Source organism: Streptomyces sp. NPDC029216 (assembly GCF_040648015.1).
Classification (GTDB): Bacteria; Actinomycetota; Actinomycetes; order Streptomycetales; family Streptomycetaceae; genus Streptomyces.
Map to the genome: position 1 here is coordinate 1 of NZ_JBEZWL010000040.1, position 54,801 is coordinate 54,801.

Annotated in this window: 54 protein-coding genes, 1 tRNA gene and 1 pseudogene; 27 read left to right on the top strand and 29 right to left on the bottom strand. The window is 72.7% G+C overall.

What is annotated here, in order from left to right; translation table 11 throughout:
- Positions 1-85: pseudogene (locus tag AB0F18_RS16900) on the top strand (lytic transglycosylase domain-containing protein); the annotation flags it as partial.
- Positions 86-203: 118 nt separating this feature from the next.
- Here the strand turns inward: AB0F18_RS16900 and AB0F18_RS16905 are convergent.
- Complete coding sequence (locus AB0F18_RS16905; RefSeq protein ID WP_362060730.1) at positions 204-1,373, bottom strand: steroid 3-ketoacyl-CoA thiolase; 1,170 nt, start codon at positions 1,371-1,373, stop codon at positions 204-206.
- 266 nt (positions 1,374-1,639) lie between these two features.
- Between AB0F18_RS16905 and AB0F18_RS16910 the strand changes: the two genes are divergently transcribed.
- The gene (locus AB0F18_RS16910; protein ID WP_362060733.1) at positions 1,640-2,890 is read left to right on the top strand and encodes a cytochrome P450; all 1,251 of its coding nucleotides are present in this window, start codon (positions 1,640-1,642) and stop codon (positions 2,888-2,890) included.
- Positions 2,891-3,110: 220 nt separating this feature from the next.
- On the opposite strand, the gene AB0F18_RS16915 is transcribed toward AB0F18_RS16910, so the two are convergent.
- The gene (locus tag AB0F18_RS16915; protein WP_362060736.1) at positions 3,111-3,275 is read right to left on the bottom strand and encodes a hypothetical protein; all 165 of its coding nucleotides are present in this window, start codon (positions 3,273-3,275) and stop codon (positions 3,111-3,113) included.
- Positions 3,276-3,464: 189 nt separating this feature from the next.
- Here AB0F18_RS16915 and AB0F18_RS16920 point away from each other — a divergent pair, with 189 nt between their 5' ends.
- Positions 3,465-4,847 carry an FAD-binding oxidoreductase gene (locus tag AB0F18_RS16920; RefSeq protein ID WP_362060739.1) on the top strand — a complete coding sequence of 461 codons (1,383 nt, stop codon included), beginning with the start codon at positions 3,465-3,467 and terminating at the stop codon, positions 4,845-4,847.
- Positions 4,848-4,861: 14 nt separating this feature from the next.
- Here AB0F18_RS16920 and AB0F18_RS16925 read toward each other — a convergent pair whose 3' ends face one another.
- Complete coding sequence (locus tag AB0F18_RS16925; protein WP_362060742.1) at positions 4,862-6,880, bottom strand: phosphatase PAP2 family protein; 2,019 nt, start codon at positions 6,878-6,880, stop codon at positions 4,862-4,864.
- A 71-nt stretch (positions 6,881-6,951) separates the two neighbouring features.
- Between AB0F18_RS16925 and AB0F18_RS16930 the strand changes: the two genes are divergently transcribed.
- Entirely contained in the window at positions 6,952-7,269 is a 318-nt protein-coding gene (locus tag AB0F18_RS16930) for an antibiotic biosynthesis monooxygenase (RefSeq protein ID WP_362060745.1), read from the top strand.
- Positions 7,270-7,346: 77 nt separating this feature from the next.
- On the opposite strand, the gene AB0F18_RS16935 is transcribed toward AB0F18_RS16930, so the two are convergent.
- A complete protein-coding gene (locus AB0F18_RS16935) occupies positions 7,347-7,742 on the bottom strand; it encodes a nuclear transport factor 2 family protein (protein WP_362060748.1) in 396 nt (131 codons plus the stop codon).
- 136 nt (positions 7,743-7,878) lie between these two features.
- Between AB0F18_RS16935 and AB0F18_RS16940 the strand changes: the two genes are divergently transcribed.
- Positions 7,879-8,400 carry a GNAT family N-acetyltransferase gene (locus tag AB0F18_RS16940; RefSeq protein WP_362060866.1) on the top strand — a complete coding sequence of 174 codons (522 nt, stop codon included), beginning with the start codon at positions 7,879-7,881 and terminating at the stop codon, positions 8,398-8,400.
- A gap of 40 nt (positions 8,401-8,440) precedes the next feature.
- Here AB0F18_RS16940 and AB0F18_RS16945 read toward each other — a convergent pair whose 3' ends face one another.
- Complete coding sequence (locus AB0F18_RS16945; protein ID WP_362060751.1) at positions 8,441-10,489, bottom strand: MFS transporter; 2,049 nt, start codon at positions 10,487-10,489, stop codon at positions 8,441-8,443.
- A gap of 129 nt (positions 10,490-10,618) precedes the next feature.
- Here AB0F18_RS16945 and AB0F18_RS16950 point away from each other — a divergent pair, with 129 nt between their 5' ends.
- Both AB0F18_RS16950 and AB0F18_RS16955 read left to right on the top strand, forming a co-directional pair.
- A complete protein-coding gene (locus AB0F18_RS16950; protein WP_362060754.1) occupies positions 10,619-11,782 on the top strand; it encodes a peptidoglycan-binding domain-containing protein in 1,164 nt (387 codons plus the stop codon).
- Positions 11,783-11,914: 132 nt separating this feature from the next.
- A complete protein-coding gene (locus tag AB0F18_RS16955; RefSeq protein WP_362060757.1) occupies positions 11,915-12,598 on the top strand; it encodes an HAD-IA family hydrolase in 684 nt (227 codons plus the stop codon).
- A 31-nt stretch (positions 12,599-12,629) separates the two neighbouring features.
- Here AB0F18_RS16955 and AB0F18_RS16960 read toward each other — a convergent pair whose 3' ends face one another.
- Positions 12,630-13,211, bottom strand: a complete 582-nt coding sequence (locus tag AB0F18_RS16960) for a TMEM165/GDT1 family protein (protein ID WP_362060760.1) — start codon at positions 13,209-13,211, stop codon at positions 12,630-12,632.
- Between the two features lie 533 nt (positions 13,212-13,744).
- Between AB0F18_RS16960 and AB0F18_RS16965 the strand changes: the two genes are divergently transcribed.
- From AB0F18_RS16965 to AB0F18_RS16980, 4 genes are all read left to right on the top strand, one after another.
- On the top strand, positions 13,745-14,428 hold the full coding sequence (locus AB0F18_RS16965; RefSeq protein WP_362060763.1) for an HNH endonuclease family protein: 684 nt from the start codon (positions 13,745-13,747) through the stop codon (positions 14,426-14,428).
- A 110-nt stretch (positions 14,429-14,538) separates the two neighbouring features.
- Positions 14,539-16,200 (top strand): alkaline phosphatase D family protein, encoded by a 1,662-nt coding sequence (locus AB0F18_RS16970; RefSeq protein WP_362060766.1) that lies wholly within the window; start codon positions 14,539-14,541, stop codon positions 16,198-16,200.
- A 105-nt stretch (positions 16,201-16,305) separates the two neighbouring features.
- The gene (locus tag AB0F18_RS16975; RefSeq protein WP_362060769.1) at positions 16,306-16,917 is read left to right on the top strand and encodes a VTT domain-containing protein; all 612 of its coding nucleotides are present in this window, start codon (positions 16,306-16,308) and stop codon (positions 16,915-16,917) included.
- Between the two features lie 227 nt (positions 16,918-17,144).
- A complete protein-coding gene (locus tag AB0F18_RS16980; RefSeq protein WP_362060772.1) occupies positions 17,145-17,651 on the top strand; it encodes a hypothetical protein in 507 nt (168 codons plus the stop codon).
- A 15-nt stretch (positions 17,652-17,666) separates the two neighbouring features.
- On the opposite strand, the gene AB0F18_RS16985 is transcribed toward AB0F18_RS16980, so the two are convergent.
- The 5 genes from AB0F18_RS16985 to AB0F18_RS17005 all read right to left on the bottom strand — a co-directional run bounded on the left by AB0F18_RS16985 (position 17,667) and on the right by AB0F18_RS17005 (position 20,080).
- On the bottom strand, positions 17,667-17,894 hold the full coding sequence (locus AB0F18_RS16985) for a DUF2277 domain-containing protein (RefSeq protein WP_362060774.1): 228 nt from the start codon (positions 17,892-17,894) through the stop codon (positions 17,667-17,669).
- Between the two features lie 7 nt (positions 17,895-17,901).
- Entirely contained in the window at positions 17,902-18,540 is a 639-nt protein-coding gene (locus tag AB0F18_RS16990; RefSeq protein WP_362060777.1) for a hypothetical protein, read from the bottom strand.
- A gap of 360 nt (positions 18,541-18,900) precedes the next feature.
- Entirely contained in the window at positions 18,901-19,101 is a 201-nt protein-coding gene (locus AB0F18_RS16995) for a hypothetical protein (protein WP_362060780.1), read from the bottom strand.
- 132 nt (positions 19,102-19,233) lie between these two features.
- The gene (locus tag AB0F18_RS17000) at positions 19,234-19,890 is read right to left on the bottom strand and encodes a GNAT family N-acetyltransferase (RefSeq protein ID WP_362060783.1); all 657 of its coding nucleotides are present in this window, start codon (positions 19,888-19,890) and stop codon (positions 19,234-19,236) included.
- A gap of 118 nt (positions 19,891-20,008) precedes the next feature.
- Positions 20,009-20,080, bottom strand: a tRNA-Val gene (locus AB0F18_RS17005).
- Between the two features lie 21 nt (positions 20,081-20,101).
- Here AB0F18_RS17005 and AB0F18_RS17010 point away from each other — a divergent pair.
- Positions 20,102-21,430 carry a hypothetical protein gene (locus AB0F18_RS17010; protein ID WP_362060869.1) on the top strand — a complete coding sequence of 443 codons (1,329 nt, stop codon included), beginning with the start codon at positions 20,102-20,104 and terminating at the stop codon, positions 21,428-21,430.
- A 120-nt stretch (positions 21,431-21,550) separates the two neighbouring features.
- Positions 21,551-22,267, top strand: coding sequence for a DUF4383 domain-containing protein (locus AB0F18_RS17015; protein WP_362060786.1), 717 nt, complete (start codon positions 21,551-21,553; stop codon positions 22,265-22,267).
- Positions 22,268-22,304: 37 nt separating this feature from the next.
- Here the strand turns inward: AB0F18_RS17015 and AB0F18_RS17020 are convergent, their stop codons facing one another.
- Positions 22,305-22,928 carry an HD domain-containing protein gene (locus AB0F18_RS17020; RefSeq protein ID WP_362060788.1) on the bottom strand — a complete coding sequence of 208 codons (624 nt, stop codon included), beginning with the start codon at positions 22,926-22,928 and terminating at the stop codon, positions 22,305-22,307.
- A 90-nt stretch (positions 22,929-23,018) separates the two neighbouring features.
- Here AB0F18_RS17020 and AB0F18_RS17025 point away from each other — a divergent pair, with 90 nt between their 5' ends.
- Positions 23,019-23,222, top strand: coding sequence for a zinc ribbon domain-containing protein (locus AB0F18_RS17025; protein WP_362060791.1), 204 nt, complete (start codon positions 23,019-23,021; stop codon positions 23,220-23,222).
- A 16-nt stretch (positions 23,223-23,238) separates the two neighbouring features.
- Here AB0F18_RS17025 and AB0F18_RS17030 read toward each other — a convergent pair whose 3' ends face one another.
- Genes AB0F18_RS17030 through AB0F18_RS17045 form a run of 4 tightly spaced genes read right to left on the bottom strand, consistent with a single transcriptional unit; the run spans position 23,239 to position 28,473 of the window.
- Positions 23,239-23,898, bottom strand: coding sequence for an O-methyltransferase (locus AB0F18_RS17030; protein ID WP_362060794.1), 660 nt, complete (start codon positions 23,896-23,898; stop codon positions 23,239-23,241).
- Positions 23,895-24,728 (bottom strand): HAD family hydrolase, encoded by an 834-nt coding sequence (locus AB0F18_RS17035; RefSeq protein ID WP_362060796.1) that lies wholly within the window; start codon positions 24,726-24,728, stop codon positions 23,895-23,897. Before AB0F18_RS17035 ends, AB0F18_RS17030 begins: the two co-directional genes overlap by 4 nt.
- Positions 24,725-27,268: a phosphoribosyltransferase gene (locus AB0F18_RS17040; protein WP_362060872.1), complete on the bottom strand. Its 2,544-nt coding sequence runs from the start codon at positions 27,266-27,268 to the stop codon at positions 24,725-24,727. The genes AB0F18_RS17035 and AB0F18_RS17040 overlap by 4 nt, the downstream gene beginning before the upstream one ends.
- A gap of 23 nt (positions 27,269-27,291) precedes the next feature.
- Positions 27,292-28,473 carry an HpcH/HpaI aldolase/citrate lyase family protein gene (locus AB0F18_RS17045; RefSeq protein ID WP_362060799.1) on the bottom strand — a complete coding sequence of 394 codons (1,182 nt, stop codon included), beginning with the start codon at positions 28,471-28,473 and terminating at the stop codon, positions 27,292-27,294.
- A 204-nt stretch (positions 28,474-28,677) separates the two neighbouring features.
- Between AB0F18_RS17045 and AB0F18_RS17050 the strand changes: the two genes are divergently transcribed.
- Positions 28,678-29,457: a TerD family protein gene (locus tag AB0F18_RS17050; protein ID WP_362060802.1), complete on the top strand. Its 780-nt coding sequence runs from the start codon at positions 28,678-28,680 to the stop codon at positions 29,455-29,457.
- Positions 29,458-29,490: 33 nt separating this feature from the next.
- Here AB0F18_RS17050 and AB0F18_RS17055 read toward each other — a convergent pair whose 3' ends face one another.
- The 6 genes from AB0F18_RS17055 to AB0F18_RS17080 all read right to left on the bottom strand — a co-directional run bounded on the left by AB0F18_RS17055 (position 29,491) and on the right by AB0F18_RS17080 (position 34,034).
- Positions 29,491-30,240 (bottom strand): Tellurium resistance, encoded by a 750-nt coding sequence (locus AB0F18_RS17055; RefSeq protein WP_362060805.1) that lies wholly within the window; start codon positions 30,238-30,240, stop codon positions 29,491-29,493.
- Positions 30,241-30,374: 134 nt separating this feature from the next.
- Positions 30,375-31,511 (bottom strand): DUF475 domain-containing protein, encoded by a 1,137-nt coding sequence (locus AB0F18_RS17060; RefSeq protein WP_362060808.1) that lies wholly within the window; start codon positions 31,509-31,511, stop codon positions 30,375-30,377.
- Positions 31,512-31,536: 25 nt separating this feature from the next.
- Complete coding sequence (locus tag AB0F18_RS17065) at positions 31,537-32,112, bottom strand: TerD family protein (protein WP_344155774.1); 576 nt, start codon at positions 32,110-32,112, stop codon at positions 31,537-31,539.
- 127 nt (positions 32,113-32,239) lie between these two features.
- Positions 32,240-32,815, bottom strand: coding sequence for a TerD family protein (locus AB0F18_RS17070; protein WP_042816748.1), 576 nt, complete (start codon positions 32,813-32,815; stop codon positions 32,240-32,242).
- A gap of 125 nt (positions 32,816-32,940) precedes the next feature.
- Positions 32,941-33,399, bottom strand: coding sequence for a peroxiredoxin (locus AB0F18_RS17075; protein WP_362060875.1), 459 nt, complete (start codon positions 33,397-33,399; stop codon positions 32,941-32,943).
- Positions 33,400-33,608: 209 nt separating this feature from the next.
- A complete protein-coding gene (locus AB0F18_RS17080) occupies positions 33,609-34,034 on the bottom strand; it encodes a DUF3052 domain-containing protein (RefSeq protein WP_362060812.1) in 426 nt (141 codons plus the stop codon).
- Positions 34,035-34,480: 446 nt separating this feature from the next.
- On the opposite strand from AB0F18_RS17080, the gene aceE reads away from it, so the two are divergent.
- Positions 34,481-37,228, top strand: coding sequence for a pyruvate dehydrogenase (acetyl-transferring), homodimeric type (aceE, locus tag AB0F18_RS17085; protein ID WP_362060815.1), 2,748 nt, complete (start codon positions 34,481-34,483; stop codon positions 37,226-37,228).
- 84 nt (positions 37,229-37,312) lie between these two features.
- Positions 37,313-38,119, top strand: a complete 807-nt coding sequence (locus AB0F18_RS17090; RefSeq protein WP_362060818.1) for a potassium channel family protein — start codon at positions 37,313-37,315, stop codon at positions 38,117-38,119.
- Here the strand turns inward: AB0F18_RS17090 and AB0F18_RS17095 are convergent.
- Positions 38,100-38,492, bottom strand: a complete 393-nt coding sequence (locus AB0F18_RS17095) for a peptidase inhibitor family I36 protein (protein WP_362060821.1) — start codon at positions 38,490-38,492, stop codon at positions 38,100-38,102. The two genes, AB0F18_RS17090 and AB0F18_RS17095, sit on opposite strands and share 20 nt — an antisense overlap.
- 199 nt (positions 38,493-38,691) lie before the next feature.
- Positions 38,692-40,284, bottom strand: coding sequence for an MFS transporter (locus AB0F18_RS17100; RefSeq protein WP_362060824.1), 1,593 nt, complete (start codon positions 40,282-40,284; stop codon positions 38,692-38,694).
- Positions 40,285-40,414: 130 nt separating this feature from the next.
- On the opposite strand from AB0F18_RS17100, the gene AB0F18_RS17105 reads away from it, so the two are divergent.
- The 3 genes from AB0F18_RS17105 to AB0F18_RS17115 all read left to right on the top strand — a co-directional run bounded on the left by AB0F18_RS17105 (position 40,415) and on the right by AB0F18_RS17115 (position 43,456).
- Positions 40,415-41,083, top strand: coding sequence for a TetR family transcriptional regulator (locus tag AB0F18_RS17105; protein WP_362060827.1), 669 nt, complete (start codon positions 40,415-40,417; stop codon positions 41,081-41,083).
- A 275-nt stretch (positions 41,084-41,358) separates the two neighbouring features.
- Positions 41,359-42,498 carry an alpha/beta hydrolase gene (locus AB0F18_RS17110; protein ID WP_362060878.1) on the top strand — a complete coding sequence of 380 codons (1,140 nt, stop codon included), beginning with the start codon at positions 41,359-41,361 and terminating at the stop codon, positions 42,496-42,498.
- 97 nt (positions 42,499-42,595) lie between these two features.
- Positions 42,596-43,456, top strand: a complete 861-nt coding sequence (locus tag AB0F18_RS17115; RefSeq protein ID WP_362060830.1) for a DUF4429 domain-containing protein — start codon at positions 42,596-42,598, stop codon at positions 43,454-43,456.
- A 33-nt stretch (positions 43,457-43,489) separates the two neighbouring features.
- Here the strand turns inward: AB0F18_RS17115 and AB0F18_RS17120 are convergent, their stop codons facing one another.
- Positions 43,490-44,509, bottom strand: a complete 1,020-nt coding sequence (locus AB0F18_RS17120) for an aldo/keto reductase (protein ID WP_362060833.1) — start codon at positions 44,507-44,509, stop codon at positions 43,490-43,492.
- Positions 44,506-44,916 (bottom strand): MerR family transcriptional regulator, encoded by a 411-nt coding sequence (locus AB0F18_RS17125; protein WP_362060835.1) that lies wholly within the window; start codon positions 44,914-44,916, stop codon positions 44,506-44,508. Before AB0F18_RS17125 ends, AB0F18_RS17120 begins: the two co-directional genes overlap by 4 nt.
- Positions 44,917-45,004: 88 nt before the next feature.
- Between AB0F18_RS17125 and AB0F18_RS17130 the strand changes: the two genes are divergently transcribed.
- Positions 45,005-45,823 carry a serine hydrolase domain-containing protein gene (locus AB0F18_RS17130; RefSeq protein WP_362060880.1) on the top strand — a complete coding sequence of 273 codons (819 nt, stop codon included), beginning with the start codon at positions 45,005-45,007 and terminating at the stop codon, positions 45,821-45,823.
- A 5-nt stretch (positions 45,824-45,828) separates the two neighbouring features.
- On the opposite strand, the gene AB0F18_RS17135 is transcribed toward AB0F18_RS17130, so the two are convergent.
- On the bottom strand, positions 45,829-46,488 hold the full coding sequence (locus tag AB0F18_RS17135) for a pirin family protein (protein WP_362060838.1): 660 nt from the start codon (positions 46,486-46,488) through the stop codon (positions 45,829-45,831).
- 82 nt (positions 46,489-46,570) lie between these two features.
- Here AB0F18_RS17135 and AB0F18_RS17140 point away from each other — a divergent pair, with 82 nt between their 5' ends.
- The 5 genes from AB0F18_RS17140 to fabF all read left to right on the top strand — a co-directional run bounded on the left by AB0F18_RS17140 (position 46,571) and on the right by fabF (position 51,470).
- Positions 46,571-47,782, top strand: a complete 1,212-nt coding sequence (locus tag AB0F18_RS17140) for a helix-turn-helix domain-containing protein (protein WP_362060842.1) — start codon at positions 46,571-46,573, stop codon at positions 47,780-47,782.
- Between the two features lie 89 nt (positions 47,783-47,871).
- A complete protein-coding gene (locus tag AB0F18_RS17145) occupies positions 47,872-48,789 on the top strand; it encodes an ACP S-malonyltransferase (protein WP_362060845.1) in 918 nt (305 codons plus the stop codon).
- Between the two features lie 19 nt (positions 48,790-48,808).
- Complete coding sequence (locus AB0F18_RS17150) at positions 48,809-49,813, top strand: ketoacyl-ACP synthase III (protein ID WP_362060848.1); 1,005 nt, start codon at positions 48,809-48,811, stop codon at positions 49,811-49,813.
- A gap of 60 nt (positions 49,814-49,873) precedes the next feature.
- Entirely contained in the window at positions 49,874-50,125 is a 252-nt protein-coding gene (locus AB0F18_RS17155) for an acyl carrier protein (RefSeq protein WP_362060851.1), read from the top strand.
- Positions 50,126-50,204: 79 nt separating this feature from the next.
- Complete coding sequence (gene fabF / locus AB0F18_RS17160) at positions 50,205-51,470, top strand: beta-ketoacyl-ACP synthase II (RefSeq protein ID WP_362060854.1); 1,266 nt, start codon at positions 50,205-50,207, stop codon at positions 51,468-51,470.
- A gap of 70 nt (positions 51,471-51,540) precedes the next feature.
- On the opposite strand, the gene AB0F18_RS17165 is transcribed toward fabF, so the two are convergent.
- Positions 51,541-52,035, bottom strand: coding sequence for a DUF3145 domain-containing protein (locus AB0F18_RS17165; protein ID WP_362060857.1), 495 nt, complete (start codon positions 52,033-52,035; stop codon positions 51,541-51,543).
- A gap of 250 nt (positions 52,036-52,285) precedes the next feature.
- On the opposite strand from AB0F18_RS17165, the gene AB0F18_RS17170 reads away from it, so the two are divergent.
- On the top strand, positions 52,286-53,185 hold the full coding sequence (locus tag AB0F18_RS17170; RefSeq protein ID WP_362060860.1) for an SGNH/GDSL hydrolase family protein: 900 nt from the start codon (positions 52,286-52,288) through the stop codon (positions 53,183-53,185).
- Between the two features lie 152 nt (positions 53,186-53,337).
- On the opposite strand, the gene AB0F18_RS17175 is transcribed toward AB0F18_RS17170, so the two are convergent.
- Positions 53,338-54,801: glycoside hydrolase family 3 C-terminal domain-containing protein (locus AB0F18_RS17175; RefSeq protein ID WP_362060863.1), on the bottom strand; the 1,464-nt coding region annotated here is incomplete at its 5' end.

A 54,801-nucleotide genomic window follows, 5' to 3' on the forward strand; every position in this document is an offset into this window, starting at 1 on the left:
CAAGTGGGGCCTGGACTACATGAACGAGCGCTACGGCAGCCCGGTCGGCGCCTGGAACTTCTGGCAGGCCAACCACTGGTACTAAACCACCGGTGAGGTAGCAGACATACGAGGGCCCCGGTGGCCGGCCTCCCCAGGTCCGGCCACCGGGGCCTTCGCATCCCATCCCACGGGTTCGGTGGGCGCCACGGCACGCGGTGTGCTCAGAGGCGCTGGATGATCGTGCCGGTCGCCAGCGCGCCCCCGGCGCACATGGTGATCAGCGCGAACTCCTTGTCGCGCCGCTCCAGCTCGTGCAGCGCGGTGGTGATCAGGCGGGCCCCGGTGGCGCCGACGGGGTGGCCGAGGGCGATGGCGCCTCCGTTGACGTTGACCTTCTCCAGGTCCTGTCCGAAGACCTGGGCCCAGCTGAGGACGACGGACGCGAAGGCCTCGTTGATCTCGACGAGGTCGATGTCCTTGAGGGACATGCCGGCCTTGCCCAGCACGGCCCGCGTCGCGTCGATGGGACCGTCCAGGTGGTAGTGCGGGTCGGCGCCGACCAGGGCCTGGGCGACGATGCGGGCGCGCGGCCTGAGCTTGAGGGCGCGGGCCATCTTGCGCGAGGCCCACATCACGGCGGCGGCGCCGTCGGATATCTGGGAGGAGTTCCCGGCGGTGTGCACGGCCGTCGGCATGACCGGCTTCAGCCGCGCCAGCCCCTCCATGCTGGTGTCGCGCAGGCCCTCGTCCCGGTCGACCAGCCGCCACATGCCCTGGCCGGCGGCCTGCTCCTCCTCCGTCGTCGGTACCTGGACGGCGAAGGTCTCGCGCTTGAAGCGCTCCTCGGCCCAGGCGGTGGCGGCCCGCTCCTGCGAGAGCACGCCGAGGCGGTCGACGTCCTCGCGGGTGAGGCCGCGGTGGCGGGCGATCCGCTCGGCCGCCTCGAACTGGTTGGGGAGGTCGACGTTCCACTCGTCCGGGAAGGGCTTGCCGGGGCCGTGCTTGGAGCCGGACCCGAGGGGGACGCGGCTCATGGCTTCGACGCCGCAGGCGATGCCGATGTCGATGACCCCGCCGGAGACCATGTTGGCCACCATGTGGTTGGCCTGCTGGGAGCTGCCGCACTGGCAGTCCACGGTGGTCGCGGCGGTCTCGTACGGCAGGCCCATGGCGAGCCAGGCGTTGCGGGCGGGGTTCATGGACTGCTCGCCGGCGTGGGTGACGGTGCCGCCGACGATCTGCTCGACGCAGTCGGGCTGGATTCCGGTACGGGCGAGGAGTTCGCGGTAGGTCTCGCCGAGCAGGTAGGCGGGATGGAGGTTGGCCAGGGCGCCTCCGCGTTTCCCGATGGGCGTGCGTACGGCTTCGACGATGACGGGTTCCGCGGCCATGAGCTCGTCCTCTCCTGCACACTCTGCACAGCGCCGGCGCGGCGGGCCGTCCCGGCGGCCGCAGCGCTCGAACTAGTACGCGTTCTAGTTCTCCACCGCAGTCTTATGACCCGAACCCCTGCCACGCAAGGGTCTTGCACGCCCCCTCCACGGATTCCACACGCAACAGTTGACGCGGGTGCCCTTGTCACTTGTAGAACTCGTTACTACCTTCGAGCCAACTTCTGATGGGCCGTCAGACCTTCGTCAGACCTTGGAGTCGCCCGATGTCCTGTCCCGCGCTGCCCGAAGGCTTCGACGCCACCGACCCCGACCTCCTCCGGGAACGGGTCCCGCTCCCGGAGTTCGCGCGGCTTCGGCAGACCGCTCCCGTGTGGTGGTGCGCGCAGCCGCGCGGCGTCACCGGGTTCGACGACGAGGGCTACTGGGCCGTCACCCGGCACGCGGACGTCAAGTACGTCTCCACGCACCCGGAGCTGTTCTCCTCCACCACCAACACGGCGATCATCCGCTTCAACGAGCACGTCCGGCGCGAGCAGATCGAGGCCCAGCGCCTGATCATGCTGAACATGGACCCGCCGGAGCACACCCGCGTCCGGCAGATCGTGCAGCGCGGCTTCACCCCGCGCGCCATCCGCGGTCTGGAGCATGCCCTGCGCGACCGGGCGCGGAAGATCGTCGAGGAGGCGCGGGCGGCGTCGGGGGACGGCAGCTTCGACTTCGTCACGCAGGTGGCCTGCGAACTCCCGCTCCAGGCCATCGCCGAGCTGATCGGCGTACCGCAGCGGGACCGGGCCAAGATCTTCGACTGGTCGAACAAGATGGTCGCGTACGACGATCCGGAGTACGCGATCACGGAGGAGGTCGGCGCCAACGCGGCCGTGGAGCTCATCGGTTACGCGATGAACCTGGCCGCCGAGCGCAAGGAGTGCCCGGCCAAGGACATCGTCACGCAGCTGGTGGCCGCGGAGGGCGAGGGCAACCTGCGCTCCGACGAGTTCGGCTTCTTCGTGCTGCTGCTGGCGGTCGCGGGCAACGAGACCACGCGCAACGCCATCAGCCACGGCATGCACGCCTTCCTCACCCACCCCGACCAGTGGGAGCTGTACAAGGCGACCCGGCCGTCCACGGCCGCGGAGGAGATCGTGCGCTGGGCCACGCCCGTGGTCTCCTTCCAGCGCACCGCCACCCGGGACACCGAGCTGGGCGGGCAGAAGATCAAGGCGGGCGACCGGGTGGGGATGTTCTACTCATCCGCCAACCACGACCCCGAGGTCTTCGAGGACCCGGACGCCTTCGACATCACCCGCGACCCGAACCCGCACCTCGGCTTCGGCGGCGGGGGCCCGCACTTCTGCCTCGGCAAGTCCCTGGCCGTCATGGAGATCGACCTGATCTTCAACGCCCTGGCCGACACGCTGCCCGGTCTGCGGCTCGCACCCGAGGGCGCCGGGCCACGGCGGCTGCGGGCGGCCTGGCTCAACGGCATCAAGGAGCTTCGGGTCAGCGCCTGTTGACCCGTGGACCAGGACGGCAGGGGCCGTCACCTCCCACGCCCCGGCCCCTGCCGTCCGCTGGAACGGCCCGCGCGGACCCCGCCCGAGTGGCGAGATGCCGCGCGGGGGCCGATCCTTACAGGACGCGGCGATCCACCGAAGGGGCGCCGGGGCCGTCGTGCCCCGGCGCCCCTTCGGCCTGCGGGCCCGTCAGGCCGGGCGGGGGGCCGCGCAGATCGCGTCAGCCCAGGCGCAGGACCGCGCAGGTCGTCGTGGCGTGGGCGTGGAGCCGGCCGTCGTGGGTGCCGGTGATCCGGTCCTCGGCGGTGGCGGTGGTGCGGCCCACGTGCAGGGCGGCGCCCTCGCAGCGCAGCGTGGGGGTGTCCGCCTGGACGGGGCCGAGCACCTGCTGCGCACCTCCGGCCTGCCCCTGACGGCGGTCGCCCGCCGGGTGGGGTACGAGAGCCCCGGCCCGCTGCGCGCGCTGCGGCGGCGGGCCGCGGGCGGGGGCTGAGGCGGCGGGCCGCGGGCGGGGCTGAGGCGGGCCGGTTCGTACGGGCGTGCGGGCACCCGGGACCGGTGCCAGACTGGGGCCATGGCCACGGTTGTGGGCGCGCTCGGCCCTTCCTTCCGGGGACGGCTCGTGCGGCCCGGGGACCCCACGTACGACGAGGACCGGCGGGTCTGGAACGGCTCGGTGGACCGGCACCCCGCCCTCGTCGCCTGCTGCGCGGGCGTGGCGGACGTCATGGACGCCGTACGGTTCGCGGCCGGTGAGGGGCTGCCCCTGGCCGTGCGCTCCGGCGGCCACAGCTTCCCCGGGCACTCGGTGTGCGACGACGGGATCGTCATCGACCTCTCCGCCCTGCGGGGCATCCGGGTGGACCCCGAGGCCCGTACCGTCCGGGCCCAGGCCGGGGTGCTGCTCGGCGAACTGGACCGGGAGACCCAGGTGTTCGGGCTGGCCGTGCCGGCCGGGATCGTCACGCACACCGGGCTGGCCGGGCTGACCCTCGGCGGCGGGATCGGCTGGCTGATGCGCAAGTACGGGCTGACGGTCGACCAGTTGCTGTCGGTGGACGTGGTCACCGCCGACGGGTCGTTCCTGAAGGCGGACGCCGACCGGAACGCGGACCTCTTCTGGGGGATCCGCGGCGGGGGCGGGAACTTCGGGATCGTCACGGAGTTCGAGTTCCGGCTCAACCCGGTCGGCCCGGTGGTGCTCGCGGGCCCGGTCCTGTGGCCGATGGAGGAGTCGGCGCGGCTGCTGCGCCTGTACCGCGACTGGATCACCGACGTCCCGGACGAGCTGACCACCGCGGTCGTGCACCGCAAGGTGCCGCCCGTGCCGTTCATCCCGTCCGAACTGCACGGCAGGCCGGTCGTGATGGTCGTGTGCTGCTACGCCGGACCGGTCGAGGACGGCGAGGAGGTGCTGCGACCGCTGCGGGAGGCCGGCCCGCCTCCCCTGCTGGACCTGTGCGCGCCCAAGCCGTTCACCGCGCACCAGGCGATGTTCGACCCGTCCTTCCCGCGCGGGCGCTGGTACTACTTCAAGTCCTGTGACGTGGACCGGCTGGACGACGAGGTCATCGACCGCACCGCCGAGCACGCGGCCCGCATCGTGTCGCCGCTGACCGCCTTCCCGATCTTCCAGCTGGGCGGGGCGATCCGGCGGGTCGGGGAGGACGAGACGGCCTTCGGCGGGCGGTCCGCCGGGCACACGTTCAACATCAACGGGACGACGGAGGGCCCCGAGGGGTTCGAGGCGGAACGGGAGTGGGCGCGCGGCCTGTGGTCGGCGCTGGCCCCCTACCAGACCGGGGTCTACTCCAACTTCCTGATGGAGGAGGGCGAGGACCGGGTCGCGCAGGCCTACGGCGAGGCGAAGTACCGGCGCCTGCGGGAGCTGAAGCGCCGCTACGACCCCGGCAACCTCTTCCGCCTCAACCCGAACATCCCCCCGGCCGCCTCCTGATCCCCGGACACCCCCTACCGTTGCGCGGCGGCCATCCGGTCGGGCTCCCCCGCGGTCCGGCGCTGCGCGGGCAGGCTCACCCTCAGGCCGCGCGGCCCCGACAGCACGTGGACCAGTCCGAAGCCCGCCGTGACGACGACGGCGCCGCCCACGGCGTCCAGGACCCAGTGGTTGGCGGTGGCCACGATCGCGCACACCGTGATCAGCGGGTGCAGCGCGCCCAGCAGCTTCTGCCAGCCCTTCGGCGCCAGCACCACGACGACGATCCCGCACCACAGCGACCAGCCGAAGTGCAGCGAGGGCATCGCCGCGTACTGGTTGGAGATCGCGGTCATCGCCCCGTACGAGGGGTTCGCCAGGTCCTGCGCCCCGTGCACGGTGTCGACGAAGCCGAGGCCGGGCATGAGGCGCGGCGGCGCGAGCGGGAACAGCCAGAACCCGGCCAGCGCGATGACGGTCGCCAGGCCCAGCGAGGCCCGCGCCCAGCGGTAGTCGCCGGGCCGGCGCCAGTAGAGGACCGCCAGGATGGCCAGGGGCACCACGAAGTGGAAGGAGGAGTAGTAGAAGTTGAAGAACGCCTCCAGCCAGGGCGCGTCGACCACCGCGCGGTTCACTGCGTGCTCGATGTCGATGCCGAGGGCCTGCTCGATGCCGAGGATCCGGCTGCCGTTGTCCTCGGCGAGGGGGCGGCTGGCGGGGGCGGCGGCGCGGATGTGCGAGTAGAGGGAGTAGCCGACCCGTATCAGCAGGAGTTCCAGCAGCAGGTTGGGCCGCGACAGCACGCGCCGCCAGAACGGCAGCAGCGGCACCCGGGCCCAGCGGGCGGCGGCGGGCCGCCCGTAGACGGTGGGGACGGGCTCGCGCCAGTACGGGGAGGAGCGCGGCAGGAACGGCACGGCGCAGGCCGCCGCCACCGCGGCGAGGAGCGGCACGTTGTCCCGCACGGGGGCCAGTGCGGCCATGTTGGGCAGCAGGACGGCGCTGGGCAGGGTGATGGCCAGCACCACGGCCACCGGCCACACGCGCCGGTCGGCGGCCCGCTTCCCCACCTTTCCGGCCACGGCGAGCAGCACCCACAGCAACTGGTGGCGCCAGCCGGTCGGGGACACGGCGACGGCCGCGCAGCCGGTGAGGGCGACGGCGAGCAGCAGCTGGCCGTCGCGGGCGTAGCGGGCGGCGCGGCGCAGGGCGGCCCAGGTGATCGCGGCGGCGAGGGCGGCGTAGAGGAGGATCTCGGCGGGGCCGCTGAGGCCGAAGCGCAGCAGGGCGCCGTGGACGGACTGGTTGGCGAGGCCGTCGGGGGAGCCGCCGAGGCCGGTGCCGGCGAGGTGGTGGATCCAGTACGTCCACGAGTCGCGCGGCAGGGCGGCCGCGGCCAGCGCGGTGGCTCCGGCGAAGGCCGCGGCGGCGGCGCGGGCGGTGGGGCGCCGGCCGGTGAGCCACAGCAGCGGGGCGAAGAGCAGCAGGGCGGGCTGGAGGGCGGCGGCCAGTCCGACGAGGAGTCCGGCGGGGCGTTCGCCGGGCACCCGGAAGACGGCGAGCAGCACCAGCAGCACGGGCAGTACGGCGGTCTGGCCCGGGAAGGCGGCCGCGCGGACCGGCAGGGAGACCATCATCAGCGCGACCAGCACGGGCGCCGCGAGCAGCGCGGTGCGGCGCGGCACGGGGTCGGGCAGGCCGCGCGCGGCGACCACCCCGACGGCGGCGACGAGGAGCAGGGTCGCGCAGGTCCAGGCCACCTCCAGGGAGGAGGGCGCGCCGAGGCCGGCCAGGGGTTTGAGGACCAGGCCGGCGAAGGGGGTGCCGGTGAACTGCCCGGTGTCGTAGAGGGTGCCGGGGGCCGCGGTGCTCGCCGAGAGGTGGAGGTCGCCGAGCCACTCGCCCGGGGGCACGCGCAGCACGGCGGCGGCCTGTCTGACGGTGAGGACCGCCGCGAGCGCCCACAGCAGGAGGCGCGCCGCCCCGAGTCTGCCGCTACCGCCTATGAACCCGGCATGTCCGTCGGGACCTCCGTGCTCCACCGCGTCAGCCACGCCTCGCCGTCCTCACTGGGGATCACTACCGGGACGACGATATCCCCCGCGGGATCCCTAGGATGGCGGGCATGAGCATCGTGAAGATCAACGCACTGACGGTTCCCGACGAGCAGCGGGAGGTGCTGGAGCAGCGTTTCGCCTCGCGGGCGGGCGCCGTGGAGGGCTCGGACGGCTTCGAGTGGTTCGAGCTGCTGCGGCCGATCGAGGGCACCGACCAGTACCTCGTGTACACGCGGTGGCGTTCGGAGGAGGACTTCCAGGCGTGGATGGAGGGTCCGATGAAGGCGGCGCACCAGGGCGGCGGGGACCGGCCGAAGCCGGCGGCGTCCGGGTCGCAGGTGTGGTCGTTCGAGGTCGTGCAGCAGGCGGCGCCGAAGAAGGCGTGAGCCGTCCGCCGGAAGGGCCCGGGGCGTGTGCGTCCGCGGGCCCTTCCGTGCGTGTGTGCCGGGCGTCGGCCGGGCTCTCAGCTCCAGAAGGCGTCGCTCTCGTCGATGTCCTGGGTGCACTGGTCGATGTCGGTGATCTTGCCGCCGACGATGGTGAAGAAGAGCCCTTCGTGGATCTCGATGCCGCGGTCGCCGCGGTCGCCCATGGCGGTGTGGAAGGACATCGCGTGGCCCCGGCCGTCGGCCAGGACCCGCTCCAGGCGGACCTGGAAGGTGCCGTTGGTCTCCTCTCCCAGGCGGCGGTAGAGGTCGAGGCAGGCTTCCCGCCCCTTGTGGTGCCCGGAGAGGGGGCTGGTGCCGGGCACGTGGTGGATGACGTCGGCCGTCATCAGGGTGCCCAGGGTCTCCATGTCGCCCTTGCCGAAGGCCTCGTAGGCGCGGCGGATCAGGGCACAGTCCGGATGCTCCGACATGACCGTCCACCCTTCGTTCGTGGGATATTCGTGTGATTAACGCCTTTCCTCATCATCAGCCCGTGCTTGTGGATATTCCACGCGGGAGGCTGGGGCGGGTCTCCACAATGGCGGCATGGACAGGAATTCGATCACCATGACGGGCACTTCGAGCACGACGACGGGCATCGGCGGGGTCCGCGGCTGGGCCGTCACCGCGGAGCCGTTCACGACCGCGGACGCCACCGCCCTGCGGCGCGCGTACTACGCGGAGGTCGCCGGGCGGTACTGGGAACGGGAGGTCACCGAGGCCGAGATCGACCAGGGGATGCTGGACGACCCGGCCGACGGGCTCGAACCGCCGACGGGCCGGTTCGTGGTCGGCCGGCTCGACGGGCGGCCCCTGGCCTGCGGCGGCATACGGCTCCTCGACCCCGACACCGCCGAGCTCACGAGGATCTACGTCGACCGGAGCGCGCGCGGCACGGGCGGCGGGGCCGCGCTGCTCGCCGTACTGGAGGAGGAGGCCCGCGCTCTGGGCGCCGGGCGGATGCGGCTGGACACGCGGACCGACCTGGTGGAGGCCCGCGCCCTGTACGCGCGTCACGGGTACCGGGAGATACCGGCGTACAACTCCGGCCAGTACGCCCAGCACTGGTTCGAGAAGCCGCTGGTCTGAGCCCCGGTTGGGCCTGGTCCGGGGCGGTCCGGGGCGGGGGTCAGGGCGCGGCGTGGTCCCGGCGCGGGAGGGTGTCGTAGGGCTCCTCGGCGTCGGATCCGCACAGCTCCCGGTTGAGTTCCTCGACGAGCTTGACGAGGTCGGTGGGGCGCTCGGGGCCCCACCAGTCGCCGAGGAGTTCGGCGAGGGAGTCCTGCCGCGCCTCGGCCAGCCGGTCCGCGGACTCGCGGCCCCGGTCGGTCAGGACCAGCGAGAGCCCCTGCCGGGTGGCGAGCCCGCGCTCCTCGACCTGGCGGGCGGCGTCCGTGACGACCCTGAGGGGGACGGCCGTGCGTTCGGCGAGCACCGCCGGGTCGACCGAGCCGTACCTCTTGATCCGCAGCAGCATCCAGCTGGCGGCGGGCAGCAGGTCGAAGCCCGCCCGCGCGGTGATCTTCTCGTAGACGTGGGCGCGGCCCTCCCGGGTGCCGAGGACGGACAGGGCGCGGGCGACCTCGTCGCGGGAGGAGCGCTGGACGGGGTTGGAGGCGAGGGTCTCCGTCACATCGGGCGCGGTGACGGACGCGCGCAGCTTGTCCTCCTTCAGGAACCAGGAGATCAGGAACGCGAGCAGGACCACGGGCACCGCGTAGAGGAACACGTCGGTGATGGCGCTGGAGTAGGCGTCCAGCACCCGGGGCCGCAGTGCGGGCGGCAGCGCGCCGATGGCCCGGGGGTCCGCCTCGATCCGCGCGGGGGCGGCCGCGGGCGGCAGGGGGACGCCGGCGAGGGTGGCGGTGAGCTTCTCGCCCAGCCGGCTGGTGAAGATCGTGCCGAAGACGGCGACGCCGAAGGAGGCGCCGATGGAACGGAAGAAGGTGGCACCGGAGGTGGCGACTCCGAGGTCGGCGTAGCTGACTGCGTTCTGCACCACCAGGACGAGCACCTGCATGACCAGGCCGAGACCGGCGCCGAAGACGAAGAAGTAGACGCTCATCACCAGGTCGGAGCTGGTGCGCTCCAGCTGGTGCAGGAGCACCAGTCCGACGGCGGTGACGGCGGTTCCGGTGACGGGGAAGACCTTCCAGCGCCCGGTGCGGCTGACGATCTGCCCGGAGGTGGTGGAGGCGATCAGCAGGCCGAGCACCATCGGCAGCATGTGGACGCCGGACATGGTGGGTGAGACACCGCGTACGACCTGGAGGAAGGTCGGCAGGTAGACCATCGCGCCGAACATGGCGAAGCCGACGATGAAGCTGATCACCGAGCAGAGCGTGAAGGTGCGGATCCGGAACAGCTTCAGCGGCAGGACGGGTTCGGCGGCCCGCCGTTCGACGAACAGGAAGGCGACGAGGAGGACGGCGCCGAGGACGGCGAGGCCCACGATCCGGGCGGAGCCCCAGCCCCAGCTGCCGCCGAGGGAGGCGACGAGGACGAGGCAGGTGGCGACGCCCGCGATCAGGACGGTGCCGAGGTAGTCGATGGTGTGCCGGGAGGGGCGGGCCGGGATCCGCAGGGCGGCGGCGATGACGACGAGGGCGACGAGACCGATGGGGAGGTTGATGTAGAAGACCCAGCGCCAGGAGAGGTGGTCCACGAACAGACCGCCCAGCAGGGGGCCGAGCACGCTCGTCGCGCCGAAGACGGCGCCGAAGAGGCCCTGGTACTTGCCGCGTTCGCGTGGCGGGACGATGTCGCCGACGATCGCCATCGACAGCACCATCAGGCCGCCGCCGCCCAGGCCCTGGAGGGCGCGGAAGCCGATCAGCTGGGGCATGTCCTGGGCGAGGCCGCAGAGGGCGGAGCCGATGAGGAAGATGACGATGGCGTACTGGAAGAGCTTCTTGCGGCCGTACTGGTCGCCGAGCTTGCCCCACAGGGGGGTGGCCGCGGTGGAGGCCAGCATGTAGGCGGTGACCACCCAGGACAGGTGTTCCATGCCGCCCAGTTCGCTCACGATCGTGGGGAGGGCGGTGGAGACGATGGTCTGGTCGAGTGCGGCGATCAGCAGGCCCAGCAGCAGGGCTCCGATCGAGACGAGCACCTCGCGCGAAGCGTGCTCGGCGCCCTGGGCGGGGCTCGCGGGCGACGCGGTCACATCCTGAGCCATCGACTCCTCCTCACGCCGGAACAACATCTCCATCCTGAGCGGTCTGTCCGGTTATGGCCTCTCGGAAGGGTTGGGTGGGGCCGAAGGGGTCTGCATAATCGCTGGCAGTGTCCAGGGGAGGGGTTACCAGTGAGCGCTGAGCGCTGTCCGGAATGCGGAGCCACGGGCGTCGACTGCGCGTGCGCGCGGGGCGTGGGGTTCAACCCGCTGCGCATCCGCCCGTACATGGGGATGCCCGACGCCTCCGGGACCGTCCCGGCCCAGCCGTCACCCCAGCCGGTCCTGGGCGCGCTGGCGCAGCCCGGCGCCTCCGACGGCACGCCCTTCCCGACGCTCGCGCCCGAGGCGGGTTCCGCGGGCCCGCTGGGCGAGGAGGCCGCGACGACCGTCCTGCCGCCCGTCCCGGCGGCCCCGGGCGCGCCGGTTCCTCCGGCACCCCCCGGCGCGGCCGACGGCGGACCCGGGCCGGAGGCCTGGTCGGGTGCGGGGGCCGGGAGCCACGAGGCGCCGACCGCCATGATCCCCGTCCAGGCCGGCCCGGTCGAGTGGACCGGCGCGGGGGCCGGGGGCGCCGATGGGCCGACGGCCGTGATCCCGCCCGTCGCGGTGGCCCCGCCGGACGCGCACACCCGGGCGGCCGAGATACCCGGGACGGCCGAGCACGATCGGACGATGCGGCTGCGGGCCGTGCCCCCGCGGGGGTCCCGGGCCGCAGCCGGGCGGCCGAAGCGGCGGCGCACGGTTCCCCTGCTGGCCGGGGCCGGTGCGGTCGTGGTCGCCGGGGTGGTGGCGCTGGCGCTGGGCCTGTTCACGGGCTCCGGGAAGGACGGCACCGCCCTCGCCGACCCCGGGCCTTCGGTGCCCGTCGCCGGCGAGGCACCGGCCGACCCGTCGCAGACCCCGGCCGGCCCCTCGGAGAGCGCCTCCTCGTCGGCCTCGCCGTCCGCGTCGGCGAGTGCGTCCCGCTCGGCGTCGCCGTCCGCGTCCCCGAGCGCGTCCCGTACCTCGGCGGCGCCGTCGCCGAGCGCGTCCGCGAGCGCGCCCAAGACCACCAAGCCCGTCGCCCCGCCGCCGCCCGCCAAGCCCGCGACCCTGCGTCCCGGCGACTCGGGGCCCGAGGTGCTCAAGCTCCAGCGGCTGCTGTCGGACCAGGGCCTGTACGACGGCCGGTTCGACGGCAGGTACGGCCGCGCCGTGGAGCGGGCCGTGGAGGACTTCCAGGTGGAGTACGGGGTCTACGAGGACCCCTGGGGGGTCTACGGTCCGGCGACCCGGCGCGCCCTGGAGGGATAGGTCACGCCGCAGCCGGTGGCGCGCACCGCCCGGGTTTTGTATCGTGTAGGAACAAAGTGGTTCCGTCCTCACTCCCTGACCGGTGGACGGAACCACTTGTTCTCTTCTCCCGCCCCGTCTGGAGCCCCGCCGATGCCGGCCAGCACCGCCTCCGCCCAGGTCGTCCTCACCGCCAGGGCCTTGCTCCTGGACATGGACGGCACCCTCGTCAACTCCGACGCGGTGGTCGAGCGCTGCTGGCGCGCGTGGGCTCTGTCGCACGGGCTGGACCCGCGGGAGGCCCTCAAGGTGGTCCACGGCCGCCAGGGCTACGCCACGATGGCCATCCTGCTGCCCGAGCGCCCGATGGAGCTCAACCACGCCGAGAACGCCGAGATGCTGGCCCGCGAGACCGCTGACACCGACGGGGTGGTCCCGGTCGCGGGCGCTCCGGAGTTCATGGCGGCGATCGCCCGCCTGCCGCACGCCCTGGTCACCTCGGCCGACGCCGCCCTGGCCGGGGTCCGCATGACGGCCGCGGCCCTGCCCATGCCCGACGTGCGGATCACCGCCGAGTCCGTCGGGGCCAGCAAGCCCGACCCGGAGGGCTTCCTCAAGGGCGCCGCCGAGCTGGGTGTGGACCCGTCCGACTGCGTGGTCTTCGAGGACTCCGCGGCCGGTATCGCGGCGGGCCTGGCGGCCGGCATGCGCGTGATCGGCATAGGCCCCCGCGCCGCGGCCCACGGCCCCACGGCCCACGTCGACGACCTCACCTCGGTCCGCGTCGAGGCCGGCGAGGACGGCTCGATCCGCCTCGCCCTCACCCCGGCGCGGTAGCCGCGCCGGGGCACGGAGGGCGCGACCGGCGTCAGCCCGTGATCGCCTCGTACAGGGAGAACCCGGCCAGCGCCGCCATGACGCACGCCGCGACCTTGGTGATGAGCCGCAGCGGCACGTACTTCATGAGGGTGCGCCCGCCCAGGATGCCGATGCCCGCCACCGTCCAGAGCGCCAGCACCGCACCGAGGCCGACGGCGAGCGGGTCGTCGTACCGCGCCGCGAGGTTGGCGGTCATGATCTGGGTGAGGTCGCCGAACTCGGCCACCAGGATCAGCATGAAGCCCGCCCCGGAGACCTTCCAGAAGGACTGGTCGGCGGGCGGCCTGACCTCCTCCTCCCCGTCGCCCTTCTTCAGCAGCAGCATGGCCGCGCCCGCGAGGAAGAGCAGGCCCACGACGGCCTGGACGAGCCGGTGCGGCAGGAGGGTGAGCACGCTGCCCGCGGCGATGGCGAGCGCGACGTGCACGGCGAAGGCGGCGGCCACGCCCGCGAAGACGTAGGAGGCGCGGTAGCGGGTGCCGAGCATCAGACCGGCCAGGGCCGTCTTGTCGGGGAGTTCGGCGAGGAAGACGACGCCGAAGGCGATCGCCGCCACGGTGAAGCTGAACACGGGGTGAAACCTCGATCGGTCGGGCAGGACGCCATCGGGACCGAGAGACCTGGGGTGTTTCAGGGGTCGCTTCGGCTCGGCGGCACCCTGGTTGCGTCGACACGCCGCACGTCACGCGCATGCGGTGTGCGCATGCTGCGTCGCGCGCGTCGCGTCACTTGGACAGGACACTGCGGCCGAAGGTCTCGCTGGCGGTCCGCTGACGCGGTCCGCCTCCGGGCGCCGGCTGGGTGACCCAGCAGTATGTCGACGGTCCGGCGAAGAGCTACTCCCCTTCTGCTCCGTCCAGGGTACGCGACCCCGGCCGCGGAGCCGGGCCGCCCGGAATGTGAGCTTGACCCCACCCCGTCCCGATGCAGCGCCCGGAATCTCAACTTCCCCTTGAATAGGGGGCGTTGATTTTCTTGATGTGACGTGCCCATGTCGGCAATCTGTCACCTGGCGCCCATCCCCGCGACATCCGGCGCCGCCAGCATGGCCGCGCCCCGCCGGGGCCGAACGGCCTACCACCCCCCGCTCCAGGGAGCCCCCTCATGGCCCTCACCCCCTTCCGCACGCCCTCCGTCTACGCGCGTCGCATCCGCCGCGCCGGACGCGCCGGCGTCCTCGCGTCCGCCGTCGCACTCGCCGCCCTCACCTCCCTCGTGAACGCCCCCGCCGCCCTGGCCTCCCCGCCCACCCCGATCAGCGCCGCCGAGGCCCGCGCCTACCTCGCCACGGTCACGCCGGCGGCCGAGGGCTCCCTCACCGGCTACAGCCGCTCCCAGTTCCCGCACTGGAGCACCGTCTCCGGCACCTGCAACACCCGCGAGACGGTCCTCAAGCGCGACGGCGTGAACGTCGTCACCGACTCCTACTGCGCCGCCGTGAGCGGCAGTTGGTACTCCGAGTACGACGGCGCCACCTGGACCGCCGCCTCGGACGTCGACATCGACCACATGGTCCCGCTCGCCGAGGCCTGGCGTTCGGGCGCCAACACCTGGACGACCTCCAAGCGCCAGCAGTTCGCCAACGACCTCACCCGCCCCCAGCTCATAGCCGTCACCGACAACGTGAACCAGGCCAAGGGCGACCTCGACCCCGGCAAGTGGCTGCCCCCGCGCACCGCGTACCGCTGCACCTACGCCCGCTCGTGGGTCCAGGTGAAGCAGTATTGGGGCCTGAGCATGGACTCCGGGGAGAAGACCGCCCTGGTGAACCTCCTCAACGGCTGCTGACTCCGCCCCTCCCCCGGATTTTCACCCCCGCTATCCCCCGCCAGGGGGAGGCCAGGCCCCCGGCACGCCCCGTACCGTGATCGAAAGGGCTGTCGAGGAGGGGGAGTCGGATGGCCGGACTGCGACTTGGACCGCTGCTGCGCTACGTCGACTGGGACACGGGCGGCTCCGCCACGATATGGGTCGAGGCGGACCGCCCGCGCACGGCCGAGGTGCGGTGCGCCGACGGGTCCGGCGGCAGCGCCCGCACCTTCCAGATCGCCGGCCACCACTACGCGCTGGTACCGGTCACCGGCCTGACGCCCGGCACCGACACGGCCTACGAAGTGCTGCTCGACGGCCTCGCCGTCTGGCCCGACCCCGGCGGCCGCTTCCCGCCCAGCACGATCGCCACGCCCGCGGTGGGCGGCGGCCCCGGCCGCGGTGCGCCCGGGCTCCGGGTCACCTTCGGCTCGTGCCGGCAGGCGGCACCGCCCGCCGGCCGGCGCGGGCCGCACGGCGCCGACGCCCTCGACACCCTCGCGGCGCGGCTGGCCGCCGAGCCCTCGGAGGTCCGGCCGGACGTCCTGCTGCTGCTCGGCGACCAGGTCTACGCCGACCAGCTCTCGAAGGAGACCCGGCGGTGGCTGGCGGCCCGCCGGGACCTGCGCGAGGCCCCGGGCGCCCAGGTCGCGGACTACGAGGAGTACACCCGCCTCTACGACGAGTCCTGGACCGACCCGGAGATCCGCTGGCTGCTGTCCACGGTCCCGAGCCTGCACATCTTCGACGACCACGACGTCATAGACGACTGGAACACCAGCGCCGCCTGGCAGGCGCAGATGCGCGCGACCCCGTGGTGGCCGGAGCGGGTCCTCAGCGGGCTGATGTCGTACTGGGTCTACCAGCACCTGGGCAACCTCTCCCCCGCCGAACTCGCCGCGGACCCCCTGTACGCGGCCGTCCGCGCCACCCCGGACGGCACGGACGCGCTGCGCGCCTTCGCGGCCGCGGCGGACGCCGATCCGGCGTCGGTGCGCTGGAGTTACCGGCGGGACTTCGGCCGGATACGGCTGCTGATGGTCGACACCCGGGCGGCGCGGGTCCTGGCCGAGGACGGGCGGGCCATGCTCGACCCGGCGGAGCAGCGCTGGCTCCGGGAGAACGCCCTGTCGGGGCACGGCGGTTACGACCACCTGCTGATCGGTTCCTCGCTGCCGTGGCTGATGCCGCCGCTCGTCCACGACGCGGAGGTGTGGAACGCCGCGCTCTGCCGCGGGGAGCGCGGGGAGCGGTGGGCCCGGATCGGGGAGGACCTGCGGCGGCGCAGCGATCTGGAGCACTGGGCGGCGTTCCCGGCGTCGTTCGCGGCGCTGAGCGACCTGATCGAGGAGGTCGGGACGGGGCCGAAGGCTCCGGCCACGGTCGCCGTCCTGTCCGGGGACGTGCACCACGCGTACGTGGCCGAGCCGCTCATACCCAGCACGGCGCGGCTCTTCCAGCTGACCTGTTCGCCGGTGCACAACTCCATCCACACGGCGGTGAAGTGGGGGTTCCGGCTGGGCTGGTCGCGGCTCGGCCGGTGGCTGGGGCGCGGCTTCTCCCGGCACGGCCGGACGGGACGGCCGCCACTGAGCTGGCGGCGTACGGGCGGCCCCTGGTTCGGCAACCAGCTGATGACGCTGACCCTGGCGGGCCGGGACGCCCGGCTCCGGCTCGACCAGGCCCGTTCGTCCGGGCCGGGCGCCCGCCTGGTGACGGTGCTGGACCGCCGGCTCACCGGAGCGGAGTAGGCCGGGGCTCCGGGGCGGGGGCGCCGGGCGTACGCTGTATGGCTGTCAAGCCGCCCCTGCCGCTCCCCCGCGACCACGCGGCGCTCCGGACTGGGGAGTCCCGCTGTGATCGAGACGCTGGGGTCGCTGACCGCGAGCCCGTGGATCTACGTCCTGGTGTCGGTGTCGGTCCTGCTCGACGTGTTCCTGCCCGTGCTGCCGAGCGGGGTGCTGGTGATCAGTGCCGCGGCGGCAGCGGCCGCGGTCCCGGGGGCGTCCGCGCGGGTGCCGGACGTCGCGGTGCTCCTCACGGTCGCCGCCACCTCCTCGGTGCTGGGTGACATGGCGGCCTATCGGCTGGCCCGGAGCTGCGGACCGCGCCTGGACGGGGTCATCGCCCGCTCCCGCCGGCTGACCCGGGCCCACGAACGGCTGGGCACGGCGTTGGCCCGCGGCGGCGGCCCGCTGGTGGTGCTCGCCCGCTTCGCCCCGGCCGGCCGGTCGGTGGTCTCGCTGGGCGCGGGCAAGACGCGGCGCAAGGTGGCGGAGTTCCTGCCCTGGTCGGTCCTGGCGGGCATCAGCTGGGCGGCCTACAGCGTGGCGCTGGGCTACTTCGGCACCCAGTGGCTGGGCACGGCCTGGCTCGGCACGGCGGTCTCCCTGATCGCCCTCTTCACGGCGGGCTCCCTGGCCGCCTTCCTCCTCCGCCGCCCGACCACGACCCCGGCGGCGGCTTAGGCCGTCTCTTCGGGCCCTGCCGGGCCCCGGCGTCGCCCGGCCACCGCTCCCGCTCCGCGTACGCCCCCCACAACTAGGCCGGGCGGGGCAGTCGGTCACCCGTTCACCCGGCAGCGATCGCCGCCTCGCGCCCGGGCTTCTAGCGTCCAGAACACGGCGCGCAACCGAATCCGCGTCACATCCGTGCCCTGGCCGCGCCGTTTCGAGGAGCCCGAGGAGATCTCGCCATGTCCCCCACGCGCATCCGGCATCGCCTGACCGGAGTCGCGGCCGCGACCCTGGTCATCGCAGCCGCCGCACCCGCCACGCTCGCCTCCGCCGCGCCCGCCGGCGCCGCCTCCCCCTCCGCCACCGTCTCCCCCGGCACCGTCTCCCCGGGTGGCCGCGTCAGCCTGAACGTCGACGGCTGCGGCACCAGGTCCGCCCGGGCGTCCTCCCGCGTCTTCAACGACGTCTCCCTGGCCCCGGGCAGCGCCAGCGCCAGCAACCTCTTCGGCACGGCCACCGTCTTCAGCGACGCCACGCCCGGCTCGTACCCCGTCACCTTCGACTGCGGCGGCGGCCGCCGGGCCACCGTCACCCTCCAGGTCTCCCCCGGCGCCGCCCGCGGCGGCCTCGGCGGCAGCGTCGACTCCATGAGCCGGACCCAGATCGCCCTCGGCGGCACCCTCGCGGCCGGCGCGCTCGGCGCCGGGCTCTGGCTGCTGCGCCGCCGCTCGGCGGAGGCCCGCTGACCGGCGCCCCCGGCCTCAGACCGCGGCGGCCGCCTGCCCGCGCACGTGCACCCCGTCCAGGAGCAGCCGCGTCGCCTCGGCCACGGCGTCCACGGCGGCGTCGAACACCTCGCGGTTGTGCGCGGCCGGCGCCCGGAACCCGGAGACCTTCCGTACGTACTGGAGCGCGGCCGCGCGGATCTCCTCCTCGGTGGCCTTCTCGGGGATGGCGGGCGGGCGCAGGGTCTTAATGGAGCGGCACATACCTCCACTATGGCCCCGCGGGCGGCAGCTCCGCCCCGGAAAGCCTCATGATCAGCCCGGCCTGCAGCCGCCCCCGCAGGTCCGGGTCGGCGACCTCCTCCAGCAGGGCGATCGCCTGCCGGGTGCTCTCGGCTGCCCGCCGGTCCTCGCGCAGCGAAGCGGTCTGGGCGGCCATGTGCCGCAGGGCGGTGTCGGCCCGCCGGTGGAACAGCTGCCCGACGAGGGTGACGACCAGGCCGACGGAGCTGGTCACCACCCCGACGTACGCGTCCCCGGCGCTTTCGGCCTTCCACACGGCGAGCCCGATCCCGAAGAGCAGGACGGCCGCGCCGACGCCGGCGAACCGCTGACTGGTGACGAAGCTGCTGCGCGCCTGCGTCAGCCCGTAGGCGTAGTACTCGACGAGGATCGGCGTGAACTCGTCGTACCGGCCCCCGGGCGCGCTCCCCCGCCCGGCCGAGGCGTCCACCAGCCGCGGATCGCCCTCCTCCGGCGCGCTCTCGCCCAGCTGGGCGAGCAGCCGCCGCCGCTCGGCGTCCCGCTCCCGCTCGAACCGGTCCCGGCCCGGCCACCCGGTCAGCCCCAGCCAGCCGGCCCCCAGCCCGAGCGCCCCGACGGGCCAGACCCACTCCCCGACACCGGGCACACCCATCACCCCTGCGGGATGGTCCCCGCCCCGCCGCGCGGGAAACCGGTCCGGATCCTAGACTGACGAACGCCCGGAATGTCCGTTCACAGGGGAACCGAGGAGACGCCCGATGGCCAAGCGAGGAAACAAGAAGCGCGCCCGCAAGAAGAAGAAGGCCAACCACGGAAAGCGCCCCAACGCCTGACCGCGGCACCCACTCCCGAAGCCCCCCGGCCACGACGGCCGGGGGGCTCGTAGATGTGGGATCACCTCCCCGGTATGCCGATGAGGTTCGGACCGTTGTCGATCAGCCGCCCCTGCCCCTTGACCCGGTCCCGCTCCGCCGGCGTCACGCACAGGGCGTCGCCGTCATGGCTGTCACGCCACATGGCCCGGCGGACAGGGCAGCGCGCCGGTTTTGACGGCTGGCGGCGCGTGGGGCACGGTCGTCGCCGACGCCGGCGACACCATCGAAGCGATGCCTCCGGTGATGAAGGCGGCCGAGGTCAGGACCATCGTGTAGCGGAACATCCGCCGCTTGGCCGGGGTGGGGCGGGGAGTGTGTACGTAGTGGGACATGACTGCGGCTTCTCTCCGGTTCCCGTCGCCCCGCCGTTCGGGTGCGACCGGACCTCAAGTAAGCGCGATGCCGGCACCCCCGGTCACGCCCCGGAAGCACGGGACTTGACACGACGACCAGGGCATGGGCCGTCAGTCCGCCCGGCGGGCCAGGCTGGCCATCGGGGCGCGGAGGGTCCAGCCCAGGGCCTCGTACAGGGCCCTGCCGTCAGGCGTACCCACCAGCACCCCGTCCCGCGCCCCCGCCTCCCACGCGGCGTTCTGCAGCGTGCGCATCACCAGGGCACCCAGGCCCCGCCGCCGCTGGTCAGGGGCGGTTTCGATCTGGTCCGCCACCGCGGTGCGGCCGGCCAGACCCATCTGCCCCCGCGCGGCGAGCCGCCCGTCCCCGGCCCGGACCAGGGCCTTGATCACCCCGCCCCGGCTCCAGCACGTCACGCTGTACCCGGCGGGCGGCGGCCCGGCCGGCGACGGGCCGAGCGGCAGGGTCATCAGGAAGCCGGCGACGTCCATCTCCCACTCGTCCCCCACCCAGGGCCGCACCACCTCGTCCGGGGCGAAGAGCTTGAGCCAGGTCGCCGGCGGGGCGGTGGCAGCCAGCCTGCGGACGTCGGCCTCCACGGGCACGGGCACCACGTGCCGCGCGACCTCCTTCGACACCCCCACGGCGACGCTCCACCCCCACGCTTCCCCGACCGGCTCGGCCGCACCACGCGACACGACCCAGCCGTCGACCCACTGCTTCACCCAACCGCTGAGCCGCTCCTCGACCACGATTCCCCCCTGCACGCACTGAGCCACATGTAACCTGCCACCTACCATAGGGGCCATTACCTCACCGGAGCGTTGACGCCCACACGAACGCCGAAGGCCCCCAACCGAAATCGGTTGGGGGCCTTCTGACCGGTGGGCGCGGACGGTTTCGAACCGCCGACATCTGCTTTGTAAGAGCAGCGCTCTACCCCTGAGCTACGCACCCGTGGACGAGTGGACAGCCTACATGGCGGGCGCACCCCCCACGCAAACCCGTTCCCGTGGGGGAGAATGGACCGGGGCTTGGCGGACGCGGCACGGGAGAGGGATTGTGACGACGGCATCCCGGCGGTGGTTCGGGGGGCGGGACGAGAGTCGGCGGGCGGATGCGCAGGCGGCGAAGGATGCCGCCGCGGCCGCGTTCTACGAGCTGGACACGGCGCAGCGGGACCTGCGGATCTCCATGGAGACCATCGCCGCCGCCGACGGGTCGCCCGCCGCGCGACGGGCCGCCGAGGAGTTCGCCGCGCTCGGGCGGCGCATCGACGAGGTGAGTCACACCTACATCGAGGCCGTCGACGCCCACGACCTGGACCGGGTCGATCTGGAGGGCTCCGTCGCCGCGCAGGCCAGGCAGCAGCTGACCCGGGCCCGGGACGAGCTCAACGGGGTCAAGGGGGAGCTGGAGCGGTTCGCGCAGGGGCTGCGGCCGCTGCTGGACAAGGCCGAGACGCAGCTGGCGCGGGTCGCGCCGGCGCGGGAGCGGGCGAAGGCGGCACTGCTGGCCGCGAGCGACGCACTGGACGCCGTACGGGCCAAGGGGATGCGGGCCGACGAGCTGGCGGCGCGCCTGGCCGCGCTGGGCCCCGAGCTGACGAAGCTGAACCAGGGTGCGGCGCAGCACGGGGTGCAGGAGACCGTGCAGCGGGCCGACCGGATCCTGCGCGACGCCGAGGCGATACGCGCCGAGGCGGAGCGGCTGCCGGAGCGCGCGGCGGAGATCGACCGGCGGCTGGTGAGCCTGCGGACCCGGGCGCAGGCGCTGCGCAACCGGGCGGACCGGGTGGATCCGGTGCTCAGCGAGCTGCGCCGGCGGTTCAGCGCGGCCTGCTGGCAGGACCTCCAGCACGTCCCCGACCAGGCCGTACGCGATGTCGCGCAGGCCGAGGAGCGCCTGGCGGAGGCCGGCCGGGCGCGCGACGAACAGCGCTGGGCGGACGTGACGGCGCTGGTGGAGGCGGTACGGGCGGGGCTGGACGCCACCGACGAGGCGGTGTCGGCGGCGCAGGACCGGCTGTCGCGGCTGGAGGCGGTGGCGCGGGACCCGCAGGCGGAGGTGCAGCGGACCCGGTTCGCGATCCGCGACGCGCAGCGCCTGGCGATGGAGGGCCGCAGCGTGCCCGATCCGCGGCACGCGCGGCCGCTGGACGAGGCGGTGGCCCGGATGGACCGGGCGCTCGCCGGGCTGGAGGGGCGCCACCCCGACTACTGGCACTTCCTCCAGGAGATGGAGGAGGTCCGGGCGGCGGTGGGCCGTGTCGTGGCCGACATGCGGGGGCGGCGCGCCGCCGGGTGAGGGCGGTCCCGACAGGCCGGCGCGCCGCCGGGTGAGGGCGGCCGTCCCGGGCCGGAGTTGTCCGCCGGTGGGCATCGGCGGATGCTGGAGGGTGCCGGGAACGGAACCGAGGAGGGCGCCATGGCTGCCCACACTTTCCACAGGCCCCGCGTGCGCCACGCACCCCCCGCGCCGCAGGAGTCGTACGTGCCGCACGCGGCCTACGGGTGCACCGAGCCGCACGAGCACTACGCGCCCTACGTCCCCCACGAGCCCTACGGCCCGCCCCCCGAGCGGCACGGCCCACGGCTGGCGGAACGGCTGCTGCACCCCGTCAACGCCAGGCTCGACGAGCACCTGCCCGCCGACCACAAGCTGAGCAAGATCTACCGGGTCGGCGCCGGGCTGACGGGCCTGCTGCTGATCGCCTTCGGGATCCTGGGCCTGGTCCACCGGATCGGCTTCTTCGACACCGGCGGCGACACCGTGCTGGCCCTGAACACGAACGGCGCGCTGAGCGTGCTGTCGATCTGCATCGGTGCCCTGCTCTTCGCGGGGATGGTGATCGGCGGGACCTTCGCGTCCACCCTCAACATCGTGCTGGGGCTGCTCTTCATCGCCAGCGGGTTCGTGAACCTGGCCCTGCTGGACACCGGTCTGAACTTCCTGGCCTTCAAGATCCAGAACGTGCTGTTCAGCTTCGTCGTCGGCGTCATGCTGATGTGGTTCGGCATGTACGGCCGGGTGGGCAGCGCCCTCCCGCACGACAACCCGTACTGGCGCGCCCGCCACCCCGAACAGGCCGCCCGGGAGGAACGCGCCCGGGGCGGAACCCGCGGCAGGACGGCGGCCCGCTAGCGGGGCCCTGCGGGAGCCGCCGGCGGGCGGACCGGCGTCAGGCCGTCGCCGCCGGCGCCCCGTCCTCCAGGTGCCGGAAGGCCTCCCGCCACTCCCCGAAGGCCGCCTCGAAGAACGGGACCCCCGCCGCGAGGGGCACCAGGTGGCGGCAGGTCTCGCGGTAGTAGGAGCGCCGCTTCCCGGGCCTCGGGTGCGTGTCGAGCCGCTGCACGTTGCTGTACCGGTCGGCCAGCTTGAGCAGCAGTACCTCCGGCGGGGCGCAGCGCAGGCCGCGCAGGTAGCGGTCGCGCACCTCGGCGGGATCCTCGCCGGCGGCGGGCTCCGGCTTGGTCACCCAGCCCACCCACTCCTCGACCCGGGGGCCGAACCGCTCGCCGACCTCCCCGGCCGTGCGGGCGGTGTCCTCCACGACGTCGTGGAGGACACCCGCGACCAGCAGGTCCTCGTCGCGGACACCGGCCCCGCGGACGAGGATCTCCACCACCTCCAGGAGGTGCTCCAGGTACGGCTCACCGGCGGGCCTGCGCTGATCCCCGTGCGCCTCCTCGGCGAACGCGACGGCTTCCCCGAGCCGCCGCACCGAGACGTGCGGGGCCGGCGCCGCCAGCTCCCGGCGGACGGTGTCCCAGTCGTGCCACGCGCCGAACACCCGATGGGTCAAGACGACTCCTGTTCCGCGGCTCCGGCCGCCCGTCCTGTTCCGCCCCGCGAGGGCATCGTTCCCCGACCGCCCACTCGGTAGCCTGTGCGCATGCCTCGTTACGAATACCGCTGCCGGACCTGCGACGACACCTTTGAGGTCAGCCGTCCCATGGCCGAGTCGTCCGTGCCCGCCGACTGCCCCGCCGGGCACGCCGACACCGTCAAGCTGCTCTCCGCCGTCGCCGTCGGCGGGACCAGCAGTGCCCCCGCGCCCTCCGGTGGGGGCTGCTGCGGCGGGGGCGGCTGCTGCTGACCCCGTAAGAGAGGGCTCAGCGCTTGCGCGACAGGGTGAGGCCGTCCGAGATGGCCAGCAGGACGGAGTCCATGCGGGTGTCCGCCAGGGCGTGGTCGTTGAACGCGCGGACGCTCGCGCCCCTGCCGTCGGGCGACTCGTCCAGCACCGTCCCGTGGAACAGGGTGTTGTCGGTGACGATCAGCCCGCCCGGGCGCAGCCTCGGGACCAGCTCCTCCCAGTAGAGGATCTGGTTCTCCTTGTCCGCGTCGATGTAGGCCAGGTCGATGTGCGGCTCGGCCGGCATCGCGCGCAAGGTGTCCAGGGCCGGGGCGATGCGCAGGTCGATGCGGTCGGCGACGCCGGCCGCCTCCCACGCCTCGCGGCCGTACGCGGTCCACTCCTCCGAGACGTCGCAGGCGATGAGGCGGCCGTCGGCCGGGAGGGCCTGGGCCATGGAGAGGGCGGAGAATCCGGTGAAGGTGCCGACCTCCACGATGTGCCTGGCCCCCGTCAGCCGGACCAGGAAGGCCAGCAGCGGCCCCTGCTCCTCCGCCGACTGCATGCCGGCGGAATCGGGGAACTTCTCCCAGGTCGTGGTGACCAGCCCCCGCTGGAACTCGTCCAGCGGGGGGTTGTGCGCGAGGACGTAGCGGTAGAGCTCGTCGGTGATCTTGGTGCTGTTGCCCTTGGTCATGCCGTCAGTGTCGCAACGGCCCGGCGGAATTCGCCGACGATCCGCTCACCCGCGAGGACCCCGGCCTCGTCCAGGGCCGTCACCGTCGGGGCCGTCCAGGTCGCGTCGGCCAGTTCGCCGTGGCCCGGCCGCCAGGCCCGGTCGGCCGCCAGCAGCAGGTCCGCGTCGAGCAGCGAGTCCCCGGCGGCGAGGGTGGTGGTGGCGCCCGCACGGCGGGCCACCTCGTGCATCGCGGCGCTCTTGGTCAGCGGGCGCGGAACGGCGTAGATCTTGCGGCCCTGCAGCGAGACCGTCCAGCCGCGCTCCTCGGCCCAGCGGGTCAGGGCCTTGAGCCACTCGTCGGGGACCAGCGCCCGCTCGACGACCAGGTACGTGAAGAGGTCCTCCGCCAGCCGCGCCTTGCGCAGCCACTGCGGGTCGGACACGGCCAGCAGGTGCCGGTGGACCTCCTCCAGCGGGGCGCACTCCTCCGCGAGCCGCCGGGCCACCGTGCGCCGCCAGTCCCGGTCGGGCACCCCGTCCACCAGCAGCTGCCCGCCGTTGGCGCAGATCGCGTACGGGGCCGGGGGGCCGGGGAAGCGGATGCGCTGGTACTGCTTGCGCGTGCGGGTGGTGGTCGGGACGAAGACCGCCGACGGGTCGGCGGCCAGTTCGGCCAGCTGCGCCGCCGCCGTCTCCGTCATGAAGGACAGCGGCTTGCCCTCGTGCACCTCGACGCACAGCAGCCGGGGGGCCTGCGGGTCGGGCATGGTCAGGCCCAGGGCGGCCGCCGAGTAGATGAGCGTGCGGTCGAGGTCACTGGCTACGAGGACGGTTCCTTGGCGGGTCACTTGGCGGCCACTGCCTTTCCGTCGGCGCCCGTGGCGCCGCGCGTGAAGCGGGGGTGGATGAGTCCTACACAGGTGTACGGCAGGTCGTCGACCTCCTCGACGGGCACTCCGCGCTGGCCGGCGAGCAGGCGTACGTGGTCCAGGTCGGCGCCGGCGCCGCGCTGGGCCAGGATCTTCCACGGCACGCGGCGCAGCAGGACCCGGGTGGTCTCGCCGACGCCCGGCTTGACCAGGTTCACGTCGTGGATGCCGTACTCCTCGCTGATCCGCTCGACCGCCGCCCAGCCCACCCAGGTCGGGGTGCGGTCGGCGGCGAGGAGCTCCTTGACCCGGGCGTCGACGGAATCGGCGACCTCGTCGAAGCGGGCGGCCACGGCGTCCACGAAGGCGCCGGAGACATCGGCTCCGGCCAGTTCGCGGTAGAACTTGGCGCCGTGGAAGTCGTCGGGACCGACCAGGTCGGCCCTGAGCACCGTACGGGAGACCAGCCCGGAGACGGTGGAGTTCAGGCAGGCGGAGGGGATCAGGAAGTCCTCGCGGGTGCCGTACGTCTCCACGCACGCGCCGGGGTCGGCGAGGACGACGACCTCCGGGTTGAAGGCGGGGAAGCCGGCCAGGGCCTCGCGCAGTTCGCGGGTGATGGCGCCCTTGCCGGTCCAGCCGTCCACGAACACCACGTCGGCCGGGTCGTGGTGGGCGGCGAGCCAGCGCAGGGCGTTGGCGTCGATGCCGCGGCCGCGCACGATGGAGACGGCGTAGTGCGGCAGGTCCAGGCCGTGCCGGGCGGCGGCCCAGCGGCGCATCAGCACGCCGACGGGGGTTCCGGCGCGGGCCAGGGAGACCAGCACCGGGGACGGGTGGGGGTCCCTCCCGCGCCGGCCACGGCGCAGGGGGAGCTCGGCGAGCACGGTCTCGGTGACGGTGCCGACGGCGCGGGCGACCCGGGCGGCGGAGGCGGCCAGGGCGTCCTGGTACAGGGCCTGGTAGCGCTCGGAGGGCTGGTACTCGACGGGCAGGGACTCGGCGTAGTGCGCGCCGCCCGCCTGGATGGCCTCCTCCCGCTCCTCGGTGGGGGCCTCCAGCTCGACGCCGGACAGGTCCTGGAGCAGCCAGCCGACGTCCTCGGGGGCGTAGGAGGAGAAGGCGGGACCCCGCAGGGGCTCCGGCAGGCGCGGCTCGGGCATGGTCGGCTCCTGCCGGTGGGGGGTGCCGGGCATGCCGGGCACGTACGAGGGGACGACGGCCAGCACGACGCGTCCGGTGTGCGGGGCCAGGGCGGCGAGCAGCCCGGCGTGCAGCTCGGGGGTGTCCCCGGCGCGGTCCACGACCGCGACGACGGCGTCGAAGCCGGCGCCGGCGACGTTGTAGGCGTACCGGTCGCCGGAGCCGTCGGCCGTGGCGGCACCCCCAGCGGCGGCCGGGGGGATGTCGTGGGCGGGGAAGACGAGGCGGGTGCGGATGGCGTAGCCGGGGTCGTCGACGGCGAGGACGGGCGAGCGGGTGGTGGAGGAGAAGCGGACCTCGGCGGCCGCCCCGGACTCCTCCAGCGCCGTGGCGAGGCGCAGCGGGGCGTACATCAGCTCCTCGTTGCCGAGGACGAGGACCCTCCCGGGCTCCCCGCCCAGCGCGTCCGCCACTTGCCGGGCGAGACGGGGCAGGGCCGCCTCCAGCGCCTCGCGGTGGTCGGGGGTGAACCCGTGCCGGCCCCCGTCGGGGACCCCGGCGGGCCACTCCAGGGCGACGCGCGCGTACGGGGCGCCGGGCCCGGTGCCGGCCGGACCGGCCGCGTCCCGGGGCTCGTACTCCTCCACCAGGGCCTGCCCCTTGGCGAGCACGCCCTCCGGCAGGGAGACGGTGCCCGAGGCCAGGGCGATCAGGTCCACGCGGGCGCCCAGTTCGGCGGCGAAGGCGGTGAGCCGGGCGCGGTCGGCGGTGGAGCGCATGTCGACCAGGGCGACGACCACGTAGTGGGCTCGCGGATGGCGGGCGTGCAGGTCGCGGATGGTGTTCAGGACGGTGTTGCCGGTGGAGAACTCGTCGTCGACGAGGACCAGCGGCCCGTCGCCCGCCAGCAGCTTCGGGTCCTCGGGCAGCAGCAGGTGCGAGGTGGCGTGCGAGTGCGCCTCCTCGAACCCGCCGGCGGGGCGCACCCCCGGCACCGGGCGGCGCGTGGAGTGCAGGTAGGGGGCCGCGCCCAGGCCGTCGGCGACGCAGTGGCCGAGCCCGGTGGCGGTCTCGGCGTAGCCGAGGACCACGGCGGAGGCGGCACGCTCGCCCAGCAGCTCCCGGACCCGCTCGCCGAGCCCGTACCCGGCGGCGTACACCGTCCGGGGCGACTGCGGGACGTGCTTGCCCAGCACCTGCGAGACCAGCAGGTGCGCGCGCTTGGGGTTGCGCCGCAGGGCCAGGCCGAGCAGCTCCGCCAGCCGGGCCGCGCCCTGCGGGCCGTCCTCCTCCGCGCCCTCCAGGCGTACGCCCAGCCGCTGCGCGACCCAGGTCCCGGACCACACCGTGTCGATCGTCTTGCCCTTCATCGTCATCCTCGTCGTCGGCTGCGGCCCGCTCACAGCTGGAGCCCGGCCGTCAGGAGGTCGACGAAGCCGACCTCCTCCTTGGCCACACCGAAGACCTCGGCGCGCAGCATGGTGCGCTCGGCCCAGGCCCGGTGGGGCTTCACCTCGTTCATCTTGTTCGTATAGGCGGAACGCATCACTCCGCCGCCGTCGCGCTCGGGCCGCAGGATGTCCTGGGCGTCGCTGAACTCCTCGTGGGAGACGACCGACAGCGCGTGCACCGGGGTGACGTGGGCGGGGTGGATGCAGGTCTTGCCCAGCAGCCCGTTGGCCCGGTCCAGCTCGACCTCGCGCAGCAGCCCGTCCAGGTCGTGCTCGATCAGCGCGGTGCGCAGCTCCTCGACGCCCTCCTCCAGGAAGGGGCTGCGGCGCAGCTGCGGCTTGAAGAGGCGCTGCTGGCTGCGGAAGTACTCCCAGACGGGGCCGGTGACGGTGAAGCCGGTGCCGTCGGCGCGGCTGAGGACGTTGACCACGTCGGCGATGACGCCGGCCACGATCTGGACGTCGTAGGCGGTCATGTCGGGGGTGCGGCGCAGCCCGTACACGGAACAGAAGTCGGTGACGCCCAGGCGCAGGGCCAGGACCCGTTCGCGGTAGAGGTTGACGGTGCGGGAGATGCCGGCGAGGGCCTCGACCCGGGTTTCGAGGTGGAGGAGGTCGGGGGTCTCCAGGACCGGCATCGCGTACAGCCGGGGCAGGCCGCAGGCGGCCTCGGCGTGGGCCACGGCGTCGAGGAAGGCCGTACCGCGGGTCTCGGTGAATTTGGGAAGTACGAATCCGGCCAGGTTCCGTGCCGATCCGCCGAGGCGGCGCACCAGGTCGGGTATCTGCTCGGGGGTGCGGACGCGGATGAAGAGGAGCGGGAGCTCCCCGGCCCCGTCGGCGCCGAGTTCCGCGTCGAGCTCCGCGAACTGCCGGACGAGGTTCTCCTCACCGTCCACGACGTCGGCGTCGCTGATCGAGTCCTCCAGGCAGAGGACCATCGAGACGACGCCGCGGCCGGCCTGCTTGCGGATGTCGGCGGCCAGCCGTGGCCGGGTGGCGGGGCTGTAGAGGGTGGCGCCGAGCGCGGCGGCCAGGGTACGGGCGGGTGAGGCCAGCGTGAACTCGGCCGGCTCCTGGTGGAAGAGGGCCTCACGGACCGTGGGCGATATATGCCCGAAGTGACGCATCTGCTTCCCCCGTACTGCCTCGGCGGCCCAACTGGCGTGGCCGGTAATAGTACGTACGAACGCGAGTCAAGAGTTCCTCAAGTACATGAAGTTCCGGTAACCCTCTCGCACCATGCCCAGCTCTCCCGTCCGGGACAAGGCCCGGGCGCGGCCTTCGGGGGGCCGCATTGTTCCTCCCCCGCCCGGGAGGGCAGGATGACGGGCATGACGCACGCGATGCAGAAGGGCTCGAACATCCCGGTGACCGCCACGGCGGTCCGGGCGGTGCTGCGCTGGACCAACGGGCCCGAGGTGCCGGACGTGGACGCCTCCGCGCTGCTCGTGGGGGCGGACGGGCGCGTGCGCTCGGACGAGGACTTCGTGTTCTACAACCAGCCCCGCCACCCCTCGGGGTCCGTCTGGCGCCTGGGCAAGAAGCAGGTGGGTGAAGCGGTCACCGACGCGGTCCAGGCGGACCTGCGGGCGGTGCCGCCGGCCGTGGACCGGATCCTGGTGGTGGCCTCCGCCGAGGACGTGCCCTTCCAGCGGGTCCACGACCTGCGGATCCAGCTGTACGAAGCCTCCCCGGGCGCCGGGCCGGAGCCGCTGGCCCACTTCGACGTGCGGCCGGAGACGGGCGCCGAGACGGCCCTGATCTGCGGCGAGCTGTACCGCCGGGGCGAGGGGTGGAAGTTCCGCGCGCTGGGCGAGGGTTACTCCGACGGCCTGGTGGGCCTGGCGACGGACCACGGGATCTCCGTCGACGAGAACGCCGCCGAGGCCGGCGAGAGCGCCGCCGAGGCGCCGCCGGCCGTCGCTGGGTCCGCCGACGACCGGACCGCGGCCATGCGCCCGCCGGTGCCCGCTCCGGTCACCCAGGCCCCGCCGGCCGTCCAGCCCGCCTACGGCTACCCGCAGCAGGTCTCCCCGGTGCCCGTCCCGGCCCCGGGCGGGGACCCGTCGTTCCGGCTTCCCGTGCAGGGCCCGCAGTTCATCCGCCGCTGACCTCCGGGGGCCCCGCGCGGGCCCGGGCGGGGCTCAGGCCTTGGTCTTGTAGCCCCGCCCCCACTGGAGCCCCCAGCCGTACAGCCGGTCGAGCTCGGCCTGGAACCCGTACACGAACTTCACCTCGCGGCGGACGATCAGCTCGCCCTTGACGTTCTGCAGGGAGACCACCGCGCAGGAGCGGGCCTGCGGGTGGCGTTCCTCCAGCGGGATCTCGATCCTCGGGCCGGCGGTCGGGTAGAGGGTGACCAGGGCGTGCGTGCGGTCGAAGGCCGGGGTCTGGTCGTAGATGTAGACGAAGACCAGCAGCCGCTTGATCTCGGCGGCGTGGTCGAGGTTGACGTAGAGGGTCTCCCCGGACGGGGAGCCGAACCGGTCGTCCCCGCTGAGCTTCACGTACGGCGGGTCGTTGAGGTCGCCGAGCAGGTTGCCCAGCGGCTGTACGGCGCCCCGGGTGCCGTCCGTGAGCTCGTACAGGCAGCCCATGTCGAGGTCGACGTTGACCATGCCCTGGGTGTGGGCCTGCACCATGTCGGGCTTGAACAGCTTGAAGGGGTGGCGGAAGAGCTGGCCGCTCGGGCCGGAGGGGCCGCCGATGTCCGAGGTGCGCATCCGCCAGGAGAGGTTCACCCGGAGGTTGCCGTGGACGGCCTGCTGTTTGGTGAGGGAGACCGTCGGCTGCCGTTTCGTCAGCTCGATGGCGTTCGACGAGGCGTTGCCCGAGTCGAACCTCATCGCGCGGGCGCCCCTGATCCCGTCGAAGAACCCGTCGAAGAACCCCATGTATCCCAACCCCCCTGGTCGGTCCGTGCGTGCGGATATGCCGCGGGGCGGCCGCGCGGTCCCGTGGGATCCGCGCGGCCGCCCCGCCGAAGAAGAGACGGCTCCTGTAGGAGCGTTCCGCAATCAGGGCCGGGTCACACCCCGGCGCCGACCTCTGCGGGCTCCCCGTCGCCGCCCTCGGCCTCCAGCCGCTTGTTGCGGCGGACGGAGGACCAGAAGGACCAGGCGATCAGCACGACGCCGACGAGGCCGGTGATGACCTCGTTGATCTCGTGCTGGATGGTGACGAGCAGGATCACGGCCAGGGCGCCGATGGCGTAGTGCGCGCCGTGCTCCAGGTACACGTAGTCGTCGAGGGTGCCCTGGCGGACCAGGTAGACCGTGAGCGACCGGACGTACATGGCACCGATGCCGAGGCCCAGGGCCATGAGCACGATGTCGTTGGTGATGGCGAAGGCGCCGATGACCCCGTCGAAGGAGAAGGACGCGTCCAGGACCTCCAGGTAGAGGAACATGAAGAACGCGGCCTTGCCGGCCATGGCGACGGCCGAGACGGGCTTGCCGCTCTTCTTGGCGGCTTCCTCCGCCTCGTGCTCGGCCTCCTCCTCTTCCTCCAGCTTGTTCTCGAAGTAGCCGGAGAGGCCGCCGACGATCATGTAGGTGATCAGGCCGAGGATGCCGGAGACCAGGACGGTCTGCGCCTTGTCCACATGGGCGCCGCCGTGCTGGTGGGCCTGGGTGGCGAAGGTCATCGAGGTGATGACCAGGACGATCAGCGCGATGCACGCGGACAGCATGTCGATCTTGCCGAGCTTGGCGAGCGGGCGCTCCAGCCAGGCGAGCCACTTGATGTCGCGGTCCTCGAAGATGAAGTCGAGGAAGATCATCAGCAGGAACATGCCGCCGAAGGCGGCGATGGACGGGTGGGCGTCCGTGACCAGCTGCTTGTACATCTCCTTGTCGGTCATCGCGAGATCGACGGCGTCGATCGGGCCGATCTTGGCGCTGATCGCGACGATCACGACGGGGAAGACCAGGCGCATGCCGAACACGGCGATGAGCACGCCCACGGTGAGGAAGATCTTCTGCCAGAAGGCATTCATCTTCTTCAGGATTCCGGCGTTGACCACCGCGTTGTCGAAGGACAGCGAGATTTCGAGGATCGACAGGATCGCCACGATCCCAAAAGCGGTCCACCCCCCGTAGAACACCGCTGCGACCAGACCGAGCGCAGTGACTGCGAACGACCAGCCGAAGGTTTTGAGAACCACTGGCACCCCATCGTCTTGTACGGCTTTACGAAACGTTGACCCCGAAGTCTAGAGCGATGCCCCGCAGCCCCGACGCGTACCCCTGCCCCACCGCACGGAACTTCCATTCGCCGCCGTACCGGTAGACCTCGCCGAAGATCATCGCCGTTTCGCTGGAGGCGTCCTCGGTCAGGTCGTAGCGGGCGAGTTCCTGGTCGTCCGCCATGTTCACCACGCGGATGAAGGCATTGCTGACCTGGCCGAAGCTCTGCCGGCGGCTGTCCGCCTCGTGGATCGAGACCGGGAAGACGATCTTGTCGACCTGGGCCGGGACCTTGGTGAGGTCGATGATGATCGACTCGTCGTCGCCCTCACCCTCGCCGGTGAGGTTGTCACCGGTGTGCTCGACGGAACCCTCGGGGCTCTTCAGGTTGTTGTAGAAGACGAAGTACTGATCGCCCAGCACCCGGCCGTCGCGGCAGAGCAGCGCGCTGGCGTCGAGGTCGAAGTCCGCCCCCGTGGTGGAGCGCGCGTCCCATCCGAGCCCGATCAGAACCCGGGTGAGGTTCGGTGCCTGCTTGGACAGGGAGACATTGCCCCCCTTGGCGAGTGTGACGCCCATGATGTGGTCCTCCCCGAACGACGTGGTGACGGTGGCCCGGCCACCCGGCTCCATGGTGGCAAAGCCGGTCCGGCGCCGTACACAGAGGTGCACGGCGCCGGACGGACGAACTTCGGCTCGCTGCGGCTCAGACGTTGACGCCGAAGTCCTGCGCGATGCCGCGCAGGCCCGAGGCGTAGCCCTGGCCGATGGCACGGAACTTCCACTCCGCGCCGTTGCGGTAGAGCTCACCGAAGACCATGGCGGTCTCGGTGGAGGCGTCCTCGGAGAGGTCGTAGCGGGCGAGCTCGCTGTTGTCGGCCTGGTTCACGACGCGGATGTACGCGTTGCGGACCTGGCCGAAGCTCTGCTGGCGGCTCTCGGCCTCGTAGATGGAGACCGGGAAGACGATCTTGGCGACGTCGGCGGGGACGCCGGCGAGGTTGACCTTGATCGCCTCGTCGTCGCCCTCGCCCTCGCCGGTCAGGTTGTCACCGGTGTGCTCGACCGAGCCGTCCGGGCTCTTCAGGTTGTTGAAGAACACGAAGTTCGAGTCGGTGGCGACCTTGCCCTGGTCGTTGGTCAGGATCGCGCTGGCGTCGAGGTCGAAGTCGACACCAGTGGTGGTGCGGGCGTCCCAGCCCAGACCGACGATGACCGCCGTCAGGTTGGGCGCGGCCTTGGTCAGCGAGACGTTGCCGCCCTTGCTGAGGCTGACTCCCACGAGTCCTCCATTGGTATGTGTGAGGGGCGGTGCCCCGCGTGCGTTGCTACCGGATCAACGTTTCGATCCTAGTGACGGGTTCCCGCCCGCAAGGCGGTTTTGCTCCGGAACCCGTCCGCGGATCCTCAGAGGCTGTCGAGGGCCTTGATGTACTCGTTCAGGTCACGGGCGTCGGGCAGCCCGTTGACGACGGTCCAGCGCACGACGCCCTCCTTGTCGATGACGAAGGTGCCGCGGACCGCGCAGCCCTTCTCCTCGTCGAAGACGCCGTACGCGCGGGAGGTCTCGCCGTGCGGCCAGAAGTCGGACAGCAGCGGGTACTCCAGGCCCTCCTGGTCGGCGAAGACGCGCAGGGTCGGCACGGAGTCGTTGGAGACGGCCAGCAGCTGGACGTCGTCGTTCTGGAAGCGCGGCAGCTGGTCGCGCAGCTCGCAGAGCTCGCCGGTGCACACGCCGGTGAAGGCGAACGGGTAGAAGAGCAGCACGACGGCCTTCTCCCCCCGGAAGTCGGAGAGCCGCACGGTGGCGCCGTGGTTGTCCTTGAGCTCGAAGTCCGGGGCCTTGTGTCCGACCTCGATCGCCATCTCTCGCATCCCTTCGTTCCTGCGGTCCCGCACGGGGCCGTTCGGGTGAGACCCACCCTAAGGCCGGTCGCCGCGGATCGGGCCGCCGGCGGGGCCGTGGCACGGTACCGGCTGCCGGACGGATCGGGGCCCGTCACGCGCACACCCCGCCGACCGCGGGGTGAACCGGGTCGGCGGGGTGTGCGGCCACTTGGCTGTGGGGGCGCGGCTCAGCGCTTGGACTTGGCTGCCTTCGGCGTCACCAGCTTGGTGGAGGTCCACTCCTTGCCGACGGGCAGGCCCTTGGCCAGCGAGAGACCGGCGGTCTCGGCGGCTTCGCTGATGTCGCTGGCCTCGACGTAGCCGTCGCGGCCCGTCTTGGGGGTCAGCAGCAGGATCAGTGCGCCGTCCTCGACCATCTCGGTCGCGTCGACCAGGGCGTCCGTCAGATCGCCGTCCTCGTCGCGGAACCACAGCAGCACGGCGTCGGCGACGTCGTCGTAGTCCTCGTCGGCGAGCTCACTGACGAGTGCCTCGACAGTTTCACGGAAATCCTGATCGACGTCCTCGTCGTAGCCGATCTCCTGGACCACCTGTTCGGACTGGAAACCCAGCCGGGCGGCCAGGCTCTCCGCGTGGTCCGCGGTCGCGCTCACGGGGTGCCTCCTGCTCATGTTCGGTGAATGTCTTTCGGCGGCGCGCGTACGCGCAGCATTGGGCGTAGTCCACACGGGCGCGGCGGATCGCGCAAGTACCCGGCCGCCGAGACCGTCGAAACGGTGACGATTGCGGCCGTCTCGCCGCAACTTTCAGGGTTCCCGAGCGGACCACCGGTGATTCATCCCACACCATTCCAGCTCATTCGGCATCGCATGAGGACTTTCCTACCTGTTTGAGGGACGAACGTCCTTACGAACCCGGTGATCGTCCTGGGCGTAGGGTTGCGATTTGGCCCCACCGCGTCCAGGACGGGGACGGCCCGCCAGGCGCTCCTTCCCCGCTCCAGGTGTTACCCAGTGGTAGAGGTGAAGATTTCGGCCGGGCGTAAGACCATGGGAGGCGGCGACCCAAGGCACGACTCCCCTGACAGCGAAGGAACAGCGTGGCTTCCGCATCCGATCGCAATCCGATCATCATTGGCGGCCTGCCGAGCCAGGTCCCGGACTTCGACCCGGAGGAGACCAGGGAGTGGCTCGACTCCCTGGACGCCGCCGTCGACGAGCGGGGCCGTGAGCGCGCCCGCTATCTGATGCTGCGACTGATCGAGCGGGCCCGCGAGAAGCGCGTGGCCGTCCCCGAGATGCGCTCCTCGGACTACGTCAACACCATCGCCACCAAGGACGAGCCGTTCTTCCCCGGCAACGAGGAGATCGAGCGCAAGGTCCTGAACGCCACCCGCTGGAACGCGGCCGTGATGGTCTCGCGCGCCCAGCGGCCCGGCATCGGCGTCGGCGGCCACATCGCCACCTTCGCCTCCTCCGCCTCCCTCTACGACGTGGGCTTCAACCACTTCTTCCGGGGCAAGGACGAGGGCGACGGCGGCGACCAGATCTTCTTCCAGGGCCACGCCTCCCCCGGCATCTACGCCCGCGCCTACCTCCTGGACCGGCTCACCGAGCAGCAGCTCGACGCCTTCCGGCAGGAGAAGTCGAAGGCCCCGTACGGCCTGTCGAGCTACCCGCACCCGCGGCTGATGCCGGACTTCTGGGAGTTCCCGACCGTCTCGATGGGCCTCGGCCCGCTCGGCGCGATCTACCAGGCCCGGATGAACCGGTACATGGAGGCGCGCGGGATCGCCGACACCTCCAAGTCCCACGTTTGGGCGTATCTCGGCGACGGCGAGATGGACGAGCCGGAGTCGCTCGGCCAGCTGTCCCTGGCCGCCCGCGAGGGCCTGGACAACCTGACCTTCGTGGTCAACTGCAACCTCCAGCGCCTCGACGGCCCGGTGCGCGGCAACGGAAAGATCATCCAGGAGCTGGAGTCGATCTTCCGCGGCGCCGGCTGGAACGTCATCAAGCTGATCTGGGACCGCTCCTGGGACCCGCTGCTGGCCCAGGACCGCGACGGCATCCTGGTCAACAAGATGAACTCCACCCCGGACGGGCAGTTCCAGACGTACGCCACCGAGTCGGGCGCCTACATCCGCGAGCACTTCTTCGGCGGCGACCAGCGGCTGCGCGCGATGGTCGAGAACATGACCGACCGGCAGATCCAGCACCTGGGCCGCGGCGGCCACGACCACAAGAAGGTCTACGCGGCCTACGCGGCGGCCAAGGCCCACAAGGGCCAGCCGACGGTGATCCTGGCGCAGACGGTCAAGGGCTGGACGCTCGGCCCGAACTTCGAGGGCCGCAACGCCACGCACCAGATGAAGAAGCTGACGGTCGACGACCTCAAGCGCTTCCGCGACCGCCTGCACATCCCGATCACGGACGCGCAGCTGGAGAACGGCGCCCCGCCGTACTACCACCCGGGCCGCAACTCGCCCGAGATCCAGTACATGCACGACCAGCGGAGCTCCCTGGGCGGGTACGTGCCCACCCGCGTGGTCCGCGCCAAGCCGCTGGTCCTGCCGGACGACAAGGCGTACGCGGCCGCCAAGAAGGGCTCGGGCCAGCAGTCGATCGCCACGACGATGGCCTTCGTCCGCATCCTGAAGGACCTGATGCGGGACAAGGAGATCGGCAAGCGCTTCGTGCTGATCGCGCCCGACGAGTACCGCACCTTCGGCATGGACGCCTTCTTCCCGAGCGCCAAGATCTACAACCCGCTGGGCCAGCAGTACGAGGCGGTCGACCGCGACCTGCTCCTCGCGTACAAGGAGTCCCCGACCGGCCAGATGCTGCACGACGGCATCTCGGAGGCCGGCTGCACGGCCTCGCTGATCGCCGCGGGTTCGGCGTACGCGACGCACGGCGAGCCGCTGATCCCGGTCTACGTCTTCTACTCGATGTTCGGTTTCCAGCGCACGGGTGACCAGTTCTGGCAGATGGCCGACCAGCTGGCGCGCGGTTTCGTCCTGGGTGCGACCGCCGGCCGGACCACCCTGACGGGTGAGGGCCTCCAGCACGCCGACGGTCACTCCCAGCTGCTGGCGTCGACCAACCCGGCCTGCGTGGCGTACGACCCGGCCTACGGCTACGAGATCGCGCACATCGTCAAGGACGGCCTGCGGCGCATGTACGGCCCGACCGAGACGAACGAGCCCGGCGAGGACGTCTTCTACTACCTCACGGTCTACAACGAGCCGATCCAGCACCCGGCCGAGCCGGCGGACGTCGACGTGGACGGCATCGTCAAGGGCATCCACCGCGTCTCGCGGGGCACCTCGGGTGCCATCGGGGCGCAGCTGATGGCCTCGGGCGTGGCGGTGCCGTGGGCGCTGGAGGCGCAGCGGATCCTGGCCGAGGAGTGGAACGTACGGGCGGACGTCTGGTCGGCGACCTCCTGGAACGAGCTGCGCCGCGAGGCCGTCGCGGTGGAGGAGCACAACCTGCTCCACCCGGAGGAGGAGCAGCGCGTCCCGTACGTGACGCGGAAGCTGTCGGGCGCGGAGGGGCCGTTCGTGGCGGTCTCGGACTGGATGCGCGCGGTGCCGGACCAGATCTCGCGCTGGGTGCCGGGTACGTACACCTCGCTGGGCGCGGACGAGTTCGGCTTCGCCGACACGCGGGGCGCGGCGCGGCGCTTCTTCCACATCGACGCCCAGTCGGTGGTGCTGGCGACGCTCACCGAGCTGGCCCGTGAGGGGAAGATCGACCGCTCGGCGCTGAAGCAGGCCGTCGACCGGTACCGGCTGCTGGACGTCTCGGCCGCCGATCCGGGTGCGGCGGGCGGGGACGCGTAGCCGCGGCGGGAGGACGTCACTCTTCCGTGGGGGCGCTGGGACACCTGTCCCAGCGCCCCTTCCGGCTTTCCTACGATGTCCCGTATGAAGGAACCCTCCCGCCAGGCGCGGTGGGAGCGCCGTACTCAGGTCCCCCTGCTGGTGCTCGCCGTGGCCTTCGCCGTCGCCTACGCCGTGCCCATCGTCGCGCCGGACGCGGGAGAGGGGGTGCACCGGGCCTGCACCCACGCGGAGTGGGCGGTGTGGGCGGCGTTCGCGCTGGACTACGTGGTGCGGCTGGGGCTGTCGGGGAACCGGAAGGTCTTCGTACGGACGCACTGGCTGGACCTGGCCGCGGTGGTGCTGCCGCTGGTACAGCCGCTGCGACTGCTGCGGCTGGTGGCGACGCTGATGCTGGTGGGGCGGCGGGCGCGGATGGCTCCGCAGATCCGGCTGACCACCTATGTGGCGGGGGCCGTGGTGGGGCTGCTGATGTTCGGCTCGCTCGCGGTGCTGAGCGTGGAGCGGGACGCGCCCGAGGGGAACATCAAGAACCTGGGCGACGCGGTGTGGTGGTCCTTCACCACCATGACCACGGTCGGGTACGGGGACCACTCCCCCACCACCGGGCTGGGCCGGGTCCTGGCGGTGGGGCTGATGCTGTCGGGGATCGCCCTGCTCGGTGTGGTGACCGCCAACATCGCCGCCTGGTTCATCGCCCGTTTCGAGCGCGACGACCAGGTGGAGCGGCTCCAGCTGGCGGCCGTCCGGGAACTCCAGGCGGAGGTGCGGGAGCTGCGCGCCGAGGTGGCCCGGCTGGGCCACGGCACCCGGTGCGCGATGCCCGCCCAGGCCGCCCAGGGCCCCGAGCCGGCCGCCGGCCAGGCGGGGCCTACCGCTCCCACACCTTGAACGCCCTGACCTGGTAGGGGGACTGGGGCAGCCAGACCCCGTCGCCCGGGTAGGTCTGGAACTCGCCGGTCTCCGCGCACTCGGCCGACTGGTACGTGGTCACCGGGCGCCCGGTGCGGTTGACGAGGGCCTGGAAGCCGGTCTTGGAGGGCAGTACGGGCAGCGCGGTGCAGCTGTTGATGTCGAGGGTGCTGAGGTCGTAGGTCTGCCTGGTGCCCTTGAAGTCCGGTTTCGCCCACAGGCACAGCTCTCCCGTGGCGCAGGGCGGGGAGCCCGCGGCGTGGGCGCCGCCGGCGGTGGACGGGATGAGGGCGCAGGCGGCCAGGAGGGCGGCGGCGAGGGTGGTGACGCGTGCGGTGCTCCACGTACGCATGACGGGGTCAACTCCTTGTGGACGTACGGGCCCCGGACGGTTTCCGAGAGCTCCGTGGCACCACGCTGACCTGCGGCGACGTACGAGCGGAAGGGGCTGCGGGCGGGTCCACCCTGATAGGCGACAGCCCCGCCGGAACCGTCCGGCGGGGCTGTGGCGGGCGCGGGGTTGACGCGGCCGTAACGGGGTCGGGGACGGCTCAGATGTGGGCCGCGCCCGCCCCCGCCCCGGCGTTCTGCCCGCGCTTGGTGAAGCAGGCCACGACGGCGGCGAGGACCGCGACCACGCCGGCGCAGGTGAAGGCCGTGCTCATGCCGGACACGAAGGTCTCGTGCGCGACGCCGGAGATGGACTGGGCGACCGGCTCGGGCACCCCGGGCGGGACGGGGGCGATGCCGACCTGGACGCCCTTCTCGGCGAGTTCCAGCTGCCCGGGGGTGAGCGGGGGCAGGCCGGCCCGCTGCCAGTTGTCCCCGAACGTGTCACTGACCTCGGCCGCCATGACCGCTCCGAGGACGGCGGTGCCGAGGCTGCCGCCGACCTGCATGGCGGCCTGCTGGAGGCCGCCCGCGACGCCGGACAGCTCCAGCGGGGCGTTGCCGACGATGACCTCGGTCGCGCCGACCATGACGGGGGCCAGGCCCAGGCCGAGGAGGGCGAACCAGAGGGACATGGTGAGGGTGCCGGTGTCCGGGGTGAGCCGGGACATCCCGAAGCAGGCGACGGCCGTGGCCACCATGCCGGCGACGAGCGGGACGCGCGGGCCTGCCTTGGTGATGGCGGCGCCGGCCAGCGGCGAGCCGATGATCATCATGCCGGTGAGCGGCAGCAGCCGCAGGCCGCTGTCGACCGGGCTCATGCCGTGCACGTTCTGCAGGTAGAAGGTGACGAAGAACAGCCCGCCCATGAAGGCGAAGGCCATCAGCACCATCAGCACGGTTCCGGCGGACAGCGGAAGCGAGCGGAACATGCCGAGCGGGATCAGCGGCTCGGCGACCCGGGTCTCCCAGAAGGCGAACAGGCCGAAGCAGACCAGGGAGGCGAGGAGGAAGAGCAGGGTCCTCGCATCGCCCCAGCCCCACTCGGCGGCCTTGATCAGCGCCCAGATCAGGGAGAACATCGCGACCGACAGCAGCACGATGCCGGGCAGGTCGAAGGAGCGCGGGGCGTTCTCCGCGCGGTGGTCGAGCAGGATGAACAGGCCGAAGAGCAGCGCGACCACGCCGACCGGCACGTTGATGAAGAAGACGGACTGCCAGCTGACGTGCTCCACGAGCAGGCCGCCGACGATGGGCCCGGCGGCCGTCGAGGCGCCGATGACCATGCCCCAGATACCGATGGCCATGTTGAGCTTCTCGGCGGGGAAGGTGGCGCGCAGCAGGCCGAGGGCCGCGGGCATGAGCAGGGCGCCGAAGAGGCCCTGGGCCACACGGAAGCCGATGACGAGTCCGACGCCGGTGGACAGGCCGATCACCGCCGAGGAGAGCCCGAAGCCGGCGATACCTATGAGGAAGGTCTGGCGGTGCCCGAAGCGGTCGCCGAGCTTGCCGGCGGTGATCAGGGAGACCGCGAGGGCCAGCAGGTAGCCGTTGGTGATCCACTGCACCTCGGCCAGGGTGGCGCCGAGGTCCTTCTGGATCGCCGGGTTGGCGACGGCGACGATCGTGCCGTCGAGGGTGACCATCATGACGCCGATCGCCACGGCGAACAGCGTGAGCCACGGGTGGCCGCGCAGACCGGAGCGGGCCGTTGACGGATTCGAATCCTTGGCCAGGGTGATCTGATCAGTCATGCCCGGCAGATTAGTGACAGCGACTGACAGTTCACAAACGGCTTAACGCGGCAGTAGCTGTCAGCTCCGTCACAGGTACCCTGACCGCTCACTCAGCGTCAGATTCAGCATCAGAGAGGACCCCGCGGTGATGACCGACGAGCGGCCCGCCCGGGCGGCCGGACTGCGCGAGCGCAAGAAGCGGCGCACCCGGGACGCGCTGCTGCGCGCCGCGCTGCTCCTGTTCATCTCGCAGGGCTACGAGCGGACCACGGTCGACGAGATCACCGAGACGGTCGAGGTCTCCCAGCGCACCTTCTTCCGCTACTTCGCGAACAAGGAGGAGGTCGCCTTCGCCGTCCAGGACCTGGTCGAGTCGCACTTCGTCGCCGCGCTGGGCGCCCGCCCCGCCGGCGAGCCGCCGCTGGAGGCGATGCGCAACGCCGTCCTCGCCGCCTGGGACACCCTGGACGAGGCCCTCTCCGAGGTGGTCCCCGTCGACCTCTACATGCAGGCCTACCGGCTGATCGAGTCCACCCCGGCCCTGCTCGCCGTCCACCTGCGGCGCTCCACCGAGCTGGAGGAGCGGATCGCCCGGCTGATCGCCGACCGCGAGGGGCTCGACCTGGACGCCGACCCGCGGCCCCGGGTGGCCGTCGCCGCGTTCTCCGGGGTGATGCGGGTCACCGGACGGCTCTGGGGGCAGGGCGAGGACGTCAGCGTGACCGCGATCCGGCGGATGACCGAGGCCTACCTCGACCAGATCGGCCCGGCCCTGGCCGCGGACTGGCGCCCCCCGGCCCCGGCCGACGGGCGCTGAGGGAGGGCCGGAGCCAGAGGTCCGGAGCAACCGACGAAGAGTTCCGGCCACCCCGGGGCACACCCCAACCACCCGTACGGCAACGGAGCGTGACCGTTCGCCGCGAGGGTACGCCGGTCGGCCGTGAGCCCCGTCACCCCTGACACCACTGGCTCCGGCGGTCTCCTAGTCTGGCTCCAGTGAACCTGCCCGGCCGCCCCGCCCACCCCACCGCCGACGCCCCCGCGCGCCCGGCCGTCCTGCGCACCCTGCTCGCGCTCGGCGTCGTCTTCCTGATGCTGGCGACCACCGGCTGGACCGCGGTGCACCGCCCGGAGACCGGGGTTCCGGTACGCACCGCCGCGCTCGCCGCGTGGGCCACGGCACGGATCGACGGCCGGCCGGTGCCGGCCGCCGACTCCCCCGTACGGACGGTCGCCCGCTTCTTCGCGGGCCTCGACGCAGCCCAGCGGACCCGCCTCGCCGACAGCCACCCGCTCGTGGTCGGCAGCCTCGACGGGGTGCCCGCCGAGACCCGCTACCGGGCCAACCACAACGCCCTCACCCAGACCGCGCGGCTGGAGGAGGCCCGCGGCAAGGACATCGCCCTCACCCCGGCCGACCGCGCCAATGCGATACGCCGCGCCCACCGGTTCGAGTCCCTCGCCGAGCCCGGCCGGCAGATCCTCCTCTTCGACCCCACCGGTGACGGCCTCGTCGCCGAGGTCTTCGGCGACCTCGGCGACGCCCGCCGGGTCTCGGTGATCGTCCCCGGCGTGGACACCGACGCGATCACCTTCGAGCGCAGCCAGCGCCGGCTGACCGCCCCCGCCGGCATGGCGCAGTCCCTGTACGAGGCCGAGCGCGCGGCCGCGCCCGACGCCCGTACCGCCGTCATCGCCTGGGCCGGCTACGTCGCCCCCACCGGGGTCGGCGTCGACGCCGCCACCGGCCGGCTCGCCGTCCAGGGCGCCGGACGGCTGGAGTCCCTCGCCGCGGCCCTGCCCGGGGACGCGAGCGTGGCCCTGTTCTGCCACAGCTACGGGTCGGTGGTGTGCGGCGTGGCCGCGCACCGGATGCCGGACCGGGTGACCGACGTGGTGGTGGCGGGCAGCCCCGGCATGCGCGTCGGGAACGCCGCCGACCTGCACACTTCCGCACGGGTGTGGGCCATGCGGGCCGAGGGCGACTGGATCGCCGACGTACCGCACCTGGAGGTCGGCGGGGTCGGCCACGGGGCGGACCCGGTCTCGCCGGGCTTCGGCGCCCGGCTGCTCTCCTCCGCGGGGGCGCACAGCCACACCGGCTATTTCGAGCCAGGGACGGCCTCCCTGGAGAACTTCGCCAAGATCGGAACCGGCGGTTTCGGTTCCGTCGCGTGCGCGAACGACAGCGACGCCTGCCGGGTCGGAATTTCCGGCACGGACGGTCACTGACGGGCGCCTGACGCACCGCAGACCCGTAGCAAGTCGAAAAAATCGGGCCGGATGACGAGGGGGACGCGCGGGGGCGCGTCCCTTTACCATGTGCCGCATGGGTGACGTACTGGCCGGAAATCATGCCGTCTGGGAGTTCGACGCCGACTCGGACTCGGTGCTCATCCGCTTCGCACGGGGGATACGGACGCCACGGCTCTGGCACGCGCTGGGCGAACGCCGGATCCCCCTGGAAGCGCTGTCCGGGGTGAGCGTGGGCCCGGCCTCGGCCGGAGTGGGACGGCGGGAGACCCTGGTGCTGCGCGCCGTGCCGCGGACCGGGGCCGATCCGCTGATGGAGGCTGCCTCCGGGCAGCTGAAGGAGTCCTGCGATCCCTACCGGCTGGTGCTGCCCGCGGACCGGGCGGAGCAGGCCGCGGCCTTCGCGGAGGCGCTGGGCGAGCGGCTGGGGCCGGGCGGCGACGCGCCGGCCGACCGGTTCCTCGTGGCGGTCCCGCAGCCGCCGCTGCTGCTGAAGGCCTACGACGCGCGGGTGGGGTTCGACGGCTCGGCCGTGACCTTCCACTGGTCGCGGACGGGGGCCAGCAGTGCGAAGTGGCGGGCCGGGGACCAGAGGTTCGCGCTGGGCGCGCTGTCGGGGGTCGAATGGGTGTCCCCCGACCGCCCCGGGGGCGGCCACCTGCGGCTGCTGACGCGGGATTCCGCCGGGGCTCCGCCGGCCCCCGACCACGACCTCGCCGCGGCGGTGTTCGGGGTGGGGTACGGGGCGGTGCACGAGTCGCTGCCGTTCGCCGCCGCGGTGCTGGCCGCGCTGCGGGAGCGGGCGCCGGTGGGATCCGTGCCGCGGGCCCGGGTGTCCGGGGAGCGGCTGCGGCACCTCAGCGAGCTGCACAGCACCGGTCTGCTGACCGACGCGGAGTACGAAACCCTCCGCGCCCGCTTCACGGCCGGGGCGTAGCCGGCCGCGGGCTGCGGGCGCGCCCCTGCGGGGTCACGACTCGCGGGCCGCCGACGTGGAGGTCATGTCCGGGTAGCGCGTGCCCGCCACCCGGGCCGCGAGGGGTTCCAGCAGGGCCAGCTCCGCAGCCGTCAGGGTGATCCGCGTGGCGGCGGTGTTCTCCGCCAGGCGGCCCGGCCGGCGGGTCCCCGGGATCGGGACCACGGTCAGCCCGTGCACCGACGCCCGCTGCTGCACCCACGCCAGCGCGACCTGCGCCGCCGTCACCCCGTGCGCGGCGGCGATCTCCCGGACCGGCGCCAGCAGGGCCGCGTTGGCCTTGGCGTTCTCCCCCGTGAAACGGGGCTGGCCGCGCCGGAAGTCCCCGGCCGGCAGCTCGGCGCCCGCGTCCGTGAACGACCCCGTCAGGAACCCGCGCCCGAGCGGCGAGTACGGCACGAAGGCCACGCCCAGCTCCGCCGCCGCGCCCACCGCGCTGCGCTCCACGTCCCGGCTGAACAGCGACCACTCCGACTGCAGCGCCGCGATCGGGTGCACCGCGTGCGCCTCGCGCAGTTCGGCGCCGGTGACCTCGCTGAGCCCCAGGTGGCGCACCTTCCCCTCCCGCACCAGCTCGGCCATCGCGCCCACCGATTCCGCGAGGGGCACGGCCGGGTCGCGCCGGTGCATGTAGTAGAGGTCGATGACGTCGACGCCGAGCCGCCGCAGGCTGCCCTCGACGGCCTGCCGGACGTACGCGCGGTCGTTGCGGATCCCCCGGTACGCCGGGTCGTCGCTGCGCTCGATGGCGAACTTCGTGGCGAGGGTGATCTCGTCCCGGTGCGCGGACACGAACGGCGCGAGGAACTCCTCGTTCGCGCCGCGTCCGTAGACGTCCGCCGTGTCGAAGAGGGTGACCCCGGCGGCCAGCGCCGCCTCCAGGGTCGCGCGGGCCGCCGGCTCGTCGGTGTCCCCGTAGAACTCGCTCATGCCCATGCAGCCGAGGCCCTGGATCCCGACGACCGGACCGCCCTTGCCCAGCTCGGCCCGTGCGATGGTGGTCTGCTCCGTCATGACTGTGCCCTCCCCGTTCCCGCGGACACCACGTCCGCCGTGTTCTTCGCGTACATCGCGATCTTGCAGTCCAGGACGTCGAGCGCGTCCGTCAGCTCCGCGACCCGCGCCAGCACCTCGTGGCGCGTCCGCTCCAGGAGCGCGCGGCGCTCGTCGACCGTGTGGTCCCCCTCGCGGACGAGTTCGGCGTACCGGACCATGTCCGCCACCGACATGCCGGTGGCGCGCAGCTTGCCGACGAAGGCCAGCCACCCGAGGTCCTTGTCGCTGAACCTCCGCTGTCCCGAATGGGAGCGGTCCACGTGCGGCATCAGGCCGATCCGCTCGTACCAGCGCAGCGTGTGCTGGGTCAGGCCGGTCCGGGCCTCGACCTCGCTGATCGTGTACCGCGTCTCCGTCGGGTTCATGGCCTCTACGCTAAAACCCTGGAGTGCGCTCCAAGCAAGTACGGGAAGTAGGCTCGGCCCCATGGAGAGCATCGAAGGCGTCAACAGCCTGGAGAGCCTGCGGGCCGTCGAGAACTGGCCCGTGCCGGCCGCGGCGGCGGCCGTCGTGCGCGCCGACGGGAGCCTGGCCGGCGCCCACGGTCCGGTGGACCGCCGTTTCCCGCTGGCCTCGGTCACCAAGCCCCTCGCCGCGTACGCGGTCCTCGTCGCGTACGAGGAAGGGGCCGTCGAACTGGACGAGCCGGCCGGCCCCGAGGGCTCGACGGTCCGTCACCTCCTCGCGCACACCAGCGGCCTGGCCTTCGACGAGCACCGTGCCACGGCCCCGCCCGGGCAGCGGCGGCTGTACTCCAACGCCGGTTTCGAGGTCCTCGGCGACCACCTCGCGAAGGCCACCGGGATCCCCTTCGCGGACTACCTGCGCGAGGCCGTCTTCGAGCCGCTGGGCATGAACTCCTCCAGCCTGGAGGGCTCCCCCGCCAAGGACGGCGTCTCCACCGTCTCCGACCTGGTGCGCTTCGCCGCCGAACTCCAGGCGCCCCGGCTGCTGGACGTCCGCACCGTCGCGGAGGCCACCTCGGTGGTCCACCCCGGGCTCAAGGGCGTCCTGCCGGGGTACGGGCACCAGTCGCCCAACGACTGGGGGCTCGGCCTGGAGATCCGCGACGGCAAGTCCCCGCACTGGACGGGCCTCACGTCCTCCCCGCGCACCTTCGGGCACTTCGGCCAGTCCGGCACCTTCCTGTGGGTGGACCCGGACGTCCGCGCCGCCTGCGTGGCGCTGACGGACCGCGCCTTCGGCCCGTGGGCCGTGGAGGCCTGGACCCCCTTCACGGACGCGGTCCTCGCCGAACTCCGCTCCCGCTAGGGCCGTTACGCCGGCAGCTCCCAGATCAGCAGTTCGCCCGGGGAGCCGGCCGTGATCTCCAGGTTCTTCTCGCCGGTGATCCGTGCCGAGTCCCCGGGCCCCAGCTCCGCCCCGTCGAGCCGCAGGTCCCCGTGCACCACGTGCAGGTAGACCCGCTCCGCGTCCGGTACGGGGACCCGCTCGCCCGCGGCCGGCCGCCGGACGTGCAGCACCGCGCCGGCGGCCGGGACCTCGTACGGGGTGCCGTCCACGAGGTCGCGTACCACCTCGTACGAGGGCTCCCCGCCCGCGGCCAGCGGCGCGAGCCACATCTGCACGAACCGCAGCGGCCGCCCGCCGTCGTTGCGCTCCACGTGCCGCGCCCCCGAGCCCGAGCCCAGCCGCTGGACGTCCCCGGGCCGGACCGTGCCGGTGTGCCCGGTGGTGCTGTCGCGGTGGGTGAGCTCGCCCTCGACCACCCACGTCACGATCTCGGTGTGGCTGTGCGGGTGCTCGTCGAAGCCGGCGCCGGGGGCGAGGAGCTCCTCGTTGCAGGCGAGCACCGGGCCGAAGCGGATGTTGTCCGGGTCGTAGAAGGACCCGAAGGAGAAGGCGTGCCGGGTGGTGATCCCGGCGTCCGGATCCCCTCCCGCGTACCGGTCCGCTGCGCGGCGTACATCGATCATGGGGGCCACGGTAGCGGCCGCCCGGGCACCCCGGCGCGGGACCCGAGTCCGCGCCGGGCCGTCGATAAGGCAGTCTTGTCCCGTGCCCCAACCCGAACGTGAGCAGTCCCCCGAGACCCGTCCCGCGCATCCCGCCCACCCGCACGCGGCGACGCTGCGCCGACTGGAGAAGTCCTCCGGCCGGCTCGCCGCCAATGCCATCGCGCGGATGGACGAGGCCCTGCCGTGGTACCGGGCGATGCCTCCGGAGAACCGGTCGTGGATCGGCCTGGTCGCCCAGGCCGGCATCGCCGCCTTCACGGAGTGGTTCCGGCACCCGGAGACCCCGCAGGCCATCTCCACCGACGTCTTCGGCACGGCTCCCCGGGAGCTGACCCGGGCGATCACCCTGCGCCAGACCGTGGAGATGGTCCGGACGACGATCGAGGTCATGGAGACCGCGATCGACGAGGTGGCGGCCCCCGGCGACGAGTCGATCCTGCGCGAGGCGCTGCTGGTGTACGCCCGGGAGATCGCCTTCGCCACCGCCCAGGTGTACGCGCAGGCCGCCGAGGCGCGCGGGGCGTGGGACGCCCGGCTGGAGTCCCTCGTCGTCAACGCCGTGCTGTCGGGCGAGGCGGACGAGGGCGCGCTGTCGCGGGCCGCCGCGCTCGGCTGGAACTCCCCGGAACACGTGTGCGTCGTCCTGGGCACCGCCCCCGAGGGGGACAGCGAGCTGACGGTCGAGGCGATCCGCCGCGCGGCACGCCACCACAAGCTCCAGGTGCTCACCGGGGTGCTGGGCGACCGCCTGGTGGTCATCGCGGGCGGCAGCGACAACCCGCTCCAGGTGGCGAAGTCCCTGATCGGGCCGTTCGCCGCCGGTCCGGTGGTGGCGGGGCCGGTGGTCTCGGACCTGCTGAACGCGACGAAGTCCGCGCAGGCGGCGGCCGCCGGACTGAAGGCCTGCACGGCCTGGCAGGACGCGCCGCGGCCGGTGCTGGCGGACGATCTCCTGCCCGAACGCGCGATCGCCTCGGATCCCTCGGCCAGGGAGCAGCTGGTGGAGGAGATCTACAGACCACTGGAGGAGGCGGGCTCGGCGCTGCTGGAGACGCTGAGCGTCTACCTGGAGCAGGCGAGCAGCCTGGAAGGGGCGGCGCGGATGCTGTTCGTGCACCCCAACACGGTGCGCTACCGGCTCCGACGTGTGACCGACGTCACCGGCTGGTCGCCCTCCGATGTCCGTTCGGCCTTTACGCTGCGGATCGCCCTGATCCTCGGGCGTCTGGCCGACGGAGATCAGCAGTCCTAGACTTTTGTCGGACATCAACAATTACCCCGACGGTTCTTCGTCCCTGTCCCCACGGGCGGCGGAGACCACCCACAAGAGAGAGTGTGAGGGTGCTCGTACTCGTCGCTCCCGGCCAAGGCGCTCAGACGCCCGGCTTCCTGACTCCCTGGCTCGAACTCCCCGGCGCCGCCGAACGCGTCGCAGGGTGGTCCGAGGCCATCGGGCTCGACCTCGCCCACTACGGCACGAAGGCCGACGCGGACGAGATCCGCGACACGGCCGTCGCCCAGCCCCTGCTGGTCGCGGCCGGTCTGCTGTCCGCCTCCGCGCTGGGCGCCCCGACGGCGTTCGGCGCCGTGGCCGGCCACAGCGTCGGTGAGATCACCGCCGCCGCGTACGCCGGTGTGCTGGGCGAGGGCGAGGCGCTGTCGTTCGTCCGTACCCGCGGGCTGGCCATGGCCGAAGCGGCCGCCGTCACCGAGACGGGGATGGCCGCGGTGCTGGGCGGTGAACAGGACGTGGTCGTCGCACACCTGCAGAAGCTGGGCCTGACCCCGGCCAACATCAACGGCGCGGGCCAGATCGTCGCCGCGGGCACCGCGGAGCAGATCGAGGCCCTCGTCGCCGAGAAGCCCGAGGGCTCCATGAAGGTCGTCGCCCTCAAGGTCGCGGGCGCCTTCCACACGCACCACATGGCACCGGCGGTCGCCACGCTGGAGGAGGCCGCCAAGGCCCTCTCCCCGGCCGACCCGGCGCTGAAGTACGTGTCCAACAAGGACGGACTCGTGGTCGAGTCGGGCGCCGACGTCGTCGCCCGCCTGGTCGGCCAGGTCGCGAACCCGGTGCGCTGGGACCTGTGCATGGAGACCTTCTCCGAGCTGGGCGTCACGGGGATCGTCGAGCTGAGCCCCGGCGGCACCCTGACGGGTCTGGCCAAGCGCGCGCTCAAGGGTGTGCCGAACGTGGCGCTGAAGACGCCGGACGATCTCGACAAGGCCGCGAAGCTCATCGCCGAGCTGACTGCCTGAGAGTAGGAGCCCACACAGCATGTCCAAGATCAAGCCGGCCAAGGGCTCCCCGTACGCCCGCATCCTCGGCGTCGGCGGCTACCGCCCGACCCGTGTGGTGCCCAACGAGGTCATCCTCGAAACGATCGACTCCTCCGACGAGTGGATCCGTTCCCGCTCCGGCATCGCCTCCCGGCACTGGGCCTCGCCCCAGGAGACCGTCGCCGCGATGTCGGTGGAGGCCTCAGGCAAGGCGCTCGCCGACGCCGGGGTCTCCCCCGAGCAGATCGGTGCCGTGATCGTCTCGACGGTCTCGCACTTCAAGCAGACCCCGGCCGTCGCGACCGAGATCGCGCACCGGATCGGTGCGGGCAAGCCCGCCGCCTTCGACATCTCCGCGGGCTGCGCCGGCTTCGGCTACGGCCTGACCCTCGCCAAGGGCATGGTGGTGGAAGGTTCCGCCGAGTACGTCCTCGTCATCGGGGTCGAGCGGCTGTCGGACCTGACGGACCTGGAGGACCGCGCGACGGCCTTCCTCTTCGGCGACGGCGCGGGCGCCGTGGTCGTCGGCCCCTCGGACGAGCCGGCCATCGGCCCCACGGTGTGGGGTTCGGAGGGCGACAAGTCCGAGACCATCAAGCAGACCGTGCCGTGGGACGAGTTCCGCAGCACGGACAGCGCCCAGAAGTTCCCGGCCATCACCCAGGAGGGTCAGGCGGTCTTCCGCTGGGCCGTCTTCGAGATGGCCAAGGTGGCCCAGCAGGCGCTCGACGCCGCCGGGATCACCCCGGATGACCTGGACGTCTTCATTCCGCACCAGGCCAATATGCGGATCATCGACTCGATGGTGAAGACTCTCAAGCTGCCGGAGCACGTCACGGTCGCCCGTGACGTGGAAACCACCGGCAACACGTCGGCCGCCTCGATCCCGCTCGCCATGGAGCGGCTCCTGGCGACCGGAGCGGCGAAGAGCGGCGACACCGCGCTCGTCATCGGCTTCGGGGCGGGGCTCGTCTACGCCGCGACGGTCGTTACCCTCCCCTAGGGCCCGGGATCACTTCCCGGTCCTGTTCCACCAGCTAGCTAGCCACAGAAGGAGCGCCACATGGCCGCCACGCAGGACGAAATCGTCGAGGGTCTCGCGGAGATCGTCAACGAGATCGCGGGCATCCCGGTCGAGGACGTCGAGATCGGCAAGTCCTTCACCGACGACCTGGACGTCGACTCGCTGTCCATGGTCGAGGTCGTCGTCGCCGCCGAAGAGCGCTTCGACGTCAAGATCCCCGACGAGGACGTCAAGAACCTCAAGACGGTCGGCGACGCCGCCGAGTACATCCTGAAGCACCAGGCCGCCTGAGCCTGACGAGCGTTTGTCGCCACCCGGCGGTGGCGCCGTGACAATTCAGCACCCCCTGAGACGTGGAGAAAGAATTCCTGTGAGCCCGACCAATCGCACCGTGGTCGTCACCGGTATCGGCGCAACCACTCCGCTGGGTGGCGACAGCGCTTCGACCTGGGAAGGTCTGCTCGCCGGCCGGTCCGGCGTCTCGCCCCTGGAGGGCGAGCGCTTCGCCGAACTGCCGGTCCGCATCGCCGCCCAGGCCGCCGTGGACCCGAGCGAGGTACTGCCCCGCCCGCTGGCCCGCAAGCTCGACCGCTCGGCACAGTTCGCCCTCATCGCGGCCCGCGAGGCCTGGGCCGACGCGGGTTACACCGCTCCGGCGGGCGAGGACGAGGCCATCGTCCCCGAGCGTCTGGGCACCGTGATCGCCTCCGGCATCGGCGGCGTCACCACCCTGCTCGACCAGTACGACGTACTGAAGGAAAAGGGCGTGCGCCGGGTCTCCCCGCACACCGTCCCCATGCTCATGCCGAACGGCCCCTCCGCCAACGTCGGCCTGGAGGTCAACGCCCGCGCCGGTGTGCACACCCCGGTCAGCGCGTGCGCGTCGGGCGCCGAGGCCATCGGCTACGCCGTCGAGATGATCCGCACCGGCCGTGCCGACGTGGTCGTCGCCGGCGGCACCGAGGCGGCGATCCACCCGCTGCCGATCGCGGCGTTCGCCAACATGATGGCGATGTCCAAGAACAACGAGAACCCGACCACGGCCTCCCGCCCGTACGACAAGGCCCGTGACGGCTTCGTCCTCGGCGAGGGCGCCGGTGTCGTGGTCCTGGAGTCCGCCGAGCACGCGGCCAAGCGCGGCGCCCGCGTCTACTGCGAGGTGCTGGGCCAGGGCCTGTCCGCGGACAGCCACCACATCGCGCAGCCGGAGCCCACGGGCCGCGGTGTCGCCGCAGCCCTGCAGAACCTGCTCGACAACACGCAGCTGGACCCGTCCGAGCTGGTCCACGTCAACGCGCACGCCACGTCCACCCCGCAGGGTGACACGGCCGAGGTGAAGGCGCTGCGCAAGGTCCTGGGCGACGACCTCGACCACATCGCGATCTCCGCGACCAAGTCGATGACCGGTCACCTGCTGGGCGGCGCGGGCGGTATCGAGACCGTCGCGACCGTGCTGGCGCTGTACCACCGGATCGCCCCGCCGACGATCAACGTCGACGAGCTGGACGACGACATCGACGCGGACATCGTGCGCGGCGAGCCCCGCAAGCTGCCGGTCGACGGCCCGATCTCCGCGATCAACAACTCCTTCGGCTTCGGCGGCCACAACGTCTCGCTGGCGTTCCGCAGCGTCTGAGGGTAGAGACCCGTAACGGGGAAGGCCCCCGCCCGGCAGTGCCGGGCGGGGGCCTTCCCCGTACGCGTTCTCAGACCACCTGGTGGAGCCAGCGGACCGGGGCACCCTCGCCGGCGTAGCGGAAGGGCTCCAGTTCGTCGTCCCAGGGCTTGCCGAGGAGCTTGGCGATCTCCGCCTCCAGGTCGGTCTCGCCGCGCGCGGAGCGGGCGAGGGCGGCGCGCAGCCGGTCCTCGGGGATCAGGATGTCGCCGTGCATGCCGGTGACGGCGTGGTAGATGCCGAGCTCCGGGGTGGAGCTGTAGCGCTCGCCCTCGGCGGTCGGGCAGGGTTCGGCGGTCACCTCGAAGCGGAGCAGGTGCCAGCCGCGCAGGGCGGAGGCGAGTTTCGAGGCGGTGCCCGCCTCGGCCTGCCAGGAGAACTCGGCTCTCCAGGTACCGGGGGAGGCGGGCTGCCGGATCCAGTCGAGGTTCACCCGCACCCCGAGCACGCCCCCAACAGCCCATTCCACGTGCGGGCAGAGCGCGCGCGGCGCGGAATGCACGTACAGAACTCCACGTGTCGTCACCGGGACCTCCAGTGTGGGACGAGGTCGGGAATAAACTCCAGAAAACGGACAGTATGTGACGTGATGTAATGTAACGGAAAATAATGGACATTGCGTAGCGGCACCTGCGGCCGAAACGCCACGGGAAAAAGCTACCGTGCGCCAGGGGTCATGGTGTGACGTACGGTCGCACCGAAGCCCGTAAACGCAGAGCATTCACTCAGCAGGACGCCCCCGGAAGGACGCGGGGCGACGAGGGAGGGACCACCCGATGCGCACCACCGCCGCGCGCCGCCGCGTACGCCGGACCGTCACCGGCGCCGGCGTGGCGGCGGCCGTGCTGGCGGCGACGGTCACGGGGTGTGACGACGGGGGTCCTGCCGCGAAGGGGGGCGAGCGGGGGGCGCAGGCGAAGCCGCGCTGGAACCCGGCGCCGGCCTCGGTCGCCGCCGTCGGGGACTCCATCACCCGCGGGTTCGACGCCTGTTCGGTGCTGGCCGACTGCCCGGAGGTCTCCTGGGCCACCGGCAGCGATCCCGCCGTGAACTCCCTCGCCGCCCGCCTGCTGGGCGGGGCGGAAGTACCCGCGCGCAGCTGGAACTACGCGGTGACCGGCTCGCGCATGGCGGACCTGCCCGGCCAGCTGGCCGCGGCGGCGCAGCACAAGCCGGACCTGGTCACGGTGATGGTGGGCTCGAACGACGCCTGCCGGCCGACGGCTTCGTCCATGACCTCGGTGGCGGACTTCCGGTCGGAGTTCGAGCAGGCGCTGAAGGGGCTGCGGGCGGCCTCGCCCGCCTCGCAGGTGTACGTGTCCTCCGTGCCGGACCTGCAACGGCTGTGGGAGCAGGGCAAGGACAGCCCGATGGTGCGGCAGATCTGGAAGCTGGGGATCTGTCAGTCCATGCTGGCCGAGCCGCTGTCGGCCGACACCGGGGCGACGGCCCGGCGGGAGAAGGTACGGGCGCGCGTGGTCGAGTACAACGAGGTGCTGCGCCAGGTCTGCGCGCAGGACGCGCTGTGCCGCTACGACGGCGGGGCCGTCTTCCAGTACCCCTTCGGGGCGGACCAGCTGAGCCACTGGGACTGGTTCCACCCCGGCAGGGACGGGCAGGCACGGCTCGCGGAACTGGCCCACCGGCAGGTGACGGCGGCCGAGCCGCCGCGTTGACGCGGCGGCCGGGGGAAGGGCCGGGGACTGGGGGCCCTTCCCAGCGGTAGCTGGGGGAATGTCAGGGTCCGCCCCCGGCCCGGTCCTTCGGCCGCGGAGGGGGTGATTTCCGGCCAATCCCCCGCTACGGCGTGTCGCGGGCCTTCCGGGCGTCAGAGGTCGAGCTCGGCCGTCAGCCGCACGTCGGCGTGCGAGCGGCTCGCGCGGACCTCGTAGGTGCCGCCGATCCGGCGCCAGCCGCGCGCCTCCTCGTCCCAGACCTCGAAGGCCCGGCCGGGCAGCGCGATCTCCACCTCGACGCTCTCGCCGGGCCCGGCCTCCACCCCGGCGAAGCCGGCCAGCCAGCTCGCCGGGCGCTCCACCCGGTCCGCGACGGGCGCCAGGTAGACCTGGACGGTCTCGCGGCCGGGCCGGGTCCCGGTGTTGGTCAGCCGGACCCGGACCGACTCGGCGGTGGCCTCCAGGGACTCGTAGGCCCAGTCGGTGTAGCCGAGGCCGTGCCCGAAGGGGTAGGCGGGGGTCACGCCGTGGGCCTCGTAGGCCCGGTAGCCGATGAGGAGCCCCTCGCGGTACTCCAGCCGCCCCTCCCGGGGGACGACCTCGGTGACGGGCGCGTCGGCGAGGGCGGCGGGCCAGGTGGTGGGCAGGCGCCCGCCGGGCTCCGCGTCCCCGAGGAGCACGTCGGCCAGCGCGGCCCCGCCCTCCTGTCCGGGGAACCAGGTCAGCAGGACGGCGGCGACGTCCTCGCGCCACGGGAGTTCCACCGGGGAGCCCGCGTTGACGACGACCACGGTGTTCGGGTTGGCGGCGGCGACGGCCCGTACCAGGTCGTCCTGGCGGCCCGGCAGCCCGAGGTCGGTGCGGTCGAAGCCCTCCGACTCCACCCGCTCGGTGGTGGCGACGACCACGACGGCGGTGTCGGCGGCGCGGGCGGCCCGTACGGCCTCGGCGATCAGCTCGTCGGGGTCGCGGCGCGGGCCGAGGTGGAGCAGGGAGAACATGACCGCCTTGAGCGGCATCGCGCTCATGTCGGGGACCTGGTAGGTCAGCGAGACCTCGACGGGCTCCCCGGCGGTCAGGACGGCCCGCGCGCGCTCGCTGGGGGCGCCGAAGAAGGCCTCGAAGGGGTCGGCCTCGTCGCCCATCTCCTGGACGCCCTCCCACAGGGTCCGCCCGCCGACGGCGAGGGTGAAGGCGCCGAGCCCGCGGGTGCCGAAGACGTGTTCGCCGCTCTCGCGCGGCAGGAAGGTCCCGGTGACCTCGATGGCGGCCATCGTCTCGTACGAGGCCCCCTCGGGCAGGTCCTCGCCGATCCACTGGACCTGGCCGGTCGGCAGGCGGCCCTCGCCGAGGACCGCCCCGGAGGCGTCGCGGCAGACGGCGCGCAGCTCGAACCCCTGCCCGGCGGGGGCGGGTTCCTCGCTGAGGTCGGCGCCGACGGCGTAGGTCAGGGCGCCCTCGGGCAGTGCGGCGGTGAGCCCGTCGAGCGGGGAGACCACGCGTTCGGGGAAGACGGTGGCGCTAGTACGCGTCAACACCGTCTCCCCCGGGCCGACCCGCACCTCCATATGGGAGGACCCGGAGAACTTCGGCGGGAAGGTGGCCGAGGCCGCCGG

Bases quoted from the DNA above. Each gene is read 5' to 3' on its own strand.
- AB0F18_RS17155 (WP_362060851.1), top strand. From the start codon at position 49,874: ATGGCCGCCACGCAGGACGAAATCGTCGAGGGTCTCGCGGAGATCGTC.
- AB0F18_RS17075 (WP_362060875.1), bottom strand. From the start codon at position 33,399: ATGGCGATCGAGGTCGGACACAAGGCCCCGGACTTCGAGCTCAAGGAC.
- AB0F18_RS17125 (WP_362060835.1), bottom strand. From the start codon at position 44,916: ATGAACCCGACGGAGACGCGGTACACGATCAGCGAGGTCGAGGCCCGG.
- AB0F18_RS17110 (WP_362060878.1), top strand. From the start codon at position 41,359: ATGCTGGCGACCACCGGCTGGACCGCGGTGCACCGCCCGGAGACCGGG.
- AB0F18_RS16955 (WP_362060757.1), top strand. From the start codon at position 11,915: ATGCCGGCCAGCACCGCCTCCGCCCAGGTCGTCCTCACCGCCAGGGCC.
- AB0F18_RS16930 (WP_362060745.1), top strand. From the start codon at position 6,952: ATGAGCATCGTGAAGATCAACGCACTGACGGTTCCCGACGAGCAGCGG.
- AB0F18_RS17150 (WP_362060848.1), top strand. From the start codon at position 48,809: ATGTCCAAGATCAAGCCGGCCAAGGGCTCCCCGTACGCCCGCATCCTC.
- AB0F18_RS17095 (WP_362060821.1), bottom strand. From the start codon at position 38,492: ATGCGTACGTGGAGCACCGCACGCGTCACCACCCTCGCCGCCGCCCTC.
- AB0F18_RS17115 (WP_362060830.1), top strand. From the start codon at position 42,596: ATGGGTGACGTACTGGCCGGAAATCATGCCGTCTGGGAGTTCGACGCC.
- AB0F18_RS16910 (WP_362060733.1), top strand. From the start codon at position 1,640: ATGTCCTGTCCCGCGCTGCCCGAAGGCTTCGACGCCACCGACCCCGAC.
- AB0F18_RS17135 (WP_362060838.1), bottom strand. From the start codon at position 46,488: ATGATCGATGTACGCCGCGCAGCGGACCGGTACGCGGGAGGGGATCCG.
- AB0F18_RS16970 (WP_362060766.1), top strand. From the start codon at position 14,539: ATGGCCGGACTGCGACTTGGACCGCTGCTGCGCTACGTCGACTGGGAC.
- AB0F18_RS16980 (WP_362060772.1), top strand. From the start codon at position 17,145: ATGTCCCCCACGCGCATCCGGCATCGCCTGACCGGAGTCGCGGCCGCG.
- AB0F18_RS17120 (WP_362060833.1), bottom strand. From the start codon at position 44,509: ATGACGGAGCAGACCACCATCGCACGGGCCGAGCTGGGCAAGGGCGGT.
- AB0F18_RS17105 (WP_362060827.1), top strand. From the start codon at position 40,415: ATGACCGACGAGCGGCCCGCCCGGGCGGCCGGACTGCGCGAGCGCAAG.
- AB0F18_RS17015 (WP_362060786.1), top strand. From the start codon at position 21,551: ATGGCTGCCCACACTTTCCACAGGCCCCGCGTGCGCCACGCACCCCCC.
- AB0F18_RS17025 (WP_362060791.1), top strand. From the start codon at position 23,019: ATGCCTCGTTACGAATACCGCTGCCGGACCTGCGACGACACCTTTGAG.
- AB0F18_RS16905 (WP_362060730.1), bottom strand. From the start codon at position 1,373: ATGGCCGCGGAACCCGTCATCGTCGAAGCCGTACGCACGCCCATCGGG.
- AB0F18_RS17040 (WP_362060872.1), bottom strand. From the start codon at position 27,268: ATGACGATGAAGGGCAAGACGATCGACACGGTGTGGTCCGGGACCTGG.
- AB0F18_RS16995 (WP_362060780.1), bottom strand. From the start codon at position 19,101: ATGTCCCACTACGTACACACTCCCCGCCCCACCCCGGCCAAGCGGCGG.
- AB0F18_RS16985 (WP_362060774.1), bottom strand. From the start codon at position 17,894: ATGTGCCGCTCCATTAAGACCCTGCGCCCGCCCGCCATCCCCGAGAAG.
- AB0F18_RS17065 (WP_344155774.1), bottom strand. From the start codon at position 32,112: ATGGGCGTCACACTCGCCAAGGGGGGCAATGTCTCCCTGTCCAAGCAG.
- AB0F18_RS17045 (WP_362060799.1), bottom strand. From the start codon at position 28,473: ATGCGTCACTTCGGGCATATATCGCCCACGGTCCGTGAGGCCCTCTTC.
- AB0F18_RS17055 (WP_362060805.1), bottom strand. From the start codon at position 30,240: ATGGGGTTCTTCGACGGGTTCTTCGACGGGATCAGGGGCGCCCGCGCG.
- AB0F18_RS17050 (WP_362060802.1), top strand. From the start codon at position 28,678: ATGACGCACGCGATGCAGAAGGGCTCGAACATCCCGGTGACCGCCACG.
- AB0F18_RS17100 (WP_362060824.1), bottom strand. From the start codon at position 40,284: ATGACTGATCAGATCACCCTGGCCAAGGATTCGAATCCGTCAACGGCC.
- AB0F18_RS17010 (WP_362060869.1), top strand. From the start codon at position 20,102: ATGGCGGGCGCACCCCCCACGCAAACCCGTTCCCGTGGGGGAGAATGG.
- AB0F18_RS16940 (WP_362060866.1), top strand. From the start codon at position 7,879: ATGACGGGCACTTCGAGCACGACGACGGGCATCGGCGGGGTCCGCGGC.
- AB0F18_RS16965 (WP_362060763.1), top strand. From the start codon at position 13,745: ATGGCCCTCACCCCCTTCCGCACGCCCTCCGTCTACGCGCGTCGCATC.
- AB0F18_RS17030 (WP_362060794.1), bottom strand. From the start codon at position 23,898: ATGACCAAGGGCAACAGCACCAAGATCACCGACGAGCTCTACCGCTAC.
- AB0F18_RS16920 (WP_362060739.1), top strand. From the start codon at position 3,465: ATGGCCACGGTTGTGGGCGCGCTCGGCCCTTCCTTCCGGGGACGGCTC.
- AB0F18_RS16935 (WP_362060748.1), bottom strand. From the start codon at position 7,742: ATGTCGGAGCATCCGGACTGTGCCCTGATCCGCCGCGCCTACGAGGCC.
- AB0F18_RS17170 (WP_362060860.1), top strand. From the start codon at position 52,286: ATGCGCACCACCGCCGCGCGCCGCCGCGTACGCCGGACCGTCACCGGC.
- AB0F18_RS16945 (WP_362060751.1), bottom strand. From the start codon at position 10,489: ATGGCTCAGGATGTGACCGCGTCGCCCGCGAGCCCCGCCCAGGGCGCC.
- AB0F18_RS17090 (WP_362060818.1), top strand. From the start codon at position 37,313: ATGAAGGAACCCTCCCGCCAGGCGCGGTGGGAGCGCCGTACTCAGGTC.